Origin of the sequence: Roseateles sp., assembly GCF_047654785.1 — a bacterium.
Lineage (GTDB): Bacteria > Pseudomonadota > Gammaproteobacteria > Burkholderiales > Burkholderiaceae_C > Pelomonas.
On sequence record NZ_JASGKQ010000001.1, the window covers coordinates 110,395 to 165,277 of the forward strand.

General features: G+C 73.1%; 53 protein-coding genes, 1 pseudogene and 1 riboswitch (2 of these 55 running past the window's edge). Of the genes and pseudogenes, 30 read left to right on the plus strand and 24 right to left on the minus strand.

The features are described from left to right. The 4 genes from QM788_RS00545 to QM788_RS00560 all read right to left on the minus strand — a co-directional run. On the minus strand, positions 1-601 hold the start of the coding sequence (locus QM788_RS00545; protein WP_415659536.1) for an efflux transporter outer membrane subunit. 791 nt of this gene lie to the left of the window's left edge; 601 of the gene's 1,392 nt are visible here — the first part of the coding sequence; its start codon is at positions 599-601; its stop codon lies off the left edge, out of view. After that, on the minus strand, positions 598-3,753 hold the full coding sequence (locus QM788_RS00550) for an efflux RND transporter permease subunit (RefSeq protein ID WP_415659537.1): 3,156 nt from the start codon (positions 3,751-3,753) through the stop codon (positions 598-600). Before QM788_RS00550 ends, QM788_RS00545 begins: the two co-directional genes overlap by 4 nt. An 11-nt stretch (positions 3,754-3,764) precedes the next feature. Then, positions 3,765-4,964, minus strand: coding sequence for an efflux RND transporter periplasmic adaptor subunit (locus QM788_RS00555; protein ID WP_415659538.1), 1,200 nt, complete (start codon positions 4,962-4,964; stop codon positions 3,765-3,767). Positions 4,965-5,035: 71 nt separating this feature from the next. Next, the gene (locus QM788_RS00560; RefSeq protein WP_415659539.1) at positions 5,036-6,274 is read right to left on the minus strand and encodes a multifunctional CCA addition/repair protein; all 1,239 of its coding nucleotides are present in this window, start codon (positions 6,272-6,274) and stop codon (positions 5,036-5,038) included. Positions 6,275-6,382: 108 nt separating this feature from the next. On the opposite strand from QM788_RS00560, the gene QM788_RS00565 reads away from it, so the two are divergent. From QM788_RS00565 to QM788_RS00595, 7 genes are all read left to right on the plus strand, one after another. Further along, positions 6,383-6,619, plus strand: a complete 237-nt coding sequence (locus QM788_RS00565) for a hypothetical protein (protein WP_415659540.1) — start codon at positions 6,383-6,385, stop codon at positions 6,617-6,619. 149 nt (positions 6,620-6,768) lie between these two features. After that, entirely contained in the window at positions 6,769-7,497 is a 729-nt protein-coding gene (locus QM788_RS00570; RefSeq protein ID WP_415659541.1) for a PEP-CTERM sorting domain-containing protein, read from the plus strand. 108 nt (positions 7,498-7,605) lie between these two features. After that, on the plus strand, positions 7,606-8,370 hold the full coding sequence (locus QM788_RS00575; protein WP_415659542.1) for a PEP-CTERM sorting domain-containing protein: 765 nt from the start codon (positions 7,606-7,608) through the stop codon (positions 8,368-8,370). Continuing rightward, on the plus strand, positions 8,367-10,655 hold the full coding sequence (locus QM788_RS00580) for a TonB-dependent receptor domain-containing protein (protein ID WP_415659543.1): 2,289 nt from the start codon (positions 8,367-8,369) through the stop codon (positions 10,653-10,655). The genes QM788_RS00575 and QM788_RS00580 overlap by 4 nt, the downstream gene beginning before the upstream one ends. A gap of 11 nt (positions 10,656-10,666) precedes the next feature. After that, the gene (gene xrt, locus QM788_RS00585; RefSeq protein ID WP_415659544.1) at positions 10,667-11,563 is read left to right on the plus strand and encodes an exosortase; all 897 of its coding nucleotides are present in this window, start codon (positions 10,667-10,669) and stop codon (positions 11,561-11,563) included. Further along, positions 11,560-12,246, plus strand: a complete 687-nt coding sequence (locus QM788_RS00590) for an exosortase C-terminal domain/associated protein EpsI (RefSeq protein ID WP_415659545.1) — start codon at positions 11,560-11,562, stop codon at positions 12,244-12,246. The genes xrt and QM788_RS00590 overlap by 4 nt, the downstream gene beginning before the upstream one ends. Positions 12,247-12,253: 7 nt before the next feature. After that, positions 12,254-13,246: a hypothetical protein gene (locus tag QM788_RS00595; protein ID WP_415659546.1), complete on the plus strand. Its 993-nt coding sequence runs from the start codon at positions 12,254-12,256 to the stop codon at positions 13,244-13,246. Here the strand turns inward: QM788_RS00595 and QM788_RS00600 are convergent. From QM788_RS00600 to QM788_RS00610, 3 genes are read right to left on the minus strand one after another with little or no spacing between them, the layout of a single operon-like run. Beyond that, positions 13,228-13,908, minus strand: a complete 681-nt coding sequence (locus QM788_RS00600; protein ID WP_415659547.1) for a glutathione S-transferase — start codon at positions 13,906-13,908, stop codon at positions 13,228-13,230. The two genes, QM788_RS00595 and QM788_RS00600, sit on opposite strands and share 19 nt — an antisense overlap. 46 nt (positions 13,909-13,954) lie before the next feature. After that, positions 13,955-15,988: a transglycosylase SLT domain-containing protein gene (locus QM788_RS00605; RefSeq protein WP_415659548.1), complete on the minus strand. Its 2,034-nt coding sequence runs from the start codon at positions 15,986-15,988 to the stop codon at positions 13,955-13,957. A 40-nt stretch (positions 15,989-16,028) separates the two neighbouring features. After that, on the minus strand, positions 16,029-17,663 hold the full coding sequence (locus QM788_RS00610) for an esterase/lipase family protein (RefSeq protein ID WP_415659549.1): 1,635 nt from the start codon (positions 17,661-17,663) through the stop codon (positions 16,029-16,031). Between the two features lie 126 nt (positions 17,664-17,789). Here QM788_RS00610 and QM788_RS00615 point away from each other — a divergent pair, with 126 nt between their 5' ends. Beyond that, positions 17,790-18,344, plus strand: a complete 555-nt coding sequence (locus QM788_RS00615; protein WP_415659550.1) for a 5-formyltetrahydrofolate cyclo-ligase — start codon at positions 17,790-17,792, stop codon at positions 18,342-18,344. Between the two features lie 16 nt (positions 18,345-18,360). Beyond that, complete coding sequence (locus tag QM788_RS00620) at positions 18,361-20,052, plus strand: cation:proton antiporter (protein WP_415659551.1); 1,692 nt, start codon at positions 18,361-18,363, stop codon at positions 20,050-20,052. 15 nt (positions 20,053-20,067) lie between these two features. Here QM788_RS00620 and QM788_RS00625 read toward each other — a convergent pair whose 3' ends face one another. After that, positions 20,068-20,724 (minus strand): LysR substrate-binding domain-containing protein, encoded by a 657-nt coding sequence (locus QM788_RS00625; protein WP_415659552.1) that lies wholly within the window; start codon positions 20,722-20,724, stop codon positions 20,068-20,070. Positions 20,725-20,878: 154 nt separating this feature from the next. Next, positions 20,879-21,028 (minus strand): annotated as a pseudogene (locus tag QM788_RS00630) (LysR family transcriptional regulator); the annotation flags it as partial. 90 nt (positions 21,029-21,118) lie between these two features. On the opposite strand from QM788_RS00630, the gene QM788_RS00635 reads away from it, so the two are divergent. Next, positions 21,119-21,430: a DUF2917 domain-containing protein gene (locus QM788_RS00635; protein ID WP_415660292.1), complete on the plus strand. Its 312-nt coding sequence runs from the start codon at positions 21,119-21,121 to the stop codon at positions 21,428-21,430. A 230-nt stretch (positions 21,431-21,660) separates the two neighbouring features. Here QM788_RS00635 and QM788_RS00640 read toward each other — a convergent pair whose 3' ends face one another. Beyond that, positions 21,661-22,014: a TfoX/Sxy family protein gene (locus QM788_RS00640; protein WP_415659553.1), complete on the minus strand. Its 354-nt coding sequence runs from the start codon at positions 22,012-22,014 to the stop codon at positions 21,661-21,663. A gap of 25 nt (positions 22,015-22,039) precedes the next feature. On the opposite strand from QM788_RS00640, the gene QM788_RS00645 reads away from it, so the two are divergent. Genes QM788_RS00645 through QM788_RS00675 form a run of 7 tightly spaced genes read left to right on the plus strand, consistent with a single transcriptional unit; the run spans position 22,040 to position 27,018 of the window. Continuing rightward, a complete protein-coding gene (locus tag QM788_RS00645) occupies positions 22,040-22,612 on the plus strand; it encodes a 5-formyltetrahydrofolate cyclo-ligase (protein WP_415659554.1) in 573 nt (190 codons plus the stop codon). Beyond that, positions 22,591-23,103 carry a TlpA family protein disulfide reductase gene (locus QM788_RS00650; protein WP_415659555.1) on the plus strand — a complete coding sequence of 171 codons (513 nt, stop codon included), beginning with the start codon at positions 22,591-22,593 and terminating at the stop codon, positions 23,101-23,103. Before QM788_RS00645 ends, QM788_RS00650 begins: the two co-directional genes overlap by 22 nt. Before the next feature lie 31 nt (positions 23,104-23,134). Then, positions 23,135-24,229 (plus strand): transglutaminase-like domain-containing protein, encoded by a 1,095-nt coding sequence (locus QM788_RS00655; protein ID WP_415659556.1) that lies wholly within the window; start codon positions 23,135-23,137, stop codon positions 24,227-24,229. Further along, positions 24,229-24,588 (plus strand): mercuric transporter MerT family protein, encoded by a 360-nt coding sequence (locus tag QM788_RS00660; protein WP_415659557.1) that lies wholly within the window; start codon positions 24,229-24,231, stop codon positions 24,586-24,588. Before QM788_RS00655 ends, QM788_RS00660 begins: the two co-directional genes overlap by 1 nt. A gap of 10 nt (positions 24,589-24,598) precedes the next feature. After that, complete coding sequence (gene merP, locus QM788_RS00665; RefSeq protein ID WP_415659558.1) at positions 24,599-24,880, plus strand: mercury resistance system periplasmic binding protein MerP; 282 nt, start codon at positions 24,599-24,601, stop codon at positions 24,878-24,880. Further along, complete coding sequence (pepQ, locus tag QM788_RS00670) at positions 24,881-26,200, plus strand: Xaa-Pro dipeptidase (protein WP_415659559.1); 1,320 nt, start codon at positions 24,881-24,883, stop codon at positions 26,198-26,200. Further along, the gene (locus QM788_RS00675) at positions 26,200-27,018 is read left to right on the plus strand and encodes a DUF6624 domain-containing protein (protein WP_415659560.1); all 819 of its coding nucleotides are present in this window, start codon (positions 26,200-26,202) and stop codon (positions 27,016-27,018) included. Before pepQ ends, QM788_RS00675 begins: the two co-directional genes overlap by 1 nt. A gap of 30 nt (positions 27,019-27,048) precedes the next feature. Here QM788_RS00675 and QM788_RS00680 read toward each other — a convergent pair whose 3' ends face one another. The 8 genes from QM788_RS00680 to ahcY form a co-directional block, all read right to left on the minus strand. Next, on the minus strand, positions 27,049-29,382 hold the full coding sequence (locus QM788_RS00680) for a TonB-dependent receptor plug domain-containing protein (RefSeq protein ID WP_415659561.1): 2,334 nt from the start codon (positions 29,380-29,382) through the stop codon (positions 27,049-27,051). Positions 29,383-29,432: 50 nt separating this feature from the next. Continuing rightward, positions 29,433-30,038 (minus strand): OmpW/AlkL family protein, encoded by a 606-nt coding sequence (locus tag QM788_RS00685; RefSeq protein WP_415659562.1) that lies wholly within the window; start codon positions 30,036-30,038, stop codon positions 29,433-29,435. 333 nt (positions 30,039-30,371) lie between these two features. Then, positions 30,372-31,421, minus strand: coding sequence for a choice-of-anchor A family protein (locus QM788_RS00690; RefSeq protein ID WP_415659563.1), 1,050 nt, complete (start codon positions 31,419-31,421; stop codon positions 30,372-30,374). 202 nt (positions 31,422-31,623) lie between these two features. Next, a complete protein-coding gene (gene metF / locus QM788_RS00695; RefSeq protein ID WP_415659564.1) occupies positions 31,624-32,457 on the minus strand; it encodes a methylenetetrahydrofolate reductase [NAD(P)H] in 834 nt (277 codons plus the stop codon). Next, positions 32,454-33,200 (minus strand): TlyA family RNA methyltransferase, encoded by a 747-nt coding sequence (locus tag QM788_RS00700; protein ID WP_415659565.1) that lies wholly within the window; start codon positions 33,198-33,200, stop codon positions 32,454-32,456. The genes metF and QM788_RS00700 overlap by 4 nt, the downstream gene beginning before the upstream one ends. After that, the gene (locus QM788_RS00705; RefSeq protein ID WP_415659566.1) at positions 33,190-33,615 is read right to left on the minus strand and encodes a type II toxin-antitoxin system VapC family toxin; all 426 of its coding nucleotides are present in this window, start codon (positions 33,613-33,615) and stop codon (positions 33,190-33,192) included. Before QM788_RS00705 ends, QM788_RS00700 begins: the two co-directional genes overlap by 11 nt. Further along, on the minus strand, positions 33,612-33,926 hold the full coding sequence (locus QM788_RS00710; RefSeq protein WP_415659567.1) for a FitA-like ribbon-helix-helix domain-containing protein: 315 nt from the start codon (positions 33,924-33,926) through the stop codon (positions 33,612-33,614). The genes QM788_RS00705 and QM788_RS00710 overlap by 4 nt, the downstream gene beginning before the upstream one ends. Positions 33,927-33,979: 53 nt before the next feature. Beyond that, positions 33,980-35,392 (minus strand): adenosylhomocysteinase, encoded by a 1,413-nt coding sequence (gene ahcY / locus QM788_RS00715; protein ID WP_415659568.1) that lies wholly within the window; start codon positions 35,390-35,392, stop codon positions 33,980-33,982. A 75-nt stretch (positions 35,393-35,467) separates the two neighbouring features. Then, positions 35,468-35,546, minus strand: a riboswitch (S-adenosyl-L-homocysteine riboswitch). A gap of 118 nt (positions 35,547-35,664) precedes the next feature. Between ahcY and QM788_RS00720 the strand changes: the two genes are divergently transcribed. Further along, positions 35,665-36,552 carry a hypothetical protein gene (locus QM788_RS00720; RefSeq protein ID WP_415659569.1) on the plus strand — a complete coding sequence of 296 codons (888 nt, stop codon included), beginning with the start codon at positions 35,665-35,667 and terminating at the stop codon, positions 36,550-36,552. Between the two features lie 75 nt (positions 36,553-36,627). On the opposite strand, the gene QM788_RS00725 is transcribed toward QM788_RS00720, so the two are convergent. Next, positions 36,628-37,587: an AraC family transcriptional regulator gene (locus tag QM788_RS00725; protein ID WP_415659570.1), complete on the minus strand. Its 960-nt coding sequence runs from the start codon at positions 37,585-37,587 to the stop codon at positions 36,628-36,630. 158 nt (positions 37,588-37,745) lie between these two features. Between QM788_RS00725 and QM788_RS00730 the strand changes: the two genes are divergently transcribed. Next, the gene (locus QM788_RS00730; protein ID WP_415659571.1) at positions 37,746-38,747 is read left to right on the plus strand and encodes an aldo/keto reductase; all 1,002 of its coding nucleotides are present in this window, start codon (positions 37,746-37,748) and stop codon (positions 38,745-38,747) included. 22 nt (positions 38,748-38,769) lie between these two features. On the opposite strand, the gene ppk2 is transcribed toward QM788_RS00730, so the two are convergent. Continuing rightward, positions 38,770-39,921, minus strand: coding sequence for a polyphosphate kinase 2 (ppk2, locus tag QM788_RS00735; RefSeq protein WP_415659572.1), 1,152 nt, complete (start codon positions 39,919-39,921; stop codon positions 38,770-38,772). Positions 39,922-39,989: 68 nt separating this feature from the next. Continuing rightward, positions 39,990-41,081: a DNA glycosylase AlkZ-like family protein gene (locus QM788_RS00740; RefSeq protein WP_415659573.1), complete on the minus strand. Its 1,092-nt coding sequence runs from the start codon at positions 41,079-41,081 to the stop codon at positions 39,990-39,992. Between the two features lie 141 nt (positions 41,082-41,222). Here QM788_RS00740 and yajC point away from each other — a divergent pair, with 141 nt between their 5' ends. Genes yajC through QM788_RS00760 form a run of 4 tightly spaced genes read left to right on the plus strand, consistent with a single transcriptional unit; the run spans position 41,223 to position 47,072 of the window. After that, positions 41,223-41,546 (plus strand): preprotein translocase subunit YajC, encoded by a 324-nt coding sequence (yajC, locus tag QM788_RS00745; protein ID WP_415659574.1) that lies wholly within the window; start codon positions 41,223-41,225, stop codon positions 41,544-41,546. Between the two features lie 43 nt (positions 41,547-41,589). After that, positions 41,590-43,476, plus strand: coding sequence for a protein translocase subunit SecD (gene secD / locus QM788_RS00750; protein WP_415659575.1), 1,887 nt, complete (start codon positions 41,590-41,592; stop codon positions 43,474-43,476). A 12-nt stretch (positions 43,477-43,488) separates the two neighbouring features. Next, a complete protein-coding gene (gene secF, locus QM788_RS00755; RefSeq protein WP_415659576.1) occupies positions 43,489-44,523 on the plus strand; it encodes a protein translocase subunit SecF in 1,035 nt (344 codons plus the stop codon). Between the two features lie 59 nt (positions 44,524-44,582). Next, on the plus strand, positions 44,583-47,072 hold the full coding sequence (locus QM788_RS00760) for a DUF1631 family protein (protein ID WP_415659577.1): 2,490 nt from the start codon (positions 44,583-44,585) through the stop codon (positions 47,070-47,072). A gap of 24 nt (positions 47,073-47,096) precedes the next feature. Here the strand turns inward: QM788_RS00760 and QM788_RS00765 are convergent, their stop codons facing one another. The 3 genes from QM788_RS00765 to QM788_RS00775 form a co-directional block, all read right to left on the minus strand. Beyond that, positions 47,097-47,549 (minus strand): DUF494 family protein, encoded by a 453-nt coding sequence (locus QM788_RS00765; protein ID WP_415659578.1) that lies wholly within the window; start codon positions 47,547-47,549, stop codon positions 47,097-47,099. Between the two features lie 66 nt (positions 47,550-47,615). Then, entirely contained in the window at positions 47,616-48,713 is a 1,098-nt protein-coding gene (gene dprA / locus QM788_RS00770; RefSeq protein ID WP_415659579.1) for a DNA-processing protein DprA, read from the minus strand. A gap of 66 nt (positions 48,714-48,779) precedes the next feature. Then, the gene (locus QM788_RS00775; protein WP_415659580.1) at positions 48,780-49,934 is read right to left on the minus strand and encodes a LysM peptidoglycan-binding domain-containing protein; all 1,155 of its coding nucleotides are present in this window, start codon (positions 49,932-49,934) and stop codon (positions 48,780-48,782) included. Between the two features lie 123 nt (positions 49,935-50,057). On the opposite strand from QM788_RS00775, the gene def reads away from it, so the two are divergent. From def to QM788_RS00810, 7 genes are all read left to right on the plus strand, one after another. Then, the gene (gene def, locus QM788_RS00780; RefSeq protein WP_415659581.1) at positions 50,058-50,594 is read left to right on the plus strand and encodes a peptide deformylase; all 537 of its coding nucleotides are present in this window, start codon (positions 50,058-50,060) and stop codon (positions 50,592-50,594) included. 11 nt (positions 50,595-50,605) lie between these two features. Beyond that, the gene (gene fmt, locus QM788_RS00785; protein WP_415659582.1) at positions 50,606-51,541 is read left to right on the plus strand and encodes a methionyl-tRNA formyltransferase; all 936 of its coding nucleotides are present in this window, start codon (positions 50,606-50,608) and stop codon (positions 51,539-51,541) included. A gap of 66 nt (positions 51,542-51,607) precedes the next feature. Continuing rightward, the gene (htpX, locus tag QM788_RS00790) at positions 51,608-52,462 is read left to right on the plus strand and encodes a zinc metalloprotease HtpX (protein ID WP_415659583.1); all 855 of its coding nucleotides are present in this window, start codon (positions 51,608-51,610) and stop codon (positions 52,460-52,462) included. Between the two features lie 36 nt (positions 52,463-52,498). Then, on the plus strand, positions 52,499-52,882 hold the full coding sequence (locus QM788_RS00795; protein WP_415659584.1) for a hypothetical protein: 384 nt from the start codon (positions 52,499-52,501) through the stop codon (positions 52,880-52,882). A 139-nt stretch (positions 52,883-53,021) separates the two neighbouring features. Further along, on the plus strand, positions 53,022-53,795 hold the full coding sequence (locus QM788_RS00800; RefSeq protein ID WP_415659585.1) for a head GIN domain-containing protein: 774 nt from the start codon (positions 53,022-53,024) through the stop codon (positions 53,793-53,795). Positions 53,796-53,853: 58 nt separating this feature from the next. Continuing rightward, positions 53,854-54,597, plus strand: a complete 744-nt coding sequence (locus QM788_RS00805; RefSeq protein ID WP_415659586.1) for an AzlC family ABC transporter permease — start codon at positions 53,854-53,856, stop codon at positions 54,595-54,597. A gap of 8 nt (positions 54,598-54,605) precedes the next feature. Further along, positions 54,606-54,883, plus strand: partial view of an AzlD domain-containing protein gene (locus QM788_RS00810; RefSeq protein WP_415659587.1) — the 5' portion only. The gene runs 40 nt beyond the window's last position; only the first 278 of its 318 coding nucleotides appear in the window; it begins with the start codon at positions 54,606-54,608; the stop codon falls past the right edge of the window.

The following is a 54,883-nucleotide window of genomic DNA, read 5'->3' on the forward strand; positions in this document are numbered from 1 at the left end:
GCTCGCGGCTGGCCAGCGTGTCGCGGGTGATGCGCAGCAGCGCCTCGTCGGCCTGCAGCGCGACCTCGGCGGTGGCGACGGCGGCGACCAGCGCGTTGCGCACCGCCTGCCGGTTGGCCTCGGCGGCCAGCAGCTGGGCGGCGGCGGCGCTGCCGAGGTGGCGCAGGCGGCCGAACAGGTCCAGCTCGTAGGCGGTGACCTGCAGGCCGGCCTGGTAGCTGCTGGTGATGCCGCCGCTGGCGTTGGGCATGCGCGAGCCGCTGAGGCCGGCGTTGACGGTGGGCCAGAGGTCGGCGTCGCGCGCGGCGGCGGTGGCGCGGGCGCTCTCGATGTTGGCGGCGGCCACGCGCAGGTCGCGGTTGTTGGCCAGCGCCAGCGGGATCAGCCGCTGCAGCCGCGCGCCCTGGAAGGCCTGCGCCCAGGGCAGGGCGGCGGCCTCGGTGGCGCCGGGGCCGCCGGCGTCGGGGAAGGCGGCGGCCGGCAGCGCGGCCCCGGCGGCCTCGGCGGCGGTGGGGCGGCGGGGCTCGGGGCCGGCGCAGCCGGCGAGGGCCAGTGCGGCGGCCAGCGCGGCCAGCGTGGTGGTGGCGGGGGCGCGGCTCATACCAGGTCCTCCCGCGCTTCCTCGGACTCGTGGGCGTCGCGCCTGCGCTGCCGCTCGCTGCCGGGGAAGAAGCGGCGCACGGTGACGAAGAACACCGGCACGAAGAACACGGAGAACAGGGTCGCGGTGATCATGCCGCTCATGACGCCGGTGCCGATGGCGCGCTGGCTGGCGGAGCCGGCGCCGCTGGCCAGCACCAGCGGCAGCACGCCGAGGATGAAGGCCAGCGAGGTCATGACGATGGGGCGGAAGCGCAGGTGCGCGGCCTCGCGCACCGCGTCGAACACGCTGCGGCCCTGCGCCTGCAGGTCTTTGGCGAACTCGATGATGAGCACGGCGTTCTTGGCCGACAGGCCGATGATGGTGATCATGCCGACCTTGAAGTAGACGTCGTTCTCCAGCCCGCGGAACGTGGCGCCGAGCACCACGCCCAGGATGCCCAGCGGCACCACCAGCAGCACGGCCGCGGGGATGCTCCAGCTCTCGTACAGTGCGGCCAGGCACAGGAACACGGCCAGCAGCGAGAAGCCGAACAGGATGATGGCCGTGGAGCCCGAGAGCTTTTCCTCGCGGGACTGGCCGGTCCATTCGTAGCCGAAGCCCTCCGGCAGCTGCGCGGCGAGCTTCTCCATCTCGGCCATGGCCATGCCGGTGGACACGCCCTTGGCCGGCTCGCCGGCGATGCGCATCGTCGGGTAGCCGTTGTAGCGCACGGTCTGCAGCGGGCCGGTGATCCACCGGCTGCTGGCGAACGACGACAGCGGCACCGGCTGGCCGGCGCCGTTCAGCACGTTGAGCTTGAGCAGGTCCTCGGGCTGCATGCGGGCGGTGGCGTCCGCCTGCACGATGACGCGCTGCATGCGGCCGGCGTTGGGGAAGTCGTTCACGTAGCTGGAGCCCAGCGAGGTGCCGAGCACCGCGTTGACGGCGCTGATGTTGATGCCCAGCGCCAGCGCGCGCTCGCGGTCGAGGCTCAGCTCCAGCTGCGCGGCGTCCTCCAGGCCGTCGGGGCGCACGGCGGTCAGCAGCGGGCTCTTGGCCGCGGCGGCCAGCAACTGGTTGCGCGCGGCCAGCAGCTCGGCGCGCGTGTGGCCGGAGCGGTCCTGCAGCCGGAATGCGAAGCCGTTGGCGCGGCCCAGGTCGCGGATGGGCGGCGGGCTGGTCGGGAAGATGACCGCGTCGCGGATCTGGCCCAGCGCCGCGAAGCTGCGCTGCACCAGGCCCTGCGCCGAGTGCTCGGCGCCGTGGCGCTCGTCCCAGGGCTTGAGCGTGACGAAGGCAAGGCCCGCGTTCTGGCCCGAGCCGGCGAAGCTGAAGCCGACCACCGACACCATGCTCTGCACCTCGGGCTGCTTGAGCATGTAACCCTCGACCTGCTGCATCACGGCCAGCGTGCGCGCCTGCGTGGCGCCCGGCGGCAGCTGCACGTTGACGAGGATGTTGCCCTGGTCCTCGTTGGGCACGAACGAGGTGGGCAGCTTCTGGAACATCAGCGCCGCGACCGCGATGACGGCCGCGTAGACGAAGAACATGCGCGCGCCGCGGTGGATGAGCGTCGCCACCCAGCCCTCGTAGCGCTTGGCGGTGCGCGAGAAGCCGCGGTTGAACGCGCCGAAGAAGCCGCGCTTCTCATGGTGGTGGCCGGCCTCGACCGGCTTGAGCAGCGTGGCGCACAGCGCCGGCGTCAGCGACAGCGCCAGGAAGGCCGAGAACGAGATCGAGCTGACCATCACCGCCGCGAACTGGCGGTAGATGTTGCCGATCGAGCCGGAGAAGAAGGCCAGCGGCGCGAACACCGACAGCAGCACCACCGTCACGCCGACGATGGCCCCGGAGATCTGCCCCATCGCCTTGCGCGTGGCCTTGAGCGGCGACAGCCCCTCCTCGCTCATGATGCGCTCGACGTTCTCGACGACGACGATGGCGTCGTCCACGACGATGCCGATCACCAGCACCATGCCGAACATCGTCAGCACGTTGATCGAGAAGCCCAGCGCGAGCAGCGTGGCGAAGCTGCCCAGCAGCGCGATCGGCACGACCAGCGTCGGGATGATGGTGTAGCGGATGTTCTGCAGGAACAGGAACATCACCAGGAACACCAGCACCACGGCCTCCACCAGCGTCTCGACGACCTGCGAGATCGAGATGTCGATGAACAGCGAGCTGTCGAACGGGATGTCGGCCTGCACGCCCTGCGGGAAGTAGGGCTGCAGCTCCTTCAGGCGCTGCTTGATGAGCTTGGCGGTCTGCAGCGCGTTGGCCGTGGGCGAGAGCTGCACGCCCACGCCCACCGAGGGCCGGCCGTTCAGCCGCGTGGAGCGGCCGGTGTAGCTGTCGGCGCCGAGCTCGATGCGGGCCACGTCCCGGAGCCGCACGGTGGAGCCGTCGGCGTTGGCGCGCAGCACGATGTTGCCGAACTGCTCGACGCTGGTCAGCTGGCCGCGCACCACCACGGTGGCCGCGACCGGCTGGCCGGGCACGTTGGGCAGGTCGCCGATGGAACCGGAGCTGACCTGCGCGTTCTGCGCCTGGATCGCGGCGTTCACGTCGGCCGGCGCGAGCCGGTAGCCGACGAGCTTGGCCGGGTCCAGCCAGATGCGCATCGCGCGCTCGGTGCCGAACAGCAGGCCCTGGCCGACGCCGGGCACGCGCTGGATCTCGGGCAGCACGGTGCGGGCCACGTAGTCGCCCAGCACGGTGGGGTTGAACTCGGGGTTGGTGCTGGACAGGATGATGAACAGCAGGAAGTTCGGGTTGGCCTTGTCCACCCGCACGCCCTGCTGGATGACGGCCGACGGCAGCCGCGGCGTGGCACGGGCCAGGCGGTTCTGCACGTCCACCTGGGCCAGGTCGGCGTTGGTGCCGGGCTCGAAGTTCAGCGTGATCGAGCCGGTGCCGTCGGACTGGCTGGACGCCTCCATGTAGATCAGCCCCGGCGAGCCGTTCATCTCGCGCTCGATGAGGCTGATGACGCTGTCCTCCAGCGTCTGCGCGGAGGCGCCCGGGTAGACCACCGACAGCGAGATGGCCGGCGGCGCCACGGGCGGGTACTGCGAGATCGGCAGCTGCGTCACCGCCGTGGCGCCCAGCACCAGGATGAACAGCGCGATGACCCACGCGAAGATGGGCCGGTTGATGAAGAACTGCGCCATGCGTCAGGCCCTCACTTCGAGGCGGCGGCCGGCGCGCTGCCTGCCCCGGCCGGCGCCCACGGCACCGGGCGGCCCTTGCCGCCGGCCTTGGCCTTCTGCAGGCCGTCGACGACGACCTTCTCGCCGGCCTTCAGGCCGTCCAGCACCAGGGCGCGGCCGCCCTGCGCCGGGCCCAGCTTCACCGGGTGGGCGCTGATGCTGCCGTCGTCGGCGATCACCAGCACCGTGTCGCCGGTCGCGCCGCGCGCCACCGCCTGCTGCGGCAGCCACACGGCGCCGGCCACCTCGGCCTGCGCCAGGCGCACGCGCACGTACAGGCCGGGCAGCAGCAGGCCCTGCGGGTTGGGCAGCTCGGCGCGCAGCGTGATCTGGCCGGTGTTGGCGTCCACGCTGAGGTCGGAGAACAGCAGCCGGCCCGGCAGCGGGTAGGCGCTGCCGTCCTCCATCAGCACCTGTACGCTGGCAGCCTCGCCGCCGCCTGCGCGCTGCAGCCGGCCCTCGGCCAGCGCCTGGCGCAGCCGCATGACCTCGGCGGCGGACTGCGTGAAGTTCACGTACAGCTTGTCGATCTGCTGCACCACGGCCAGCGGCGTGGCCTCGCCCTGGCCGACCAGCGCGCCCTCGGTGACCAGCGCGCGGCCGATGCGGCCGGCGATCGGGGCGGTGACGGTGGCATAGCCCAGGTTGATCTGCGCCGTCTGCACGGCGGCCTTGGCGGCGGCGACGTCGGCGCGCGCCTGCTGGGCGGCGGCTTGCGCGTTCAGCGCCTCCTGCTGGCTGACGGCCTGGCTCTTGGCCAGCGGCGCGTAGCGCTCGGCCAGCGCCTGGGCCTGCAGCAGATTGGCCTCGGCGCGGGCGAGGCTGGCCTGCGCGCTGGCCAGCGTCGCGCGGTAGGGCGCGGCGTCGATCTCGAACAGCGGCTGGCCCGCCTTGACGGCGCTGCCCTCGGTGAACAGGCGCTTGTGCAGGATGCCGGCCGCGCGGGCCCGGACCTGGGCGACGCGGAAGGCCTCCAGCCGGCCCGGCAGCTCGGCGGACAGGTCGGCCCGGCCCGGCGCCACCGTGACGACGCCCACCTCGGGCGGCGGCGGCGCGGCCGTGGCCGTGGCCGGCGCATTGCCGCCGCCCTGGCCGCAGCCCGCCAGCCCCACGCCCATCAGCACCAACGCGCCCGCCGCGCGACGTACCTGCCCGTTTACCGCAACCCTCATGCCCCGGCCCCTTGTGATCCCGCTTGCCGCCGACGGTCCGCCGGCAAAGCCGCAGACTGTAGCGATTTGCGTCAGGCCGTGCCGGTGAAGGAACGCAAAGCCTGCAGCCGGGCCGCGCGCACGGCCCGGCCCACGTCGGGGCCACGGGCGCCGCGGGCCAGCGCGGCGGCGCTGGCGGCGGCCAGGTCCACCTGCCGGGTCGCGGCCAGGTCGGCCAGCAGCCGCGCGCGCTGCGGGTAGGCGCGGTCCTCCAGCCCGAGCCGGCCGCGGGCGTCGCACTCGCAGGCCCAGAGCAGCTCGGCGAAGCGCTGCGGCCGCCGCCAGGCGTCGCAGCGCTCCAGCAGGCGCAGCCGCGCCTCGGGGCCGAACGCGCCGCTCTGGTGCACGTGGGTGTGCTCGCGCGCGACCAGCTCGGCCAGCTCGCGGCAGTCGGTGGGCACCTTCCAGCGCGCGCTCACCTGCCGGGCCAGCCGTTCGCTGCGGCCCTCGTGGCCGATGTGGCGGGGCAGTTCCTCCGGGCGCGTCGTGCCCTTGCCGAGGTCGTGGCACAGGCAGGCGTAGCGCACCGCCAGCGGCGTGGCCTGCGCGGCGCACTGGTCCAGCACCATCAGCAGGTGGACGCCGGTGTCGATCTCGGGGTGGTGCGCCTCGGGCTGCGGCACGCCGAACAGCGCCTCGACCTCGGGCAACAGCCGCTGCAGCGCGCCGGCCTCGCGCAGCACGGCGAGCATGCGCGAGGGGCGGCGCTCCATCAGCCCGCGCGACAGCTCCTGCCAGACGCGCTCGGGCACCAGCGCATCCACCTCGCCGGCCGCCACCATGCCGCGCATCAGCGCCAGGGTTTCCGGCGCGACCGTGAAGTCGGCGAAGCGCGCGGCGAAGCGGGCCAGGCGCAGGATGCGCACCGGGTCCTCGGCGAAGGCGGGCGAGACGTGGCGCAGCACGCGGGCGGCGATGTCGCGCTGGCCGCCGTAGGGGTCGATGAGCCGGCCGGCCGCGTCCTCGGCCATCGCGTTGAGGGTCAGGTCGCGGCGCGCCAGGTCCTGCTCCAGCGTCACGTCCGGCGCCGCGTGGAAGGCGAAGCCGTGGTAGCCCGCCGCCGTCTTGCGCTCGGTGCGGGCCAGCGCGACCTCCTCGTGCGTGCCGGGGTGCAGGAAGACCGGGAAGTCCTTGCCGACGGGCTGGTAGCCGGCGTCCAGCAACTGCTGCGGCGACGCGCCGACGACGACCCAGTCGCGGTCCTGCACCGGCAGGCCCAGCAGGCGGTCGCGCACGGCACCGCCGACGAGGTAGGTCTGGAAGTTCGTCATCGCCTGGATTCTGCGGCCCTGCACCAGGGCAACCCATTCGGGGGGGTTGACGCCTTGTTGATGCGGATAATAATGAGAATTATTTGCATTTGCAGGACTCTTGTTTTCGTGCGCCAGCCCTCACCCCGTGTCATCCAGCAGCATCTCCTGAGCATCTTCGACGAGCTGCTGCAGCACGACGGCTATGGCGAGTTCAAGGTCGAGATGCGCCTGCTCAAGCGGGGCCAGAAGGAGGTTCTGCTGCACTACGGCAAGCAGTACCGCTACGTGGTCGATTTCGAGCCGGCGGACGCCCGCCGGCTGGTGCCGGCCGCGCTGCCCGGGAGCGAGGAGCCCGGGCGCTGAGATTTTTTGCCGGTGGCGCCCCTGGGTGCCGCCGGCGGGCGAAGCGGCAAGGGGCCGCAAGCCTGTGCGTTGCCAAGCCTGTTCCGTCTGGTTGCTTCGTTGGGCGAAGGAGCAGACATCCCTAGCCATCCTCCAGGAGAGATGTTTCCATGATGACCCTGACCTTCCGCCGCGTGGCCGTTGCCGCCGCCCTCACCGCCGCCGCCTTCGGTGCCTCGGCCAACACCACGCATGACGCCTTCGTCGACGTCGCCGGCTCGGCCGCGTTCGACGGCTTCAACGACCTGAGCGCGGGCCGCCTGGGCGGAGCTCCGGCGCTGGTCGCCGGCGTTGGCAGCAACGTCGCCGGTTCGGGCGACGCGGTGCTCAAGCGCCTGAGCGGCGGCTTCTACCCGGCCTCGTTCGGCCTGTATTCCTGGAGCACCGACTCGGCCTTCGGCATCAACGTCGACTCGGCCGTCGCCGACCTGGGCAAGGTCACGCTGCAGACCTTCATCAGCGTGGACACCTCGCAGGGCGTGACGGGCCTGAGCTCGGCCGCCTACCTGCCCACGCTGAGCTTCAACGGCGGCACGCAGAAGCTGGCTGCGGAATACACGCTGACGCCGGTGTCTGGCGGCTACGACATCGACGGCACGCCGCTGACCGCCAACCCCAACAACCCGAACTACGGCGTGTTCACCTGGGACCTGTCCGGCATCACGACGCCGATCACCTCGTTCAGCGTCAACTTCGGCATCACCAAGCACGCCAACGCGCTGGCCTTCCAGCTGGACCAGAACGCCGTCGCCGCCGTGCCGGAACCCGAGACCTATGCGCTGATGCTGGCCGGCATCGGCATGCTGGGCTTCCTGGCCCGCCGCCGCCGCGCGGCCTGACGCGCCCGCTCGCCGCGGGCGCGGCCGCTGCCAGCTCCGGCACGGCCGCGCTCGCGGCGCTCCCTTCCAGCGGCGCCCTGCGGGGCGCTGCTTTTCGCTGAACCGAACATGTCCGCCACCCTCGCCCGCGCCGCCGGCGTGGCCGCCGCGCTGAGCCTCGCGGCCGGCCTGGCCCAGGCCAATGCCACCTATGACGCCTTCGTCGACATCGCCGGTGCCGCCGCGACGGACGGCTTCAACGACCTGACCTCCAGCCGCCTCGGCGCCGGCGCCACCGGCACGAGCAAGCTGGTCGCCGGCATCGCCAGCAACGTCGCCGGCTCGGACGGCGGCGCGGTGCTCAAGCGCCTGAGCGGCACCTACTACCCGGCCTCGTTCGGCCTGTACTCCTACAGCTCGGACTCGGCCTTCGGCATCAACGTCGCGTCGGCCGTCGCGGCGCTGAGCTCGGTCACGCTGCAGAGCTTCGTCAGCGTGGACACCTCGCAGGGCGTGACGGGCCTGAGCTCCGCCGCCTACCTGCCCACGCTGAGCTACAACGGCGGCACGCAGCGCCTGGCCGCGGTCTACACGCTGACGCCGGTGTCCGGCGGCTACGACATCGACGGCACGCCGCTGACCGCGAACCCCAATAACCCGAACTACGGCGTGTTCAGCTGGGATTTGTCCAGCGTCACGACGCCGATCACCTCGTTCAACGTCAACTTCGGCATCACCCAGCACGCCAATGTGCTGGCCTTCCAGCTCGACCAGGTGGCCGCCGTGCCCGAGCCCGGCAGCTATGCCTTCGCCGCGCTCGGCCTGGCGGCCTGCGGCTGGGGTGCCTGGCGCCGCCGGCAGGCCCGGGCGGTCCCGGAAGGCGCCGGGACATGAGCCCCGCCGCCCGTGCCCTGGCCGCCGCAGCGGCCCTGCTGACCATGCTCGCCGCCCGGGCGCAGACCGCCCCGGCCGAGCCCGCCGAGGCCGACCCCGGCGCCGCGCTCCCCGAGGTGCGCGTGAAGGCCAAGCGGCTGGAGGAAGACCTGCCCGCCGACAAGGCCGTCACCGTCATCGACGCGGCGCAGATCACCCGCGTGCAGACCGACAACGTCTTCGACGTGCTCAAGCAGGTGCCCGGCGTCGGCGTGGCCGGCGGACCGCGCGCCAGCGGCATGCGCTTCACGCTGCGTGGCTTCACCGAGAACGAGGACGTGATGTTCAAGATCGACGGTGCGGTCAAGGGCTTCGAGAAATACCGCTTCGGCGGCGGCGTGTTCCTGGAGCCCGAGCTGCTGAAGGCGATCGCCGTGGAGCGAGGCCCGTCCGTGCAGTCCGGCTCCGGCGCGCTGGGCGGCACGATCTCGGCCACCACCAAGTCGGCGATGGACCTGCTGCGCCCGGGCGAGCGCGCCGGCGCGCTGCTCAAGCTCGGCTATGGCGAGAACAACGGCGAGCGGCTGCGCATGGGCGCGGTGTTCGGCCGGCCGACGGAGCGCATCGACCTGCTGGCGGCCGTCGTCAAGCGCGACTCGCACGACATCCGCCTGCCCGACCGCACCCGGCTGCCGCTGTCGGCCACGCATGCGGAAAGCCGGCTGTTCAAGATCGGCGTCATGCCGCTGGACGCGCTGCTCATCGAGCTGGGCCACACCGCCTACACCAGCGGCCCCGAGGCCACGCCCTACGACGCCACCGGCGGCCGGGCCGGCGTGGGCGGCGTGGTGCGCCGCACCATCGACGACCAGACCACCCACCTGCGCTTCAGCTACGAGCCCTCCGGCGACTTCACGCTGCGCGGCATGGCCTCGCGCGAGAAGACCCACCTGCTCGACCACCATGTGCGCGGCGAGTCGCGGATCTGCGTGGGCGGGCCGATCGCCAGCTGCGAGGACTACTGGCAGTACGACATCGCCAACGCCGAGGTGTTCGCCGACCTCAAGGGCCGGCTGGGCCCGGTGGCCGCCGCCGTGACGCTGGGCGCGCAGGCGCTGCGCAACCAGCGCCAGGTGCGCCGCGTCACCAGCCTGCCGCTCATCAACGAGCGCGACTACCCCGACGGCTACAACGGCAACCAGCCGCCGGGCGACAAGCACTCCGAGGCGCTGATCGCCGACGCCCGCTTCACCTGGGGCGACTGGACGCTGGCGCCCGGCGCGCGCTGGGACCACTACACCGTCATCGCCCGCGGCGGCACCCGCACCAACATGCTGCGCGAGGGCCAGGCGCCCGAGATCTCGTTCTCCAAGGCGCAGCCCTCGCTGGGGCTGACCTGGCAGGCGCCGGGCAGCCCGTGGTCCGTCACCGCGCGCTACAACCAGGCCTTCCGCCCGCCGCTGATCGACCAGTACTTCCGCGACGGCAGCGGCAATTCCGCCGGGCAGAGCGGCCTGTGCATGCGCACCGAGTACGACATCCTGACCGGCGGCATCGTCACCGCCAACTCCAGGCAGCCGCTGTACGACCCGGCCGGGCTGGGCAAGCCCTATGACGCCGCGCTGGACCACGCGCCGCTGAACGGCATCTGCGGCGCGCTGTACCGGCCGCAGGAGTCCGTCAACAAGGAGCTGACGCTGGCCTGGGCGCCGCGGCCCGGCCCCGCGGGCCAGTGGTATGCGCGGCTGACAGCCTTCCGCATCCACACCCGCCACCTGCTCACCTCGCTGCAATGGCGGGACGGCCGCGTCGCCCAGCCCGGCGTCGAGAAGCGCCGCGGCGCCGAGCTGGAGCTGCGCTGGGACAACCGCCGCTACTTTGGCGACCTGAACCTGGCCACCGTGCGCCGCAGCGAGCGCGACAGTGACGCGCTGCAGGCCAGCAGCATCGAGTCCTTCTCGATCCCCCCGGACTCGGCCAACGCCACGCTCGGCCTGCGCGCCTTCGCCAACCGGCTGGAGGCCGGCTGGCGCGTGCGCCACCTGACCGACCGCCAGGCCTACGCCGCCGGCGCCGCGCCCGTGTGCCTCGCCGGCACGCCCGACGCGCTCGGCGTCGCCACGCAGAAGGGCGCGACGCTGCACGACCTGTTCGCCAGCTGGAAGTTCAGCGACGCGGCCCAGCTGCGCGCCAGCGTCGACAACCTCGACAACCGCGACTACTGCCTGACCAGCAGCTTCGCCGGCGCCGTGGGCTTCCACGCGCCGGGCCGCGCGGGCAAGGTGGCCGTCACCGTGCAGTTCTGAGGCCTCCCGGCATGCGCGCGCACGCCCGCCCCTGGCCCGGCCCCGGCGCGTCGGACCGACCCGCCGTGCGCCGGCTGCTGCCGGGCATGGCGCTGGCCGCGCTGCTGCTGGCGCTGGGCCTGCTCTACGCGCCGGTGGTGCGGGTGCTGGCGCAGCGCTATTGGCCGGTGCCCAGCCTGTCGCACGGCCCGCTGGTGCTGGCGACGCTGCTGGCGCTGTTCGCCGCCGCCACCTGGCAGCACGCCCGCCAGGCCCACGCCGACCGGCCGCGCCGCGCGGCCGGCGCGCTGCTGCTGGCGCTGGGCCTGCTGATGCTGCTGGCCGGCAGCGGCCTGCAGCTGGCCCAGCTCGCCGTGCTGTCGCTGGCGCCGGTGCTGGCCGGGCTGGGCCTGCTGCTGAGCGGGCCGGCGCTGCTGCGCCGCCAGGGCTTCGGCTTCTTCTTCCTGCTCTTCCTGGTGCCCTGGCCCGAGTGGATGACCGACGTCGTCACCCAGCCGCTGAAGCTGGGCGTCAGCGCCGTGGTTGAGGCCGTGCTGCACCACGCCGGCTACCCGGTGGCGCGCCAGGGCGTGATGCTGGACGTCGGCCCCTACCGCCTGCAGGTGGCCGACGCCTGCGCGGGCATGAACGCGCTGTTCATGCTGGAAGCCTTCGGCCTGCTCTACCTGCACCTGCTGCGCCACACCTCCGCGCTGCGCAACGCCGTGCTGGCGCTGCTGATCGTGCCCGTCTCGTTCACGGCCAACTGCGTGCGCGTGCTCGTGCTCGCGCTGCTGACCTACCACGGCGGCGATGCGCTGGCCCAGGGCTTCATGCACGAGTTCTCCGGCCTCGTGCTGTTCGCCGCGGCGCTGGCGCTGCTGGCGCCGCTGGACGCGCTGCTGCGGCGCGCGGCCCGCCCGTCATGAACCGCGCCGCGCCGGACTGGCGCCTGGCCCTGGCGCTGGCGGCGCTGCTGCTCGCCGCCGCCTGGGGCGTGCGCGCGGTCGGTTGGCCGGTGCGCCCGGCGGCCGCGCCGGCCGCGCCCGGCGTGGCGCTGGCCGACGCCGTGCCGCGCCGCTTCGGCGGCTGGGCCGAGGTGGCCGACGGTGCCGTGCAGGTGGACGCCGCGATGGCGGCCAACGAGAGCGCCTATAGCGAACAGCTGCTGCGCAGCTACCAGGACCGCGACGGCCGCACCGTCATGCTGACGCTGGCCCACATCGCGCAGATGCATCCCTACGCCACGCCGCATGCGCCCGACACCTGCTATGCCGGCGCGGGGTTCGAGATCCAGTCGCTGACCCCGGCGCCGCGGCCGCCGCTGATGGTCCGGCGCATGCTGGCCCAGCGCGGCCTGCGGCGCGAGGCCGTCGTCTTCTGGATGCGGCTCGGCGACGTGTACGACCCGCCCTCGTCCGCCGCCACGCGCTGGCACCTGCTGCGCAACCGGCTGCGCGGCGGGCCGGAGGACGGCATCCTCGTGCGCGCCTCGCAGCTGCTGGACGTGGGCGACGACCCGGCCGCCGCCCACGCGCGGCTGGAGGGCTTCCTCGGCGAGCTGCTCGCGGCCAGCCCCGAGGCGGTGCGCCGCAAGCTGCGCGGGCCGTGAGCCGGTGTTGAGGTTCTGGCTCGGCCTGCTCGGGTGGCCGCTGCTCGCCGCCGCGGCGGCGCTGGCGGTGTGCCTGTGCCTGCCGCTCAGCTACACGGCGGCGGCGATGGTGGCCGTGCTGCCCGCGGGCGGCGCCTGGGACGGCCGCGCCGCCGCGCCGCCGCCGCTGGCGCAGTACGGCGCGCTGCTGCAGAGCCGCCGGGTGGCGGACCGTGTGATCGCCGCCTTCCAGCTGCAGGCCGGCTACGGCGAGGCCACGCTCGACGGCACGCGCGAGCGCCTGGGCCGCGCGATGCAGTTCGGCAGCACGCGCGGCGGCCAGCTCCTCATCCAGGCCAGCGACCCGCTGCCCTGGCGCGCGGCCGACCTCGCCAACCGCCACGCGATCGAGCTGCAGCAGCTGCTGGACGAGCTGCGCGTGGAGGCGGCGCAGGCCCGTGCCGGCCGGCTCCGCGCCGAAGTGGCGCGTCTCGTGCAGCGCCTGGCCCGGGCGGACACGGCGTTGCAGGCCGCGCGGCTGGACGCCGGGCAGCTGCGGCTGGAGCCGCGCCTGGTGGGCGGCAGCCACTACGGGCTGCAGCAGGCCCTGCGCGCGGCGGAGCTGCGGCTCGCGGCGCTGCGCACCCGGCTGCAGGACGGCAGCGCCGAGCTGATGCGCGAGCAGGCGCTGGCCGATGCGCTGCGCGCGCAACTGCGCCGGCTGGAGGCGGGCGGCGCGGCCGGCAGCGGGGCGCCCGGCGCCGGCCCGTCCTACGCCGAGGCCGCGCGCGAGGTGCGGCTGCTGGCGCCCTGGCTGCAGCAGCTGCGCATGCAGGCGGCCCAGGCCGAGGCGGACGCCGGCGTGCGCAGCGAGCTGCTGGTCGGCATCGACCCGGCCACCGTCCCGCAGCGGCCCAGCGGGCCGTTCGTGCTGGGCTACATGGCCGCGGCCTGGCTGGCGACGCTGCTCGGGCTGCTGTACCGCGCCTGGCGGCGCCGGCGTCAGCGCTGCGTGCGGTAGGGTTCGTCCTCGGGCACGAAGTCCTGCTCGCGCAGCGCGTCGGCGATCCAGGCCTGCACGGCCGGGTGGGCCAGCAGCGCGTCGCGGTAGGCGGCCGCCGCGCCGGACAGCGGCAGGCCGAAGCGGCTCAGCCGCACCGCCACCGGCGCGAAATAGGCGTCCACCGCGCCGAACGCGCCGAACAGGAAGGGGCCGCCGCGGGCCGCCAGCGCCTCGCGCCAGGCTGCGTCCAGCCGCGCCACGTCGGCGCGCAACGCGGCGTCCTCGGCCCAGAGCCGCGCGCCCACATCGGGGAAAAAGGCCTCGATGTTCATCGGGCAGCGGCTGCGCAGCGCCATGAAGCCGGCGTGCATCTCGGCGCACAGGCTGCGCGCCCGCGCGCGGTCCCGCGCGTCGCGCGGCCAGACGGGCAGCGCCGGGTGCCGCTCGGCCAGGTATTCGGTGATGGCCAGCGTGTCCCACACCGCGAAGCCGTCGTCCTCCACCAGCACCGGCACGCGCTTGGTCGGCGTGACGCCGGCGATCACGTCGTGCCAGGCCGAGCCGGGGCTGAAGTCCAGCCGCAGCCGCCGCTCCTCGAACGGGATGCCGAAGGCGGCCAGCAGCACGCCGCTGCGCATGGACCAGGACGAGTAGTTCTTGTTGCCGATGTAGAGCTTCATGGCCGAGAGCGTAGCGGCGCGGCGGCCGCCGCGCGATGAGCAATCGTCACGGGATTGATGCGGCCGGCGGCGCGTCGCCGGCATCGCCAGCGCCCGCCGGGCCGACGCTGGCGCCCAGGCGCCCGCGCAGCGTGGTGCCGGGCAGGCCCAGCACCTGCGCGTAGACGGCGCTGCCCAGCAGCACCTTGCGCACGTAGTCGCGCGTCTCGTGGAACGGGATGTTCTCGGCCCAGACGGCGGCGTCCAGCACCGGGCCGTCGCGCCAGCGCGCGGGGCGGCCGGGGCCGGCGTTGTAGGCCGCGGCGGCCAGCGCCTGCGCGCCGCCGAAACGGTCCAGCACGATCTTCAGGTAGTGGGCGCCGATGCGCAGGTTGAAGTCGCGGTCGTGCATCAGGTCGGGGCTGTAGGCCAGGCCCACCTTCCTGGCCGTCCACTTGGCGGTGGCGGGCATGACCTGCATCAGCCCGGCCGCGCCGACGTGCGAGCGCGCGTCCAGCACGAAGCGCGACTCCTGCCGGATCAGGCCGTACACATAGGCCGGGTCCAGCCGCGCGGCGCCGGCCTCGCGCAGCAGCTCGGCGCGGTGCGGCGTGGGGTAGCGCTGGGCGATGTCGATCTCGGCCCGGGTGCGCTCGCTGGTGTTGATGCAGCGGTCCCAGACCTCGCGGTCGCAGGCCTCCTGCGCGGCGGCCAGCAGCGCGCGGTCGCCGCGCGGGGCGATGTCGCGCAGCGAGAAGTTCCATTCGCGCACGCCCTCGCCGCGCAGGCCCAGTGCGATCAGGCCGAGCGCGCGCGCGAGGCCGGGGTGCTCGCGCGCGGCGCGGCGCTCGTCGGCCGTCAGCGGCGCGGGTGCGGGCGGCAGCGGCGTGGGCTGGTCCAGGTCTTCGGCGGCCAGGCGGCCGAAGTAGCCCAGCGGCTGGGCGGCCAGCGCGGCGAGCTGCGTGCGGGCCGCGGCCTCGTCGCCCGGCTGGCCGCGCAGCCGGGTGGCGCGGGCGCGCCAGTAGGCCCAGGCCGGGTCGCGCCGCTCGGCGTCGCTCATGCGCTCGATGGCGCGCAGCGCGACGGCCGGCGCATTGGCGCGCAGCGCGGCGCGCGCCTGCGCGGCGAGCGCGTCGTCGCTCCAGGGCAGCTCGGGCGCGAGCCGGGCGGCGCGGTCGAAGGCGGCGAGCGCGTCGTCCTGCAGCCGCAGCGCGGCCTGCCGGCCGGCCTGCACCCACACCCAGGCCTTCAGGTCGGCGGGCAGCCGGCCCCATGTCTCGTCGAGCAGGTCGCCGGCCTGTGCGGGGTCGGCGGCGGCCACGCGGGCCAGCGCCAGCGCGGTGAGTTCGGCGTCGGCGCGCGGGGTGGCGCGGGCCTGGCGGGTGAGGTAGCGGCCGGCGTTGTCCTGCAGCGCGGCGAGCTTGCGGCCCAGCGCCGGGCTGCCCAGCAGCGCCACGGCCTGGCGCACGGCGCGCGGGCGGCCCTGCTCGGCGGCCTGGCGGGCCTTGGCCCAGACCAGCCCGGGCTTGAAGAGGCCGGCGTCCAGCAGCGCGGCGGCCAGTTCGCGGCAGCCGTCGTCGGCGTCCTTCTGGGCCAGCCAGGCCGCGCGCGCGGCGGCCACGTCGACCCTGGCGCCGCCGGCGTGCTCGGCGCGCAGCGCGTAGCAGGCGACCTCGCGGTCGTCGCGCATCACGTAGGCGGCGTGGTCGCGGCGGAAGTTGGCCCAGTCGCGGCGGCGGCCCAGCTCCAGCAGCCAGTCGTTGCGCAGGCGGTCTTCCACGTAGCTGCCGGGGTAGCGGGCGTAGAAGGCGTCCATCTCGGGCTGGCGCAGGTCGCCCAGGCGGGCGTTCAGGTCGAAGTACTCGACCCAGCCGGCCAGCGGGTGGGCCTGCGCGCGGGCGGCGTCCACCAGCGCGGCCAGGCGCTTGCGGTCGCGCTGGGTCCAGGCCTCGCGGGCCTGGACGGCGAGGTCGGGGGCCGGGGTGGGCGCCGGGGGCTGGGCCGACGCGCTCGTCAGGGTCGCGGCCAGCAGCAGCGCGCCGGCCGCGCGGCCCCGCAGCTGCCTGCGGGCGTGATGGATGCGTGCTGCCAGGGCCTTCATGCGCGGCATTCTTACCCAGCCGCCGCCGGCGGGGCGGCGTTCAGTCCAGGTTCCAGCCCTCGATGACGAAGCGCAGCCGGCCGCGGATGCCGGGGTGGGTGGGCCGGAGCTTGCCGTTGGCGCCGAGGGTGCCGCTGTCGAAGGGCACGCTGACCTCGATGCGGCCGGCCTGCAGCTGCGTGGGCGTGATCTCGGTGTCGGCCATGGCGACGCCCGCGTCCTGCCAGGCGTACTTGACCTTCCAGGCGTCGCTGCCGCTGCCGTCGGCGGGCGGCACCATTTCCAGGATCAGCGCGTTGCGGAACAGGTAGCCGCCCTCGAAGTGCTCGTTGAGCCACAGGCGGCGCTCGATCTCGTAGTCCGGCGCGCGCACGCCCACCGTCATGCCGTAGGCGAGCGAGCGGCGGCGCTTGTTGACGCGGCCCCAGTTGGCCAGGAACACGGTGCTGAGGTATTGGCTGCGGTCGTTCTGCCAGTCGGCGTGGGCGACGCAGGCGACGGAGTCTTCCTCCGCGGTGCGCCGCGTCAGGCTCCAGAGCTTGCCGCGCGGCGAGGCCAGCAGCTCGATCTGGTACAGCGCGTTGACGGCGCGGCCGGCGTCGGCGGCCTTCTGCACCGCGTCGGGCAGGCGGATGTCGTCGATCTCCAGCCACAGGTCCACGCGCACGTCGCCGAACAGGAAGCGCGTCAGGTTCTGGAAGCCTTCCTCGCTGTTGACGATGCCGAAGTGGCCCGAGTGCGCGCGGTAGACGAAGGCCTTGGCGCAGGGCTCGGTGATGTTGTTGGCGGCGTCCAGCCCGTGCAGCGTGGCGTTGGCGATCTTGACCAGGCCGTCGCTGCCGTGGCCGACGAAGGTGCGCGCCGCGCCGGCTGCGGCTTCGTAGTCCAGCCGGTTGGTGCCCACCAGCGTGAACACGCGCCGCGCCGGGAAGCGCGCCTCGGGGATCAGATCCACCCGGTGGTGGCGCTGCGCGGCGGCGGCCAGGTCCAGGTAGGCCGGCATGCGCCGGTCGCGGTCGAAGTTGTCGATGTCGTTCAGGCTCAGCCACGACGGGATGTTGTGCCCCAGCACGTCGATGCCGTTGTGCGGCGTGGCGTAGGTGAAGAACTTGTCGACGTGCCGGGCCGTGCCCTCCGTGTCCAGCGCGGCGTTCTGCAGGAAGGCGCGGCAGACCAGCCCGCCCATCGAGTGGGCGACGAGGTAGCAGCGGAAGTCGGCCGGCGCGATGCCGTTGGCCGGGTTGGCGCACACCAGGTCGCGCACGCGGGCCACCAGCCGCGACAGGCCGCGGGCGAAGTCCTCGATGGACGGCGTCCTGCCGCTGCCGAGCGTGGAGGACGCGGCGTCGTAGTAGCGGTAGATGACGATGCTGCGGCTGCCCAGCCGGTTGCCGGTGGGCTTGCCCAGCGCGTCGGCCTCCCACTCGGGGTCGACGATGTCGTGGCCGTCCTCGTAGACGTCCTGGTAGCCGTACTCCGACACCAGCCGCACCACCGGCGACTCGAACACGTGCTTGCGCGGGCGCTCCTGCTTGTCGGGCACGGCGCGGTACATCGTCGAGCCGAGGTTGAAGCCGCAGAAGGGGTCGGCCGTGGTGTCGTCGATCTCGCCGCGCGTCATCGCGTAGCCGCGCACGTAGATGATGGGCTGGAAGGGGGCGTCGGGCGTGGGCATGGCGGGGGCTCGCAGGGACGGGTGGCGCCACCATAGTCCGCGGGCGGTGCGCCGGCCAGTGCCGGGGCCGCGGGGCGTCATCAATCCGCCGGAGCGCCGGGTGCGGTGGGTTCCAATAGCGCTCCGATGCGCACCGACATGAGCCCCGACCCGAGCGACCGTCCCGCCCTGCGCCGCGACCTGCTGGCCGCGCGCCGCGCGTTCGCGGCCACGCCCGCCTTCCTCTCCGCCCAGGCCGCGCTGGCGGCGCCGCTGGCCGCGCTGCTGGCCCGGCTGGAGCCCGGGCTGCTGGGCGTGTACTGGCCGCTGGCCGGCGAGTTCGACCCCGGCGCGCTGCGCTGGCCGCGCGCGCTGCCGTTCGCGCGGCGCGAGCCCGCCGGCATGGCCTACCGCCGCTGGGACGGCGGCGCCCCCGCCGCGCGGGACGAGTGCGGCATCGCCACCGCCGGCGGCGCCGTGGCCGTGCCCGACGTGGTGCTGGTGCCCTGCGTGGGCTTCACGCGCGCGGGCTTCCGGCTGGGCTACGGCGGCGGCTATTTCGACCGCTGGCTCGCCGCCCACCCGGGGGTGACCGCCATCGGTGTGGCATGGTCGGGGGGCGAGGTGGACTTCGCCGTCGAGGCCCACGACCGTGCCCTGACGCTCATCCTCACCGAGCGCGAACTCATCGCCCCCGACTGAATGGAGCCCCGCCAAGATGCACGACGGCATGACGCTGATCTCGACGCTGGCCGCCGCCTTCGGCCTGGCGCTGGTGCTGGGCCTGCTCGCGCAGTGGGCGCGGCTGCCGGCGCTGGTGGGCTATCTGCTGGCCGGCGTGCTGATCGGGCCGCACACGCCGGGCTACGTGGGCGACGTGCACCTGGCGCAGCAGCTCTCCGAGGTGGGCGTGATGCTGCTGATGTTCGGCGTCGGCCTGCACTTCTCGGTCGGCGACCTGATGTCGGTCAAGGGCATCGCGCTGCCCGGCGCGCTGGTGCAGATCGCGACGGCCACCGTCATGGGGGCCGGGCTGGCGCGCTGGTGGTGGGGCTGGGACTTGGCGGCCGCGCTGGTGTTCGGCCTGGCGCTGTCCACCGCGAGCACGGTGGTGCTGCTGCGGGCGCTGGAGTCGCGCGAGCTGCTGAACACCGGCAATGGCCGCATCGCGGTGGGCTGGCTGGTCGTCGAGGACCTGGCGATGGTGGTGGCGCTGGTGCTGATGCCGGTGCTGGGTGGCGCCCCGGGCGCGGCGCCGGCCGGCGCGGACCTGGCCGTCACCATCGTCATGACGTTGCTGGCCGTCAGCGCCTTCGTCGCGGTGATGCTGGTGGCCGGCCGGCGCCTGCTGCCCTGGCTGCTGTGGCAGGTCAGCCGCACCGGCTCGCGCGAGCTGTTCACGCTGGCCACCGTGGCGGCGGCCGTCGGCCTGGCGGTGGGGGCGGCGGCGCTGTTCGGCGTCAGCGTCGCGCTGGGCGCCTTCTTCGCCGGCCTGGTGCTGCGCGAATCGGCCTTCAGCGAGCGTGCGGCGCGCGAGAGCCTGCCGCTGCGCGACGCTTTCGCGGTGCTGTTCTTCGTGTCGGTGGGCATGCTGTTCGACCCGCGCGTGCTCATCGAGCAGCCGCTGGCCGTGCTGGCGACGCTGGCCGTCATCCTGATCGGCAAGACGCTGGCCGCCGGTGCGCTGGTGCTGCTGCTGCGCTACCCGCTGTCCACCGCGCTGACGGTGGCGGTGAGCCTGGCGCAGATCGGCGAGTTCAGCTTCATCCTGCTGGGGCTGGGGCAGAGCCTGAACCTGGTGCCGCCCGAGGCCGCCAGCCTGGTGGTGGCGGGCGCCATCGTCTCCATCGCGCTGAACCCGCTGCTGTTCTCGGGCGTGGAGCCGCTGCGCCGCTGGGTGCTGGCGCGCTCCGGCTGGGCGCGCCGGCTGGAGGCCCGCGACGACCCGCTGGCCGAGCTGCCGGCCGACACGCCGCACACCGCGCTGGCCGGCCAGATCGTGCTGGTGGGCCACGGCATCCTGGGCGCGGCGCTGCGGGAGCAGCTGGGCGCGCGGCCGCTGGTCATCATCGACCGCGACCGCGACGTCGTCGAGAAGCTGCGCGCCAGCGGCCAGGCCGCCGTGCTGGGCGAGGCGGCGGAAGCGATGACGCTGGTGCAGGCCCACATCGCGCAGGCCGCGTGGCTGATCGTCGCGGTGTCCGACGTGCGCGGCGTGCCGGCCATGCTGGACCTGGCGCGCCAGCTCAACCCCGCGCTGCGCTGCGCGGTGGTGACCGATTCCGACGAGGAGGCCAAGTGGCTGAAGGAGGCCGGCGCCACCCACGTGCTGCGCGCGCAGCAGGCGCTGGCGCGGGCGCTGGCGCAGGTGGTCAGCGAGGCGTCGGCGGAGGCCGCGCCCGCGCACTGAGCCGCGCACCGGCGCTCAGACGCTGGCCAGCTGCGTCCGCGTGACGGCGGCCTGCGCGCGCACCCAGTCGGCGAACTGCTGCACCTCCGGCCGGCGCGCGGCGCCGGGGCCGACGGCCAGCCAGTAGCTGTAGGGGCTGCCCAGCCGCCCCGCCTTGCCGAAGGGCTCGACCAGTTCGCCGCGCTGCAGGTGCTCGTGCACCATCGGCAGCCGCGCCAGCGCGACGCCCTGGCCGGCCAGCGCGGCCTGGACCTGCTGGTAGGTGAAGTTGAAATACATCCAGCGCAGCGGCTGCAGGTCGGGCTCGCGCTGGCGGGTCAGCCAGTGCCGCCAGGACAGGAACTGGGCGCTGGGCCGCGGGTCGTCCTCCTCGGTCAGCGCGTGGGCGGCCAGGTCGGCCGGGCGGCGCAGCACCGGCAGCCGGCCATTGCGCGTGCTCTCGGCATACCAGGGGCTGACGGCGGGCGACACGGTCTCCTCGAACATCAGCTCGGCCGGCGCCGTCAGGCTGGCCTCGGCGACGTAGCGCAGCGCCAGGTCGTGCTCGCCGTCCTCCAGCTCGGTGATGCCGTCCTGCGCCGAGACGCGGATGTCGATGTCCGGGTGGTGCTTCTGGAACTCGCACAGCCGCGGGATCAGCCACAGCGACGCGAAGGAGGCGAAGGTCGTCACGTTGACGACGCGCCGGCCGCGCGCGCGGCGGATTCTGGCGCACCGCCAGGTCCAGCCGCGACAGCACGGCCACGGCGGTCGGCAGCAGCTGCGCGCCGTCGCCCGACAGCTCGACCTTGCGCGTGCCGCGCAGGAACAGCGTGCAGCCGATCTCCTCCTCCAGCGCCTGGATCTGGCGGCTGACGGCGGACTGCGTCAGGCTCAGCTCCTCGGCCGCCGCGCGGAAGGACAGCAGCCGGGCCACGGCCTCGAAGGCGCGCAGCGGGCCGATCGACAAGGGGCGCTGGCGCATCGGCTGATTCATGCGCGGATGGTATCAATCGGCGCGGCGCATTCATTGGACCGCCAGGAGGGCGCTCAGCAGAATTCCGGCCATGTTTCCGGGAGTGCCTTCATGAGTGATGCGCAATCGACATGGCATCTGGCCGGCGGCCGGGCGCTGACGCTGGCCGGCGGCGCCGAGGCGCGCTGCCTCGCGGTGGCCCGCGGCCGGGTGTGGCTGACGCTGTCCGGCACGGCCGAGGCGCCGGCCGAGGACACCTGGCTGGAGGCCGGTGAGGCCGTGGCGCTGGCGCCGGGCCAGGTGGCGGTGCTCGAGGGCTGGCCGGCGGCGGACTTCGAGCTGCGGGTGCCGCCCGGTTCAGCGCCCGCGCGCCGGGGGTTTCTGGGCGGCCGGCTTTTTGGCGGCGGGCTTCTGGGCCGCTGAGCCTAAATCCGGCAGTTGGGCATGCCCGAGGGGCTGGCGAGGCGGGTTGCTGGCAAGGCGCGACGACGCTGCGGGCTCATGCCCGCGAGGAGGAGCAACGCCGCCAGCGGCCCGCCGCGCCAGACCAGCGGGCATGCAGCGCTGCCCACCGACGTGGTGATTTCCGCATGGGCGACAAGGTGTTGAAACACCCGTGCTTTCGATGAATGGCAAGCGGTCAACTGCCGGATTTAGGCTGAGGGGGCCGGCCGCTTCGCGTTCGCCGCCCGCAGGGCCGCCTCGAAGGCCAGCCGCGCCCAGGGCCGCATCAGCGGCGGCGACTCCAGCGCCTCCTCGGGCGGGCGGTAATAGCCCGTCGCGGTGTGCCGGCCGTCCCGGGTGGGGTAGCTGAAGGGCACGCCGCCGGCCGCGACGAAGCGCTCGCGGGTCGCGTCGTCCACCTTCAGGAAGAGCTGGCCGCCGTCGATGAGGGCCATGAAGAGGCCGTCCACGTAGACGCCCCGGCCGCCGAACATCGCGCGGGTGCGCACCGGGCCCAGCGGCGACAGCAGCTCGATGCAGAGGTCGGTGAAGGCGTCGCCCATGCCTCGGGAATGTAAGCTCGCCCGCATGGATGCGAACGACCGCGCCGTGATCCGGCACAAGCTGATCGAACAACGCCTCGCGCTGCCCGACCGCCTGGCGCGCGCGGCCGAGTTGCAGGAGGTGCTGCGCGTCTGGCTGCTGCGGCGGCGCGAGACGACCATCGGCGCCTACTGGCCCATCAAGGGCGAGTTCGACCCGCTGCCCGCGCTGTACCGCTGGGGCGAGGACCACCCGGAGCGCCGCATCGGCCTGCCGGTCGTGGACAAGACCCACGGCACGCTGCGCTTCCACGTCTGGTATCCCGGCTGCCCGATGGAGGAGGACGCCTTCCGCATCCCTAAGCCCAAGGGGACGGAGGCCTTCGAGCCGCAGCTGATGCTGGTGCCCTGCCTGGGCTTCGGCCCCTGCGGGCTGCGGCTGGGCTATGGCGGCGGCTTCATGGACAAGACGCTGGCCGGGCTGAGCCCGCGCCCGGCCGCCGTGGGCATCGGCTATGCGCACGGCTTCCTGCCGCTGCTCAAGCCCAGCGCGCTGGACGTGGCGCTGGACGCGATGCTGACGGAGGAGGGCGTCGTATGGGACGCGCAAGGCGGCTAGCGCTGCTGCAGCTGCTGGCCGCCGCGGCGCTGCCCGGCTGGGCGGCCGAGGCGCCGCCGCTGCGCCGGCCCTGGCCGCGCCGCCGGCCGCTGCCCGCCGTCGCGCTGCCGGGCCTGGACGGCCCCGGCTGGCGCAGCGCCGAGGCCCGGGGCGTGGCCACGCTGCTGAACTTCTGGGCCAGCTGGTGCGAACCCTGCCGCGCCGAGATGCCGTCGCTGCAGCGGCTGGCGGCCGCGCATGCGGGGCGGCTGGCGGTGGTCGCCGTCAACTTCCGCGAGACCGAGGCGGCGCTGCGGCGCTACCTCGCCGCGTCGCCGCTGGCGCTGCCGGTCGTGCGCGACGTGGACGGCGCCGCGGCCCGGGCCTTCGGCGTCGGCATCTTCCCCGGCACGGTGGCCATCGGCCGCGACGGGCGCGTGGCCTTCACGCTGGCCGGCGCGGCCGACTGGCAGGCCGCCCCGGTGCGGGACTGGATTGCGGGGCTGCTTTGAGACAATCCCGCCCTCTCGAAAGGACCTGCCCATGACCCCGATGAAACGCCGCCGCCTCCTGCAAGCCAGCCTGCTCGCGGGCCTGCCCGCCTTCGCCGCCGCGCAGGAGCGCCGCTTCGAGCCGCGCCCGCAGGGCTGGCGCACCTTCGACGTGACGACCACGGTGCAGCTGAAGGACGCCGCCGCCGCGTCCACCGTCTGGCTGCCGCTCGCGTCGCTGGACACGCCCTGGCAGCGCACGCTGGACACGCAGTGGACGAGCAACGGCGGCGAGCTGCGGCTGGCCGCCGACGGCGACACCGGCGCGCGCGTGCTGGTGGCGCAGTTCGGCGCCGACCGCGCCACGCCCACGCTGACGCTGACCCAGCGCATCCAGACCCAGAACCGCGCGGTGGACTGGCAGGCCCGCAGCGCCGACGCGACCTCGGCCGAGGAACTGCGCCGCTGGGTTGCGCCCAGCAGCCTGATCGCGACGGACGGCATCGTCCGCAAGGTCGCGCAGCAGATCACGGCCGGCGCGCGCAGCGACCGCGAGAAGGCGCAGCGCATCTACGACTGGGTGGTCGTCTCCACCTACCGCGACCCCAAGGTGCGCGGCTGCGGCGTCGGCGACATCAAGACCATGCTGGAGACCAACAACCTCAGCGGCAAATGCGCCGACCTGAACGCGCTCTTCGTCGGCCTGTGCCGCGCGGCCGGCCTGCCGGCGCGCGACATCTACGGCGTGCGCCTGGTGCCCAGCGCCTTCGGCTACCGCGAGCTGGGCGCCAACCCGGCCAGCCTGAAGGGCGCGCAGCACTGCCGCGCCGAGGTCTGGCTGAAGGGCCACGGCTGGGTCGCGATGGACCCGGCCGACGTGGCCAAGGTGATGCGCCAGGAAACGCCCGAGTGGATCAAGGACGCCGGCCACCCCCTCGTCACGCCGGTGCGCAAGGCGCTGTTCGGCAGCTGGGAGGGCAACTGGATGGGCTACAACAGCGCCAGCGACGTGGCGTTGCCGGGCGCCAGGCAGCCCAGGCTGGGCTTCCTGATGTACCCGCAGGCCGAGGTCGGCGGCGTCGCGCGCGACCCCTACGCGCCGGATGACTTCAGCTACCAGATCACGGCGAAAGAAATCGCCGGCTGATGATGGGCGCCGCGTCCACGCCCGCCCGCACGGCCTCGGGCTCGCTCGCGCTGGCGGGCCTGACGGCGCTGCTGGCGTCCAGCTGCTGCGTGCTGCCGCTGGCGCTCGCGCTGCTGGGCGTGTCGGGCGCGTGGATGAGCCGGCTGCGCGTGCTGGAGCCGTATTCGGCGGCGCTGATCGCGCTGTCCTTCGCCGCGCTGGCGCTGGCCGCGTGGCGGCTGTTCCGCCCGGCCGCGGCCTGCGCGCCGGACGGCGCCTGCCGCGCCGCGCAGCCCGCCGCGCGGCGCTGGTTCTGGCTCGTCGCGCTGCTGGCGCTGCTGCCGCTGGCCGTGCCGCTGCTGGCGCCCTTTTTCTACTGACGGGACTGCCATGACCCTCCGCCCCCCCCTGATCGCGCTGGCCCTGCTGTGCAGCGCCAGCGGCGCGTTCGCCGCGCTCCGCCAGGTGAAGCTCACCGTGCCGACGATGGACTGCGCGACCTGCCCGGTGACCATCCGCGTCGCGCTGCTGAAGGTGCCGGGCGTCACCCGGGCCGTGGTCAGCTACGAGCGCCGCGAAGCCCGCGTGACCTATGACGACAGCAAGACCGACGTCGCCGCGCTGACCCGCGCGACCGACGGCGTTGGCTACCCCTCCTTCCAGGCGGACTGAATGAGCCTCTACCTCGACCACCTCGCCACGCTGCAGGCCCAGGCGGATAGCGCGCTGGCGCGCACCGGCTTCGATGCGCTGCTGATCGCCTCGGGCATCGAGAAGTTCGCCTTCCTCGACGACCGGCCCTACCTCTTCCAGCCCAACCCGCACTTCAAGCACTGGCTGCCGCTGACGAACCACCCGCACTCGTGGCTCGCGGTGCGGCCGGGCCGGCGGCCGCGGGTCGTCTACTACCAGCCCGACGACTACTGGCATGTGCCGCCCAGCGCGCCCGGCGGCGAGTGGGTGGACGCGGTGGAGCTCGTCGTCATCCGCGAGCCCGAGGCGGCGGCGAAGGCGCTGGCCGACTGCGTGACGCCGCGCACCGCCATCCTCGGCGAGGCCGACGCGGCGCTGCCCGGCCTGGTGCCGAACAACCCCGAGCCGCTGCTGAACCTGCTGCACTGGGCGCGCGGCGTGAAGAGCCCGTATGAGCTGGCGCAGATGCGCGCCGCGCAACGCCGCGCGGTGCCGGGCCACCTCGCGGCGCGCGACGCCTTCCTGGCCGGCGCGAGCGAGGCCGAGATCCACCGCGCCTACCTGGCCGCCACCGGCCACACCGACCGCGACCTGCCCTACGGCAACATCATCGGCCTCAACGAGCATGCGGCCGTGCTGCACTACCAGTACCAGGACGAGGCCCGCCCGGCCGAGCCGCGCAGCTTCCTGATCGACGCCGGCGCGCAGGTGAACGGCTATGCGAGCGACATCACGCGCACCTGGGTCGCCCCGGGCCACGAGGAATTCGCCGCGCTGGTCGCCGCGCTGGAGCGCGAGCAGCTCGGCCTGGTGGACGAGGTGCGCGAGGGCGTGGACTACCGCGACATCCACCTGAGCACGCACCGCCGCATCGCCCGCGTGCTGCGCGAGGCCGGCGTCGTCGACATGGGCGACGAGGCGATGGTGGCCGAGGGTGTCACCCGGCCCTTCTTCCCGCACGGCATTGGCCATCTGCTCGGCCTGCAGGTGCACGACGTGGGCGGCTTCATGGCCAGCGAGCAGGGCGGCGTGGCGGACAAGCCCGCGGGCCACCGCTACCTGCGCCTGACGCGGCCGCTGCAGGCCGGCATGGTGGTCACCATCGAGCCGGGGCTGTACTTCATCCCGATGCTGCTGCGCGAGCTGCGCGCGTCGCCGCAGGCGGGCCGCGTGGACTGGGCGGCCGTGGACCGGCTGTCGCGCTACGGCGGCATCCGCATCGAGGACGACGTGGCCTGCCGCGCGGGCGGCGCGGTGGCGGAGAACCTCACGCGCGACGCGTTCGCGGCGGGCGCGTGATGAAAGCGGCGGCCCTCGCGCTGGGGCTGGCCTGCGCGGCGGCCCTGCCTGCGGCCGCCGTGGAGCTGGTGCTGCCCTGCGTGGACGCCGCCGGCCGGCCCGTGGCCGGCACGGTGGTGAAAGCCATCCGTGACGATTTCAGCGGCGAGCCCGTCAGTGCCCTGGCGCACGAGGGCGCATGCCGCATCGAGCTGCCTGCGCAAGCCTGGTTCGTGAAGGCCGAGGCGCCCGGCCTGCGCGCCACCGTCGTCCGTGTGGTGGCGGGCGCGGCGCCGGGGCGCGTGCTGCGGCTGCTGCCGCTGTCCGGCCAGGATGCCGGGTGGCAGCGGCAACTGCGGCAGATGGCCGAGCGCGACCAGGTGGTGCGCCACGCACTGGGCGAGGCGCAGCAGCAGGGCGACGCGGCCCGCATCGCCCAGGCGGAGCGGGACATGGCCGCGGCGGACGACGCCCATCGCGCGCAACTCGCGCGGTGGCTGCAGGCGCGGGGCTTTCCCCGCGTCGCCGATGTCGGCATGGACGGCGTGGGCGACGCCTGGCTGCTGCTGCAGCACGAACCCGGGCTGATGGCGCCCTACCTGGACGACCTGCGCGCCGCCGTGGCGGCGGGCGAGCTGGCACGCGCCAACCTCGCGCTCAGCGAGGACCGCATCGCCCTGGTGCAGGGCCGGCCGCAGCGCTATGGCAGCCAGTTGAGCAGGGGAGCGGGCGGCCGGCTGGCGCTGCATCCGCTGGTGGACGCGGAGCAGGTGGACACCTGGCGCGCGGAGATGGACCTGGAGCCGCTGGCGGCCTACCTGGCCCGGTTCCCCCGCTGACCCGGCGCGCCGGCGCCGGCCGTCGGCAGCTCAGAAGCGCATGTCCGCTCGCAGCGAGATGACGCGGAAGGTCTTGTTGCGCGACCAGCTTTCGGTCAGGTATTCGTGCTGGGTGACGCTGTGGGTGCTGAGGCCTTCGGAGCGTGACTCGGCGTCGCGCGGGGTCAGGTTGGCCATGGACAGCCGCCAGTTGACGCCGTCGCGCACCGCGCCGCTGCTCCAGGACAGGTAGGCGTCGAACTGGCGGCGGGCGGTCTCGTCGCGGCGCAGCGTCTCGGTCACCTGCTCGCGGGTGGCCGGCACGTAGTTGGCGTTGAAGCCGCTGCCGAAGTTCAGGCCCCAGGCCTTCCAGCGGTGGTCGATGCCGAAGTTCAGGCTGCCCTTGGGCTGCTGGTCCAGCCGGTTGTTGCTGCCCGGGAGGCCCCGCACGGTGTTCTTGAACAGCGCGAAGTTGAAGCGCAGCAGCATCATCTGCAGTTCGGCCGGCGCATCTTCCCAGAGTTCGTCCATGCGGGCCTTGAACTCGAACTCCAGCCCCATGCGGCGCGCGCTGCCCATGTTGCGCGGGCGGCTGACCCAGCGCTGGGCGGTGTCCCAGCTGACGGTCTCCAGCAGCACCTGGCTGCGGATCAGGTTCTTGACGTCGCGCACGAAGGCGCTGGCGGACACGATGCCGCCGGTCGGCAGCCAGTGCTCCAGGCTCAGGTCCACGCCGGTGGCCAGCTCGGGCTTGAGGTCGGGGTTGCCGGCACGGTCGGCGTGGGTCTGGTAGTTGGGGCCGTCGGGGTAGGTGGTGTTGATGCTGGGGCGGGCGGCCAGGTCGTTGAGGCTGGGCGCGCGGTAGCTGCGCGTGAGCGCCAGGCGCACCTGGTCTTTGGGGAAGGCCTCGGGCTTCCACAGGATGTGGAACAGCGGCGAGGTGACCTGCGAGACGTTGCGCGTCTCGGGCAGGCTGCCGGCGGCGGCCACGGTGGTTTCGATGCGCTCGTAGCGCAGGCCGGCGTAGAAGGCCCATTGCCGGCTCGGGCTCCACTCGTCCTGCGTGAAGGTGGCGAAGCGCTGGTTGCGCGTGCCCAGCGTGTTGCCGAAGCGCACCAGACCCGGCAGCACGGCGCCGTTGACCAGGGTGTCGACCACCTGGGTGCGCTGGCTGCGCTCGGCTTCGGCGCCGGTGACCCATTGGTGCTCCTGCGCGGTCTTCAAGCTCCAGCGGCCGTTGAGGCTGGTCTGGTTTTCCTGGGCCGAGTTGCGGTCCTGCTGCACGCGCTCGGTGGTGACGCCGTCGAGGGTCAGCGTGTCGCGGCGGTCGCTGTTGCGGGTGTTCTTGGAGGTGCCCGTGCCCAGGCGCAGGCTGAAGCTCTCGCCTGGCCGGGGCCGGTAGTCGGCCGACAGGTTGAGGCGCAGGTTGTGGTTGCGGGCGTCGTTTTCGCCGTGGACGTCGCGCAGGCGCGTGCCTACGGCGTCGTATTGGCTGCTGCCTTCGTTCTGCGACAGGAAGAACGACGGCGAGAGGTTGAAGTTCAGCGTGTCGCTGTACCGCCAGCGCAGCCGGGCATTGCCGTTGAGGCTGGTGTTCTGGCTCTCGCTGGTGCCGAGCTGCGTGGTGGCTTCGATGACCTGGCCGGTCTCGGTGTCGGTGATGCGGTTGCCCGAGTCGACGTTGTTGAAGAAGCGGCGGACGGCGCCGTTGGTGGAGACGGCGCCGACGAACTCGTCGCCGTTGGGGCCGCCCCATTTCAGGTTGCGCGTCCAGCTGGCATCGACCTGGGGCTCGTTGCGGTCCCAGCCGACGCCCAGGCGCACTTCGTGGTTGGACTTCTGCAGCGGCTCGCGCAGCACGATGTTGATGGTGCCGGCAATCGCCCGCGTGCCGGTGGCGGCGGTGGGCGCGCGGTAGATCTCGATGCGCTCGATCTGGTCGGGCGGCAGCTCTTCCACCGCGAAGCCGGGCGGCGGGCGTTCCTCGTCGATGAGGATCTGCGTGGCGCCGCCGCCCATGCCGCGCATGCGGATGTCGCCGCCGCGGCCCGGGCGGCCGCCGCCCAGCGTGACGCCGGGCAGGCGGCGCAGCACGTCGCCGAGCACGACGTCGCCGTATCTCTCCAGGTCCTCGCGCTCGATGACGATCTTGCTGGCCGTGCTGTTGCGGCGCCGGCTGTTCGCGGTGGGGCCGCTGCTGACCTCCACGCGCTCCAGCCTGTTGCCGGCCGCTCCGGCGCTGCCGTCTGCCGTGGCCGGCGTGCCCGCAGGGGCGGTGGCAGGGGCGGCCGCAGGGGAGGTGGGGGCGGCAGGCGGGGGCGGCGTCTGGGCCGCGCTGCCCGCCCAGGCGCACAGCGCGGCCGGCGCAAGAAGGAGGCGGCTCATGGCCGCGCATTCTTGCGGGTCATGCCCACGTAAAGCAGGCATTTACATGATCAGAAGCGCCAGCCGAGGCCCACGCTGGCCAGCGTCGGGTTGACCTTGAACTTGCCGGCTGCGGCGCCCTTGGCATAGACGGTGGTGCCGAGCTGGACCTTCTTCACGTCGAAGTTCAGGTACAGGCCCTGGCCGATCGCCACGTCCACGCCGGCCTGCACCGCGCCGCCCCAGCTGCTGTGCTTGATGCTGGGCTCCAGCGCCGCCTGCACGGCGGGCGCGAAGCGCACGGACGAGAAGTTCGTGTAGTTCACGCCCGCGCCCACGTAGGGCCGCACGCTGCCGGCGGGGTTGAAGTGGTACTGCAGCGTCAGCGTGGGCGGCAGGTGCTTGAGCGAGCCGATCTCGGTGCTGCCCGAATAGAGCTTGTGCTTCTGCGGGTAGGTCAGGATCAGCTCGGCCGCGAGGTTGGGCGCGAAGAAGTAGCTGATGTCGACCTCGGGGATGGTCTTGTCGTTGATCGACAGGCCCAGGCCGGTGCTGTCCTTGTTGGCGGAATCCAGGTTCACGGCGCGCACGCGCACGAGCAGCGGGCCTTCGTCGGCGAGGGCGGGTTGCAGGGCGGCTGCGGCGGCCAGCAGGACGGCGGCTTGGATGGATTTCATGCAATGGGCTCCAGGGAAATGGGACGGGGTCCCGATGGAGGCATTGCACGCCGCCGGGCGCGCGGCGGGTTTGACGCGGCACAAGGGCGCGCCGTGCGGTGCGGCGGCCGATGCGCCGGCTTGCGCTGCATCAAGGCCGGCGCGTGGAGAGTGCGGCGTTTGCGCAACGTTGGCTGCTTCTCCAGGGGGGCGGGTTGGGCGCCGGGACACGGAGCATCAGGGCCACCCGCCCTCCTGCGCCCCGCCCAACGCCACGAACGCGCAATGCGCGAAGGGCCAAAAAGAAAGGGGCGCTGACGCGCCCCTTGGTGAAGTGCCCGGTCAGGGCGCCGTTCAGGCCGCCTTGCGCTGGCGAAGACGGCGGTGGCCGCCGACGGCCAGCAGGCCTGCGGCCAGCATCAGCCAGCTTTCGGGTTCCGGCACGGCCGGGATGGCCGGCACGCCGCCCACGTAGCCGTTCTGGTGGATTTCGCTGAGCTGCGTCAGGCTCTTGACGAACACGCCGCCTTCCAGGTTGGAGGCGCCGCCCGGGTTGCTGATGGCCGCGTCGGGCGCCAGGATGGAGCCGCCGAACTGCGCGTTGAAGGTGATCTGGCTCGCGTCGTAGAAGTTCCAGAGCAGCTTGCTGCCCAGGTTGACGGCGCTGCCGCCCAGGAAGTTGGCGCCCAGCGAGCCGGTGGTCAGGTCGCTGTTCAGCACCACGGAGTTCACGCCGGCGCCGAGGACGAAGTCGAACTCGGTGGCCGAGGTCAGCGCGGCCGACAGGCCGGCCAGGTCGAACACCGCGACGCCGTCGTTGCCGGCGACGGCCGTGAAGGTCAGCTTGCCGAAGCCGTTGTTGGTCACCGTGCTGCCCGTGGCGCCCAGTGCCTTGTAGGCGTCGGACGCGCCATGCAGCACGGCGCTGAAGTCGGTGGCCTGGGCCGTGCTGGCCGCTTGCTGGCCGACGGCGCTGCTCAGGCCGTGGGCGACGCCGCCACCGTTGACGTTCACGTTGGTGAAGGTGCCGGCGACGGCGGTGCCGCCCTGGACTTCGGAATTGCTGAAGTTGCCGAGCACGGTGGCGCCGCCCTTGACGCGCACCTTGCTGGCGTCGCCCAGCACGGTCAGGCCGGCGAAACCGGCGTAGCCGGCGGCGTTGTGCTGGTTGGGCTCGCCGTATTCCCACTGGCCGGCCGGGCCGGTCAGGTTGCCGCCGACGAAGGTCAGGCCTTCGACGTGGTCGGGGCCGCCGGCCATGACGAAGTCGCCCAGCGTGACGACGTTGAAGTTCTGGATGATCTGCGTGGCGGTGAGCGACTGCGCTTGGGCGCCGAGGCCGGCGAGCGAGAGCAGGGCGGTGGCCAGCAGGCGGGCGACGGGAGTGCGGCGAACAGGGTGCATGGAGGTCCTTTTTTCTTGGCTGACTGGGGATGGAGCGGGACTCTACTGGGCCGCAAGCCACCCCTGGCTGGGGGGCGCCCCGCAGTCGCGGGGGAGGCGGTGGGCACTTTGCAACACCTGCCGCCGGGTCGCCTCCAAGTGGGTCGGAAACTCCCCGCCGCGGTGCGCGTGCGCCCCCGGATGGCGCCTTGCGCGCTGTGCTTCAGCGGCCCAGCCCGAGCCGCCGGCACAGCTCCAGCGCCAGCCCGGACTGGTTGAGCGTGTAGAAGTGGATGGCCGGCGCGCCGCCGGCGATCAGCCGCTCGCAGAGCTTCGTGACGACGTCCAGGCCGAAGGCGCGGATGGCGGCGCTGTCGTCCATGAAGCCTTCCATCTTCATCTGCACCCAGCGCGGGATCTCGATGCCGTCGCGCTGCGCGAACTGGGCGATGCGGCCATAGTTGTGGAAGGGCATGATGCCCGGCACGATGGGCTGGGTGACGCCGAGCCGGCGCGCCTCGTCGACGAAATGGAAATAGGCGTCGGCGTTGAAGAAGAACTGCGTGATCGCGCCGTCGGCGCCGGCGCGCATCTTGTCGGCGAAGTGCTGCAGGTCGCGCGCCGCATAGCGCTGCTGCGGGTGGACCTCGGGGTAGGCGGCGACCTCGATGCGCCAGTCCGGCCCTTGCGTCTCCCGGACGAAGCCGACCAGCTCGGACGCATAGCGGAACTCGCCGGCCGTCGCGGTGCCGCTGGGCAGGTCGCCGCGCAGCGCGACGACGCGGCGGATGCCGCGCTCGCGGTAGGTGGCCAGGATCTCGGCGATGTTCTCGCGCGTGGAGCCGACGCAGGACAGGTGCGGCGCGGCCTCGAAGCCGGCGCCGGCGATGTCCATCACGGCGGCCAGCGTCTTGTCGCGCGTGGAGCCGCCCGCGCCGTAGGTGACGCTGAAGTACTGCGGCCGCAGCGTGCCCAGCTCCTGCACGACGGCCTTGAGCTTGTCGACGCCGACCGGCGTGTTGGGGGGGAAGAATTCAAACGAGACGGGAGTGCTCATCGGGACGCATGTAGAAAGAATTCGCGGTTGCCATCACCGCCGGTGATGGGGCTGTCGAAGTAGTCCAGCACCTTGAGCCCGAGGGCCGTGCAGGCCAGGCGCACGCGGGCTTCCAGCGCGGGAAAGCCGGCCTCGTCCTTGACCAGCCCGCCCTTGCCCAGCGCGTGCGGCCCCAGTTCGAACTGCGGCTTGACGAGCACGAGCAGGTGGCCGTGGACTTCGAGCCAGGGCAGCAGTTGCGGCAGGCTGCCGACCATGGAGATGAAGCTGAGGTCGCCGACGATGAGCGTGAAGCCGCCGGTCGGCGCGTGCGGGCGCAGCGCGCCCAGTTCGCGCACGTGCAGGCCTTCCAGCGCGGTCACGCGCGCGTCGGCGCGCAGCTTCGGGTGCAGCTGCGCGTGGCCCACGTCCACGCCGACGACGCGGCGCGCGCCGTGCGCCAGCAGGCAGTCCGTGAAGCCGCCGGTGCTCTGGCCCACGTCCAGCGCGGTGTGGCCGGCCACGTCCAGGCCGGTACGCCTGAGCGCGCCTTCGAGCTTGAGTCCGCCGCGCGACACGTAGCGCAGCTCGGCGTCGTCGGTGATGCGCAGCTGCGCCGTCTCGGGCAGGTCCTCGCCGGCCTTCTTCAGCGCGGCCCAGCCGCCGGGCGCGGCCCATTCGGCGGCGCCGTTCTGGATGAGCCGCTGCGCGGCCGAGCGCGTCGGCGCCAGGCCCTGGGCGACGAGGAGCTGGTCAGCGCGCATCGTCGAAATGGGCCTGCGCGGCGTCGCCGAGCTTGCGGTCGAAGGTGGCCAGCGGCGCGCGCAGCTGGATGGCGAGCCACAGGTAGGCGGCGTCGTAGGCCGACAGGCCGTAGCGCTGGCCCAGCTCGAACTGCCCGACCGCGTCGGTGTCGTGGTGCGCGATGGCCTGCATCTGGTAGTCGCGTAGCCCCTCCAGCGCGGCGACGGCGGGTTCGCCGCGCCGCACCTTGGTCAGCGCCACCTGGGCGAGCTCGTGGCGCAGCAGCGTCGGCGCGTGCAGCGCGTGGCCGGCCATGCGCTGCTCGGCCTGGGCCCGCTCGGGCTCGTCGAACAGCACGGCCGCCAGCAGGCTGCAGTCCACCACCAGCGGCGGCCGGACCCGGTACAGGGGTGAGGGCTCGGCGACGTAGATCATCGGCCGTGGCGGCTGTCGCGCATCTGCCGCACGATGTCGGCGCCGCTCGGGATGTCGGCAGGCCGGGCGGGCAGCGCCGCATAGCGCGCGCTGACGCGGCGGCTGATGTCCTCGATGCCGAGGCCGCCCTGTGCCGCGGCGGCTGCGGCCTCGGCGCGGGCCGGCGGCGCCTCGTGCCCCGCTTCAAGCACCGCCCGCTCCACCAGCGCCATCAGCTCGCCCTGCAGCGAGCGGTGGTTGCGCTCGGCGCGCAGGCGCAGGCGCTCCGCCCACTCGTCGGGCACGGATTTGATGGACAGGTTCACGCTCATGGAGGCTCCTTGGCAATCGATCGGCTCCATTTTGGAGTCGATCTGGCGCCATCTCAATAGCGATAGCTGTCCGGCTTGTACGGGCCGGCCTTGGGCACGCCGATATAGGCGGCCTGCTCGTCGGTCAGCTCGGTGAGCTGGGCGTTCAGCGTCGTCAGCTGCAGCCGGGCGACCTTCTCGTCCAGGTGCTTGGGCAGCACGTAGACCTTGCCGATGTCGTAGGCGTCCCGGTGCGCGAACAGCTCGATCTGCGCGATGGTCTGGTTGGCGAAGCTGCTGCTCATCACGTAGCTCGGGTGGCCGGTGCCGCAGCCCAGGTTCACGAGGCGGCCCTTGGCGAGCAGGATGATGCGCTTGCCGTCCGGGAAGATCACGTGGTCCACCTGCGGCTTGATCTCCTCCCAGCGATAGCCCTCCAGCGAGGCGACGTCGATCTCGTTGTCGAAGTGGCCGATGTTGCAGACGATGGCGTTGTTCTTCATCGCCGCCATGTGCTCGTGGCGGATGACGCTCTTGTTGCCGGTGGTCGTCACGAAGATGTCGGCCTTGTCGGCGGCGTATTCCATCGTCACGACGCGGTAGCCCTCCATCGCCGCCTGCAGCGCGCAGATGGGGTCGATCTCGGTCACCCAGACCTGGGCCGACAGCGCGCGCAGCGCCTGGGCCGAGCCCTTGCCCACGTCGCCGTAGCCGGCCACGACGGCGATCTTGCCGGCCACCATCACGTCGGTGGCGCGCTTGATGCCGTCCACCAGGCTCTCGCGGCAGCCGTAGAGGTTGTCGAACTTGCTCTTGGTGACGGAATCGTTGACGTTGATCGCGCGGAACAGCAGCGTGCCCTTGGCGGACATTTCCTTCAGCCGGTGCACGCCCGTGGTGGTTTCCTCGGTCACGCCGATGATCTCGGCGCTCTTGCGCGTGTACCAGCCGGCGTCCTCGGCGAGCTTCTTGCGGATGGCCGCGAACAGCACGCGCTCCTCCTCGCTGCCCGGGTGGTCGAGCACCGACGCGTCCTTCTCGGCCTTCTGGCCCAGGTGCATCAGCAGCGTCGCGTCGCCGCCGTCGTCCAGGATCATGTTGGGGCCTTCGCCCGCTTGGCCCTTGCCGGCGAATTCGAAGATGCGGTGCGTGTAGTCCCAGTAGTCCTCCAGCGTCTCGCCCTTGTAGGCGAACACCGGCGTGCCGACGGCGGCCAGCGCGGCGGCGGCGTGGTCCTGGGTCGAGAAGATGTTGCACGAGGCCCAGCGCACCTGCGCGCCGAGCGCCTGCAGCGTCTCGACCAGCACGGCCGTCTGGATCGTCATGTGCAGCGAGCCGGCCACGCGCGCGCCCTTCAGCGGCTGGCTGGCGGCGTATTCCTTGCGGATGGCCATCAGCGCCGGCATCTCGTGCTCGGCGATGGCGATTTCCTTGCGGCCCCAGTCGGCCAGCGACAGGTCCTTGACGATGTGGGCGGGTGCGGTCATGCGGGCTCCTTCAGGCGAACGGGGCCGCTGGGCATGGCACGGGCGGGATGAGTCCTCACCCAGGCACGGTCGGCCAGCGGGTGAGCGCGGTTGCGGGGGGATGGGTTCCGAGCCTGGCCTCAAGGGTGCTGAGGTCGCAACGCTCCTCGGAAGCCCCGCATTCTAGGCGGGGCGCTGCCGCGGCCCGAGCCGGGCCTTCAGGTTCGGGGGTGGTTGAGGCGCGGTGTGCGTGACATCATGCCGCGCAGTTCAACGCCCCGAAGGAGAAATCCATGAACGCAAAGATGGCCGTGCTGGCGCTCGTGTTTGGTGGGGCGGTGACGCCATCGGCGCAGGCGGCGCAATTCCAGGCCAACAGCAACGCGGGGGTGGAGTTGAGCATCCTCAATCAGCGGCTGGGCGATCCGCGCGCCGACAGCGGCGCCAGCCCGGTCGCGACGGACTCGCGGGCCACGCTCGCCGCCTACGGGCAGAGCGGTTCGACCCATGCCGCCGCGTCGGCCGAAGCCGGCGCCCTGCACGCCTTTGCGACCGGGCGGGCGGTGAACCCGGAAAACTACAGCGGCGGCGTCAACACGGGCAGCTCCGCCAGCGCCGCGTTCGGGGACAGCTTCATCCTGCAGGCGGCGGGCTACGGCGCCGGCACCGTGGCCTGGGTGACGGCGACGGTGCGGATCGACGGCGCCGTCATGCAGCACGAGGGGGAGGGCGAGTACCGCTATGCCCAGCGCTGGTGGGCGGACCTGACGGTGGGCAGCAGCCTCAGCGGCTATGCCTGGTCGGGCTTCGAGTCGAACTACGTCAGCTGCGACGCCTGCTCCAACCACAGCAGCTTGGGCGAGAAGTCCGTGGGCTTCTACGCCGTCATCGGCGCGGCCAACGGCATCTCGATGAACCTGGGCGTCGAGAACAACATCTTCATGAACTTCGGCCCGGGCGGCTTCTCGTCCGGCACCATGGACCTGGGCGACACCTTCGCCTGGGGCGGCATCACCAGCGTCACGGTGGGCGGTGCCCCGGTCACCGAGTTCTCGGCGCTCAGCCCCGACACCGGCTTCGACTTCGCGGCCGGCTACCAGGCAGCCCCCGTGCCGGAGCCCGGTTCGGCCGCGCTGCTGGCCGCTGGGCTGCTGGTCCTGCCCTGGCTGCGCCGCAGGTGACTCAGCCGTTGCTGGACGCCAGCAAATCGTCGCCCGCGACGGACACGAGCGCCGGCCGTCCGACGATCAGCGGGTTCACCGAGCCGATGTGCTCCGGCCGGCGTTCCGGGTCGGGCTGCGCGCTCTAGACGGGCCCCACGGGGGGGCGGCACGCAGCAGCGCGATGTCCTGTTGCGGTGGCGTGCCAAAAAGTCGGCGGTATTCGCGGCTGAACTGCGACGGGCTTTCGTAGCCCACGCGATGCGCGGCACTTGCCGCGTCCAGCCCGTCGCCCAGCATCAGCTTGCGGGCCTGCTGCAGCCGCAGGTTCTTCTGGAACTGCAGCGGCGACAGTGCGGTCAACTGCTTGAAGCGCAGGTGCAGCGTTGACGGGCTCATGTGCGCCAGGCCGGCCAGTTCGTCGATGGACAGCGGCTCGGCGAAGCGGCACGTCAGCTGCTCGATGACCCGGTTCAACCGGCGCACCACGCCGTCGCCCCGCGCCAGCGCACGCAGCTGCGAGCACAGCGGGCCGGCCATGACGCGGTACAGGATCTCGCGCTGCACCAGCGGCGCCAGCGCCTTCAGATCCTGCGGATGGTCCAGCAGTTGCAGGAGGCGCAGCGCGGCGTCCAGCAGCGGGGCGGTGACCGGGGCGACGTGCAGGCCGGCATCGGCGCCTTCGGCCGGGCCGTCGCCGTCCAGCAGCAGTTCGGTCAGCGCCAGCGGCTCGCAGCTCAGGCGCAGGCACAGGTAGGGCTTGTCGGGGCGAGCCTCCAGCACCTGGCCGCGCGGCAGCATGGTCATGGGCACGAGCAGGCATTGCATCGCGTCGTACTGCAGCATGCGGTCGCCCAACTGCGCCCGCTTGCGGCCCTGCAGCACCAGCACCAGGCCGGGCTCGTAGACGGTGGGTACGGGCAGGGCCGGAGCGCTGGCGCGGATCAGCCGCAGCCAGGGGAGGGGGGTGGCGTGCACGCCGTCGCCGGGGGCATGGGCCAGGGCCAGCGCGACGGTGCGTTCGCGCAGCGCCGTCAGGTCGTCGTCGAAAGGCATGCGGGCGATTGTGCAAACACCCGGCTCAACCGTGCGGGCTCGGGCGGCATGCCTCGGAGGATTGGGCAAGCATGCGCCAGCTTTGTGCTGGGCAGGGCGGGGAGGCGGTTCCTAAGCTGCGGACCTTCCGTTGACGATCCCTTTCAAGGAGCTCCCTGATGACGCCCGCCCCACTTCCCCGCCGCCGCCTCGGCGCCCAAGGCCCCACCGTGTCCGCCCTCGGGCTGGGTTGCATGGGCATGTCCGAGTTCTACGGCCCGGCCGACGACGCGCGGTCGCTCGCCGTGCTGAACCATGCGCTGGACATCGGAATCAACTTCCTTGACACCGCCGACATGTACGGCGCTGGTGCCAACGAGCGCCTGCTGGCGCCGCTGCTGGCCGGGCGCCGTGAAGAGGTCGTGCTGGCGACCAAGTTCGGGCATGTGCGTGCGCCGGACGGCACGGTGCTCCGCATCGACGGCAGCCCGGCCCATGTGCGCGCGGCCTGCGACGCGAGCCTGCAGCGCCTGGGCGTGGACCACATCGACCTGTACTACCAGCATCGCGTCGACCCGGACACGCCCATCGAGGACACCGTGGGCGCGATGGCCGAGCTGGTGAAGGCCGGCAAAGTCGGGCACCTGGGCCTGTCCGAAGCCTCGGCCGCCACCCTCCGCCGCGCGCACGCGGTGCATCCCATCGCTGCGGTGCAGACCGAGTACTCGCTGTGGAGCCGCGACGTCGAAGCCGAGGTGCTGCCGACCTGCCGCGAGTTGGGCATCGCGTTGGTGCCGTACAGCCCGCTGGGCCGTGGCTTCCTGACCGGCGCGATCCGCTCGGTCGAGCAACTGGCCGCCGATGACCGCCGTCGCATCCATCCGCGCTTCCAGGGCGAGAACATGGCCCGCAACTTGGCGCTGGCCGATGCGCTGTCCATGCTGGCCCGTGACTGGGGCCACACGCCGGCGCAGCTGGCACTGGCCTGGCTGCTGGCGCAAGGTGACGACATCGTGCCCATTCCCGGCACGCGCAGTGCCGCGCGGATCGATGAGAACGCAGCCGCCGCGCACATCACGCTGGCGGCGGCGCAGCAGGACGGCATCGCCGCGCTGCTCGGCCGGCACGCCGTGGCAGGCACACGCTACCCGGCGGCGCAGATGACTGCGGTGAACGCCTGACCCCTCGGGCGTGCGCGGGGCGTCAGCCCGCGCCGCTGGACGCCAGCAAGTCGTCGCCCGCTACGGACACCAGCGCCGGCCGCCCGACGATCAGCGGGTCCACCGAGCCGATGTGCTCCGGCCGGCGCTCCGGGTAGGGTAGCCGGTTCAGCACGAAGCGCATCGCGTTCAGGCGCGCGCGCTTCTTGCAGTCGCTCTTGATGACGGTCCAGGGCGCGTCCGAGGTGTCGCAGTGCAGGAACATGGCTTCCTTGGCCCGCGTGTAGTCGTCCCACTTGTCGAGCGAGGCCAGGTCGATGGGGCTGAGCTTCCACTGCTTGAGCGGGTGCAGCTTGCGTTCCTTGAAGCGGCGGCGCTGCTCGTCGCGGCTGACCGAGAACCAGAACTTGAACAGATGGATGCCCGAGCGCACCAGCTGGCGCTCGAACTCCGGCGTCTGGCGCAGGAACTCCTGGTACTCGGCCTCGCTGCAGAAGCCCATCACCCGCTCGACGCCGGCGCGGTTGTACCAGCTGCGGTCGAACAGCACGATCTCGCCGCGCGTCGGCAGGTGGTTCACGTAGCGCTGGAAATACCACTGGCCGCGCTCGACCTCGCTGGGCTTCTCCAGCGCGACGACGCGTGCGCCGCGCGGGTTGAGGTGCTCCATGAAGCGCTTGATCGCGCCGCCCTTGCCGGCCGCGTCCCGCCCCTCGAACAGGATGACGACGCGCGCGCCGGTCTCCTTGACCCAGGCCTGCAGCTTCAGCAGCTCCACCTGCAGCCGGTACTTCTGGCGCTCGTAGGACCGGCGCGAGAGCAGGTTGCGGTAGGGGTAGCCGCCCTGGCGCCAGTGGGGGCTGAGCTCGCCGTCGGCGTCCACCGTGTCGGGCGGCGCGACGGCCTCCTCGTGCTGGCGCAGCGCGCGCCGCAGGTGGCGCCGCTCGTCGGGCGAGCTGCCGTCCAGCAGCGTCGCCAGCTCGCCGGCCAGCACCTCGGGATGGCTTTCCTGCTGGTGGTGGCGGCGCAGCAGCTCGGCCAGGGTCTCGCTGCCCACCACCTGCTGGCGCGTCGTCGCGCGGCCGACGCGGTGCCGCTCCAGGCTGGCGGCGTCCAGCCGGGGCGGCGTGTCGCCGGCGGCGGTGCGCCGGGCGGGCGGGCGGCGGGTGTCGGGCTTGGGCGGCGGCTTGGGCATGGGGGCTGCGTCGTGGATGCGGAGCCCGCCATGCTGCGCGCCGGCCCGCGGATGCGGTTTGATCCGCGTCAAGCCGTGGCGCCCAGGAAGGCCGCCAGGCGGGCAATCTCCTCGTCCAGCGCCATCTTGAAGGCCGCCTCGCGCGGCGCGCTGCCGGCCACGTAGCCGCAGTCCACCTGCAGCCGGCCGGCCTTGACGCCGGCATTGGCCCAGCCGATGACCCGGTCGCGCCACAGCAGCGGCAGCGCATAGTGGCCGCGCACGCGCTGGGCCGCGGGCGTGTAGGCCTCGAAGCGGTAGGCCCAGCCCCACAGCAGCTCGAAGCGGCGGCGGTCCCACACCACCGGGTCGAAGGGCGCCAGCAGCCGCACCTGGCCGGGGACGCGCCAGCCGCGCGCCGGGTCCTCGCCGGCCGGCCAGTACCAGTCCGTGCCGTCCACGTGGGCGTGGGCCAGGCGCGCCTTGGCGCGCGCCAGCGTGGCGCGGCGCAGCTCGCGCCACTGCGCCGCGCCGCCGGCCAGCATGCCGACCAGCTGGGCCAGGCTGCCGGCCGGCAGCGGCGCGTACTTCTGCACCAGCGCGTCGGCCAGCGCGTCCATGGCGGCCTGCGGGTCGGGGTGGGCCTGCCAGTGCGGCGCCAGCCGGTAGACGCGGGTGCCGCTGTCGCGCCGCACCACGTCCAGCCGGCCGCGGAAGTGCAGGCCGTCCAGCAGCTCGGTGGACAGCCGGCTGTTGCCGCCGAACCAGTTCTTCACCGCCCCTTGGCCGAGCGCGGCATCCACGTCCGCCGGGTGGGCCTCGCCCAGCCGGGCCACCTCGGCCAGCACCGCGTCGGCCAGCCGCTGGCGCGGCGCGTCCCAGGCGTGGCGCGCCGTGCGCGGGTGCATCAGCGCGCGCAGCGCGGGCGTGACGAAGCCGTAGTTGATGAAGAAGTCCTCCTGCAGCGGCAGGCGCGGGTAGCGGCGCTCCAGGTCGCCGGCCCGGTAGCCCTTGACGCGGTGGCGCAGCGTCAGGTCCTGCGCGCGGGCCGGGGCGCGCAGCGGGTCGGCCTGCACGAAGCCGCCGAGCCGCTCGACGGCCTGCATGAGCGTGGTCGGGGCGAACAGGCTGCGCGCCACGGCGTGGCGGCGCAGGGATTCCAGGGCGATGCGTGGGGGCATGGGCGGGTTCCGGGCAGGGCCGGCGCAGGGTAGCAGCCCGGCCGGGGCGGGGCATGGGCGCGGCACTAGAATTGCCGGTTGCTTTGCGAGCCGCCGCCACGCGCCGTGGCGGCGGCCGCGTTTTCACCCTAGGAAATCAACGTGTTCATCTCCAACGCCTACGCCCAGGCCGCCCCGGCCGCCGCCAGTCCCGAGTCCGGCCTCCTCGGCATGCTGCCGCTGGTGCTGATGTTCGTGGTGCTCTATTTCGTGATGATCCGGCCGCAGATGAAGCGCCAGAAGGAGCACAAGGCCATGCTGGAGGCGCTCGCCAAGGGCGACGAGGTCGTCACCGCCGGCGGCGTGGTCGGCAAGGTCAGCAAGCTGGGCGACAGCTTCGTCCACGTCGAGGTGGCCACGGGCGTCGAGCTGCAGCTGCAGCGCAGCGCCATCACCCAGGTTCTCCCCAAGGGCAGCTTGAAGTAATCCGAGACAGCCGCCGGCCCGGCGCCGGCAAGGAAGTTTGCCCATGAACCGCTATCCGCTCTGGAAGTACGCGATCCTGCTCGTCGGGCTGCTGATCGGCACGCTCTACACCCTGCCCAACTTCTTCGGCGAGGCGCCGGCGGTGCAGGTGTCCAGCGCCAAGGTCACCGTCAAGGCCGACGCGGCGCTGCAGGGCCGCGTCGAGGCGGCGCTGCGGGAGGCCGGCGTCCAGGCGGACTACGTGCAGTTCGACGGCGCGTCCGTCAAGGCCCGCTTCGCCGACACCGACACCCAGCTCAAGGCCAAGGACGTCATCAGCAAGGCGCTGAACGCCGACCCGGCCGACCCGACCTACATCGTCGCGTTGAACCTGCTGTCGCGTTCGCCGCAGTGGCTGACCGCGCTGCACGCCAACCCGATGTACCTGGGCCTGGACCTGCGCGGCGGCGTGCACTTCCTGATGCAGGTCGACATGAAGGCCGCGCTGACCAAGAAGGCCGAGGCGCTGACGGGCGACGTGCGCTCCATGCTGCGTGAGAAGAACATCCGCCACGCCGGCATCAGCCGCGACGGCAACTCGGTGCTGGTGGCCTTCCGCGACGCCGAGCAGCGCAGCGCCGCGCTGGCGCTGCTGAGGGCGCAGATGCCCGAGATCGTCTGGACGCCGCGCGGCGACGGCGGCGAGCTGCAGCTCGCCGGCAGCCTGTCGCCGCAGGCGCAGGTCGCCACGCAGGAGGCGGCGCTCAAGCAGAACATCACGACGCTGCACAACCGCGTCAACGAGCTGGGCGTGTCCGAGCCGGTCATCCAGCAGCAGGGGCTGGACCGCGTCGTCGTGCAGCTGCCCGGCGTGCAGGACACCGCCAAGGCCAAGGACATCATCGGCCGCACTGCGACGCTGGAGCTGCGCATGGTGGACGACAGCACCGAGGCGCAGGCCGCGCTGAGCGGCAGCGGCCCCGTGCCCTTCGGCACCGAGCGCTTCATCGACCGCGGCTTCGGCCCCATCATCGTCAAGCGCCAGGTCATCCTGACCGGCGACAGCCTGAACGACGCCCAGTCCGCCTTCGACGAGAACCACAACCCCGCCGTCGCGCTGACCGTGGACGCCAAGGGCGCCCGGATCATGAAGGAGATCTCGCGCGAGAACATCGGCAAGCGCATGGCGATCCTGATCTTCGAGAAGGGCAAGGGCGAGGTCGTCACGGCGCCGCGCATCAACAGCGAGCTGGGCAACCGCTTCCAGATCACCGGTGCCATGAGCACGCAGGAAGCCGCCGACACCGCGCTGCTGCTGCGCGCCGGCTCGCTGGCCGCGCCGATGGAGATCATCGAGGAGCGCACCATCGGCCCGAGCCTGGGCAAGGAGAACATCGAGAAGGGCATCGCCAGCGTCACCTGGGGCTTCGTCGCCGTGGCCGTGTTCATGTGCGCGTACTACATGCTGTTCGGCCTGTTCTCGTCGCTGGCGCTGGGCTTCAACCTGCTGCTGCTGATGGCGGTGCTGTCCATGATGCAGGCCACGCTGAGCCTGCCCGGCATCGCCGCCATGGCGCTGGCGCTGGGCATGGCCATCGACGCCAACGTGCTGATCAACGAGCGCATCCGCGAGGAACTGCGCGGCGGCGCCTCGCCGCAGGCGGCCATCCACGCCGGCTACGAGCGCGCGTTCGCCACCATCCTGGACTCCAACGTGACGACGCTGATCGCGGGCCTGGCGCTGCTGGTGTTCGGCTCCGGCCCGATCAAGGGCTTCGCCGTCGTCCACTGCCTGGGCATCCTGACCTCCATGTTCTCGTCCGTCGTGTTCTCGCGCGGCCTCGTGAACCTCTGGTACGGCCGCCGCAAGAAGCTCAAGTCCCTGTCCATCGGCCAGGTGTGGAAGCCCGCGCCGGACGCCCCCGGCTCGCCCGACACGCCCGCGGCCTAAGGAACATCCGCCATGGAACTCTTCCGCATCAAACGGGACATCCCGTTCATGAAGCACGCGTTGGTCTTCAACGCGATCTCCTTCCTCACCTTCGCGGTGGCCGTGTTCTTCCTGGTCACGCGCGGACTGCACTTCTCCATCGAGTTCACCGGCGGCACCGTCGTCGAGGTGGCCTACCCGCAGGCGGCCGACGTCGCCAAGACCCGCCACACCGTCGAGCAGATGGGCTACGGCGAGATCCAGGTGCAGAACTTCGGCTCCTCGCGCGACGTGATGATCCGCCTGCCGGTGCGCCCGGGCGAGAAGCAGACCGAGGTCGTCGACGGCGTGTTCGCCGCGCTGTGCAAGGCCGAGGCCGGCACGGTCAGCCACCACCAGCAGGTCACGCCCCAGGGCGAGCAGGTGGACAAGCAGGTCTGCGCCAAGGCCGACGGCAGCGAGCCGATCAAGCTGTCGCGCTCCGAGGTCGTCGGCCCGGCGGTCGGCGAAGAACTGGCCGCGGACGCCGCCAAGGCGCTGCTGTTCACCGTGGTCGGCATCGTCATCTACCTGGCGATCCGCTTCGAGTGGAAGTTCGGCGTGGCCGGCATCATCGCCAACCTGCACGACGTGGTCATCATCCTGGGCTTCTTCGCCTTCTTCCAGTGGGAGTTCTCGCTGGCGGTGCTGGCGGCCATCCTGGCGGTGCTGGGCTACTCGGTGAACGAGTCCGTCGTCATCTTCGACCGGGTGCGCGAGGCCTTCCGCAAATACCGCAAGCTCAACACCCGCGAGGTCATCGACCACGCGATCACCTCGACGATGAGCCGCACCATCATCACCCACGGCTCCACGCAGCTGGTGGTGCTGTCGATGCTGCTGTTCGGCGGCCCGACGCTGCACTACTTCGCCGTCGCGCTGACCATCGGCATCCTGTTCGGCATCTACTCCTCGGTGTTCGTGGCCGCGGCCCTGGCCATGTGGCTGGGCGTCAAGCGTGAAGACTTGGTGAAAGCGCCCGTGAACCGCGACGACCCGAACGACCCGAACGCCGGGGCCGTCGTGTAGAGTGACTTCGGCCTCCCGCCCCGGACGCGCAGTCCCCTCCACGCCGCCATGACGCCCGCATGACCGCCGCCCGCAACCCGGCCCTGGCCGCCCAGGCGCGGCGCGTCTACCTGGAGGCCCTGGTCCGCGGCCTGGCGCCGCTGGGCGCCGCCGTCGGCCAGGGCGCGGCGCAGCTGCTCTCGCTGGCCGCGCCGAGCACCGTGATGCTGGCGCGGCGCGACGCGGTGCAGGCCTGGCAGAAGCTCGGCCCCGACTGGCAGCAGGCCGTGGCCGGCGCGCTGCGCCACGCGGCGGTCCACGGTGTCGCCGACCACTCCCGCGAGCAGGACGCCGCCGGGGCGCCGCCGGCCCGCAAGATGAGCCTGGTGGACGACTCCACCATCGAGCGCGAGATCACCAGCTCGCGGCTGGCGCTGGTCATGATGGACCGCGCCACCTGGGAGTTCACCGACCTGCGCACCCGCATGCAGGCGCTGGAGGCCCAGGACGACCTGGCGCCGCTGGACCTGCTGCGCGCCCACGTCGTCGCCCGCATCGCGCTGGACGCCTGGCACCGCGTGGGCCTGGACGCCGAAGTCTGGCAGCTGCTGCACCACGAGCTGCACGAGGAATTCGCGCAGCTGCTCAGCGAGGCCTACCACGAGGCCAACCGCTGGCTGATCGACCAGAAGGTGCTGCCCGAGGTCGACCTGCGCCCCTTCATCCGCCGCACCGCGCAGGCCGCAGCGGCGGCGACGGCCGCCGCCGTCGGCGCGGCCGCGCCGGTCCCGCCGCCGCCTTCTCCCGCCCCGCCGCCCGCCGTATCGGGCCTGGCGCCGCTGACCGCCGTCCCGGCCGGCGGCGGCGCGCTGCCGCCCGGCCCGCGCAGCAAGGCGAGTTCGCAGGCCGACGAGGTCATGGCGCAGCTGCAGCGCGTGCTGGCCCGCCATGTGCCGGGCTTCCCGGTCGCCCGCGGCCCGGCCCGGCCCGGCCCGGGTGACGGCGGCGTTGGCGGTGACGGCGGCGGCCCCGCGGCCGGCGGCGGTGTGGACGGTGGTGGCATGGGCGGCGGCGGCGCCCCGGGGAGCGGCGCCGGCAAGCCCTCGCTGGCCGCCGCGCCGCCGGCCGGCGGCGCCGTGGTCTCGCCCCGGCTGATGGGCGCGATCCGGCATGCGCAGGAATCGCTGCAGCGCCGGCCGCCGGCCCCAGCGCGCGGCGATGCAGCCGCCGACCCCAGCGCGCCGCGCCAGCTCGAGGAGATCGGCGCGCGCAGCCAGGCCTTCAAGCAGGTGCTCAAGCAGGCCGCCAGCACGCCGGCCGAGCGCGCCACCATCGAGATCGTGGCGATGATGTTCCAGAGCATCCTGACCGAGGAGCGCATCCCGGCCACGGTGCGCGTCTGGTTCGCGCGGCTGCAGATGCCGGTGCTGCGCGTGGCCGTCAGCGAGCCCGACTTCTTCGCCGCCGCCGACCACCCGGCGCGCCGCCTCATCGACCGCATGGGCGCCTGCGTGATGGGCTTCAACGCCGCCCAGCCCAGCGGCCCCGGCGCCGAGCGCGCCAGCGGCGACGCGCTGGAGCGCGAGATCAAGCGCGTCGTCCAGGTCGTCGAGGCCTACCCCGACACCGGCCGGCGCGTGTTCGCCACCGTGCTGGCCGAGTTCGAGAAGTTCCTCGACAACTATTTCCAGAACGAGAACCAGGCCTCCAAGCGCGGCGTGTCGCTGGCCCAGCAGGTCGAGCAGCGCGAGACGCTGGCCATCCAGTACACCATCGAGCTGCGCAAGATGCTGTCCGAGGTGCCGGTGCAGGACGGCGTGCGCGCCTTCCTGTTCCAGGTCTGGGCCGACGTGCTGGCCGTCACCGCCGTGCGCTCGGGCGCGCAGTCCGACATCACCAAGGCCATGAAGCGCGCCGCGGCCGACCTGATCTGGAGCGCCAGCGCCAAGGCCTCGCGCGAGGAGCGCGCCGAGGTCATCCGCCGCCTGCCGCCGCTGCTGAAGACGCTGCGCGACGGCATGAGCCACGCCGGCCTGGGCTTGGAGAAACAGGACGAGCATGTGCGCCAGCTCAACAACGCGCTGGCGGCGGCCTTCACGGCCAAGACGGCCGCCATCCCGCGCGAGCGCCTGGACGCGCTGATGGACCAGCTGGAAACGCTGGAGGCCCTGCTGCCCGACGCCGCCGACGGCGACAGCCATGTCGACGAGATGCTGGTGCGCGACCTGTCCGGCCACGAGTCCGAGGGCATGGAAGTCGTCGCCGAAGGCGGCTCCGCGCCGACGCCGGCCATGGTCGCCTGGGCGCGCGAGCTGCAGGTGGGCGGCTGGTTCATGCTGGACTACCGCGGCCGCAACGAGCAGGCGCAGCTCGCCTGGCGCGGCCTGCGCAAGCAGCTGGCGCTGTTCGTCACGCCGCAGGGCCGCGGCGTGCTGTTCTCGCTGAACCGCATGGCCGCCTTCCTGCAGGCCGGCCTGCTGCTGCCGGCGCAGGACGAATCGCTGACCGTGCAGGCCACGCGCCAGGCGCTGGCCAAGCTGGACGCCGATCCGCAGCAACTGCTGAATTGACAAGGGCGCCAGCGGCGCCCTCGTTCAGTGGATCAGCCGGTCTTCCGGCGCGACGAAGAGTTCGTCGAGGATCAGCGCGTCGGGCTCCTCGCCCAGGCTCCAGAACACCATCAGCACGATGATCTTCAGGTCTTCCAGGTCCATCGGGTTGCCGCCGATGGCCATGGCGCGGTCGATGACCATCTCGCGCATCGGCCCGGGCAGCACGCCGGCCGATTCCAGGAAGCTGATGAAGCCGATCGACGCCTCGCCCAGGTGCTCCACCTCGGCGGCGGCGTAGACGCGCATCGCGTGGGCGCTCTGCTCGGCCTGGCAGGCGGCGCCGGCCGCGGCCAGCCCGTCCAGCCAGGACAGCGCTTCCTGGATCTCGTCGTTCTCGAAGCCCACCGCCGTCAGCTTGCGCGCGAGCTGCGCATGGTCGGGGCAGGCGTCCGGGCGCCAGTAGGTCTCGTAGAGATAAACCAGGACATCGAACATCGTGCGGGGGATGATAGCCCAGCGCCCGCGCCGCCCCGGCCGCGAATAACCCCGGGGATCGGCCCTTCAACCCCGCTTGCGGCGCTGGAACAGCTGGCCGGCCAGGCGGGCCACCTCGCCGTCCAGCTCCAGCGCCAGCAGCGCTGCGCTCAGCTCGGCGGCCGGCCAGCCGCAGCGGGCCATCAGCGCGTCCAGGCTGACCGGGTCGTGGCCCATCGCGTCCAGCAGCGCCTGCTGCTCGTGCGGCGTTTCTTCGGGGGCGGTCAGCGCGGCCGCCGGGGTGGCGCCGGGCGGCGGCAGTTCCTCCAGCACGTCCTCGGCCGATTCGACCAGCTTGGCGCCCTGGCGGATCAGCGCATGGCAGCCGCGCGCCTGCGGCGAGTGGATGGAGCCCGGGATGGCGAACACCTCGCGCCCGGCCTCGGCCGCCAGCCGGGCCGTGATCAGCGAGCCCGACTGGACGGCGGCCTCCACGACCAGGCAGCCCTGGGCCAGCCCGGCGATGATGCGGTTGCGCCTGGGGAAGTTGGCAGGCAGCACCGGCATGCCCAGCGCGTAGTCGCTGACGATCAGGCCGCCGGCCGCCAGCAGGCGGGCCGCGAGCGCTTCGTTGCGGCGCGGGTAGACCTGGTCCAGCCCGGTGCCGACGACGGCGATGGTGGCGCCGGTGGCGTCCAGCGCGCCCTCGTGGGCGGCCGCATCCACGCCCAGCGCCAGGCCGGAGACGATGGTGTAGCCGGCCCGGGCCAGCGCGCGGGCGAAGGCGCGGGCGTTGTCGGCGCCCTGTGCGGTCGGGTTGCGGCTGCCGACGATGGCCAGCGACGGCGACGCCAGCAGCTCGCGGCGGCCCTGCAGCCACAGCAGCAGCGGCGGGTCGGCGGTGGCGAGCAGGCGGGGTGGGTAGTCGGGGTCGCCCAGCGCCAGCAGGGCGTGGCCCGGCTCGGCCAGCCAGGCCTCGGCGTGGGCGGTCAGCGTGGCGAGATGGTCCGGCGGCGTGGCGAAGGCCTCGCGCTGCCGGGGCGGCAGCGCCTGCTCCAGCGCGGCGGCGGGCAGCTGGAACACCGCCTCCGGGCTGCCCGCCATCGCCAGCAGCCGCCGAGCGGCGCCGGGGCCGACGCTTTCGGTCAGCCGCAGCCAGGCGGCCAGCTCGGACGCGGCGAGCATGTCAGCCGCCACCGGGCCGGGTGCGCGCGCGTTCAGCGCCGCGCGGCTGGACGGGGGGCTGCATCTTCAGGGCTGGGTGAACCGGTCGCCCGCCTTGACGGGCTCCTTCACCGAGATGATCAGCGCATAGGACACGCGCTCGTAGACCTCGAAGACGAACAGCACGCCGTGGCGCTCGTCGGGCAGCTTGATGGCCTCGGGCCGGTCGCCGGTGCGGTCGACGGCGGCCTCGCCGTGGCGCCACAGCGCGAACACGTGGCCGCGCTCCACGCCGTCGCGCCGGCCGCGGTTCAGCGCCACGATCTGGTTCTGCCCCGCGTTCAGCGCCTCGCCGTAGACGGCCGCGATCTGACCCGCCAGCGGCTGCTCGGGCGCGTGCGGCACATAGCGTTCGAGGTTGCGCTGCGGCGCCGGGGCCAGGCGGTCGCCGATGCCGACTTCCTGCCGGGCCTGCTTGATCGTCAGCGTGGCCGGCACGGCCTCGGCCTTGCCGTCGGCACGCGGGCGGCTCTCGGCGGGGCGCAGCAGGTCGGCCGTGCCGACATAGGGCGCCTCGTAGCCCAGGATTTCCTGGGTGGCCGGGTCGCGCAGCGGCCGCGCGGTGCGGAAGATGCGGAAGTCCGTCGCGCCGCCGAAGTCGCCGCGCGCATAGGCCAGGTCGCCCCGGCCCAGGATGACGTGGCCCTCCTGCGCGGCGACGATGCGCGGCGCGTGGGCCAGCACGTCGGTGTCGAAGACGACCGCGTCGGTCAGGAAGGGCTGGATCAGGTGCAGCGGGATGGTCGGGATGGGGTTGCCGTCCAGCGGCGACACGCGCATCTGCGGGCTCAGCCTGACGGTGCCGTCCGCGCCGACGCGCTGGCCCAGCTGCAGCCGCGCGCGGCCGTCGCCCTTGACCAGCACCAGCACCTGGCCGGGGTAGATCAGGTGCGGGTTGCGGACCTGATCGCGGTTCATGCCCCACAGCTCGGGCCAGCGCCACGGGCTCTTCAGGAACAGCCGCGAGATGTCCCACAGCGTGTCGCCGGGCACGACGACGTGCTGGTCCGGCGCGTCGGGCGCCAGCTCGGACAGCGGCACGCCGGCGCTGGCGACCTGCTCGGCCACGTGGCGCTGCTGCGGCGTGACGGGCAGGGTGCCGGCCTGCGCCCAGGCCGTGCCCGTGGCCAGGGCGAGGCAGGCCGCGAGGAGCGGGAAGTGGGCGGGGCGGGCAGCGGGCATCGGGCGCGGTCTCCGAGGGGATTGCCGGATCGGCGAAAATCCGGGCCATTCTGCCCGCATTCAATCCGGCCGGCTGTGCACCAGTGCGCGCGAACCGCGCCCCGCAGCCGCCGGCCCCATCCCATGGCCCGACTCCCCATCCTCCGCTTTCCCGACCCGCGCCTGCACACGGTCGCCCAGCCCGTGGCGGCCGTGGACGCGCGCATCCGCCAGCTCGTCGACGACATGCTCGACACCATGTACGCCGCCGACGGCGTGGGCCTGGCCGCCACGCAGGTGGACGTGCACGAGCGCGTCATCGTCATCGACACCTCGCAGGAGCGCGACACGCCGCGTGTGCTGATCAACCCCGAGCTGGTGCGCACGAGCGAGCGCATGGTCGAGGGCGAGGAGGGCTGCCTGTCCGTTCCGCAGATCTACGACAAGGTGCCGCGCCATGCCGAGGTGACCGTGCGCGCCACCAACCGCGACGGCGAGGTCTACGAGTTCGACGCCGACGGCCTGCTGGCCGTGTGCGTGCAGCACGAGATGGACCACCTGATGGGCAAGGTGTTCGTCGAATACCTCAGCCCGCTCAAGCGCGACCGCATCAAGACCAAGATGATCAAGAAGACGCGCGAGGAGGAGGCCGAGGCCAAGAAGCGCAGCCAGCGGCTGTGACGGCCCGCGCGATGAGAGTCGTCTTCGCCGGAACGCCCGAGTTCGCCGCCGTCGCGCTGGACGCGCTGCTGGCCGCCGGCTTCACCGTACCGCTGGTGCTGACCCAGCCCGACCGCCCGGCCGGGCGCGGCTTGAAGCTGCAAGCCTCGGCCGTCAAGCAGCGCGCCGCCGCGGCGGGCCTGGCCGTCGCGCAGCCGCAGGGGCTGAAGCTCGACGGCAGGTACGCCGCCGACGCGGCCGCCGCGCGCGCGGCGCTGCAGGCGGCCGACGCCGACGTGATGGTCGTGGCCGCCTACGGCCTGATCCTGCCGCAGTGGGTGCTGGACCTGCCCCGGCGCGGCTGCCTCAACATCCACGCCTCGCTGCTGCCGCGCTGGCGCGGCGCCGCGCCCATCCACCGCGCCATCGAGGCCGGCGACGCCGAGACCGGCATCACCATCATGCAGATGGACGCCGGGCTGGACACCGGCGACATGCTGCTCACCGGCCGCGAGCCCATCGGTGCCGGCGACACGACGGCCACGCTGCACGACCGGCTGGCCGCGCTGGGCGGGCGGCTGATCGTCCAGGCGCTGCGGGCGCCGGCGCTGGCGCGCACGCCGCAGCCGGCCGAGGGCGTCAGCTACGCCCACAAGATCGACAAGGCCGAGAGCGCCATCGACTGGACGCGGCCGGCCGCCGAGATCGAGCGCCGCCTGCGCGCGTTCGATCCCTTCCCGGGCGGCGTGGCGACGCTGGCGGGCGAGGCCGTGAAGGTCTGGCGCGCCGAGATCGCCGACGGCCGCGGCGCGCCGGGCGAGGTCATCGCGCCGGGGCCGGTCGTCGCCTGCGGCGAGGGCGCGCTGAGGCTCACCGAGCTGCAGCGCGCGGGCGGCAAGCGCGGCCCCGCGGCGGCCTTCCTGCAGGCGCGGCCTGTGGCGGTGGGCGAGCGCTTCGACCCGACTTGAAATCCGGCGGACGTGGCACCATCTGCCCGTCGTCGCCCATCCCAGCCCCTACCGGAGACCGCTGCCATGTTCAACCTCGTGAAGACCGCCATCCTGATGGCCGCCATCACGGCGCTGTTCATGGCCGTCGGCGGCATGATCGGCGGCCGCAGCGGCATGATGGTGGCGCTGCTGGTGGCCGTCGGCATGAACTTCTACAGCTACTGGTTCTCCGACAAGCTGGTGCTGAAGATGTACAACGCCCGCGAGGTGGACGCCTCGTCCGCGCCGCAGTTCTACGGCATGGTGCGGGAGCTCAGCGCACGCGCCAAGCTGCCGATGCCGCGCGTCTACCTGATCGACGAGGCCGCGCCCAACGCCTTCGCCACCGGCCGCAACCCCGAGCACGCGGCCGTGGCCGCCACCACCGGCATCCTGCGCGTGCTGTCCGAGCGCGAGCTGCGCGGCGTCATGGCCCATGAGCTGGCCCACGTGGCGCACCGCGACATCCTGATCAGCACCATCAGCGCGACCATGGCCGGCGCGATCTCCATGCTGGCCAACTTCGCCGCGTTCTTCGGCGGGCGCGACGAGCACGGCCGGCCCGCGAACCCGATCGCCGGCATCGCCGTGGCCATGCTGGCCCCGCTGGCGGCCGGGTTGATCCAGATGGCCATCAGCCGCGCGCGCGAATTCGAGGCCGACCGCGGCGGCGCCGAGATCTCCGGCGACCCGGCCGCGCTCGCGTCGGCGCTGGACAAGATCCACCGCTACGCGCAGGGCATCCCGATGGCGCCGGCCGAGGCCCACCCCGAGACGGCGCAGATGATGATCATGAACCCGCTGTCCGGCGGCGGGCTGCGCGGGCTGTTCTCCACCCATCCGTCCACGGAAGAGCGGGTCGCCCGCCTGATGGCGATGGCCCGCGGCGCCCAAGGCTGATTCAAGTTCGCGCCGCGGCGGCCGATACCTGAGCCCATGAAGCGTCTCGTCCTCCTCACGCTGCCGGTGCTGGCCGCCCTGTCCGGCTGCGAGCGGCTGGGCATCGACGACCCCGTCAAGGTGGCCGCCGCCAAGGAGGCCGAGGCCAAGGCCATCGGCAGCGCCTGCCGGCACGCGGTGCGCGCCATCGAGGACTGCTACGTGCTGAACCCCAAGGCGCAGAAGGCCGCCATCTACGCCGGCTGGCGCGAGATGGACGAGTACATGCGCGAGAACAAGCTCGAAGGCGTGGCCCCCGTGGTGCCGCGCCCCAGCACCGCCAAGCCGCCGCCGCCCGCCGCCGACGCCGACGCCGACGCCCAGGCGGACGCGCAGCCGGAAGCCCAGGCCGACGCGCCGGCCGACAAGGCGCGGCACTGAGCGACTCGCCTGGGCGGCGCGGGGCCGTCGCGCCCAGCCGCATCTCGGGCCGCGGTTTCCGCGCACCGTCGCGCCGCGCTCGGCGGCCGGTGCCGCGGCCGGCAGCATGAGGGCCATCAACCTTTCGATGGAGCCCGCCATGCACACCGCCTCGTCCCGCCGCCTGTTTTCCGCCGCCGCCCTCGCGGGCCTGGCCGGCGCCGTCCTCGTCGTCTGCGGCCCGGCCCAGGCCTGGGGCTGGAGGTCCGGCGAGCGCGTGTCCGGCAACGGCGACCTCGCCACCGAGGCCCGCGACACCGGCGCGTTCGACGCCGTGACGCTGAGCGGCGGCTTCAACGTCGTCATCCGCCAGGGGGCGTCGCACAAGGTGGAGGTCCGCGCCGACCGCAACCTGCTGCCCTACCTGGAGACCCGCGTGGTCGAGGGCGGCAAGGGCCGCACGCTGGAGATCGCGCCCCGGCGCGGCGTGAGCCTCTCGCCGTCCAGCCATCCCAGCTTCACGCTGGAGATGCCGGCGCTGCGCGCGGTGGCCGTGGCCGGCTCGGGCACGGTCAAGGTCGAGGCGATGAAGGTGGCAGGCGTGGATGCGGCCATCGCCGGCTCCGGCGACATCCGCTTCGCCAACCTGGACGCCGAGCGCCTGGGCATGAAGGTCGCCGGCAGCGGCGACATCGTCGCGGCCGGCCGCTGCGGCGCCACCACCGTGTCCATCTCCGGCAGCGGCGACGTGAAGGCCGCCGACCTGGCCGCGGCGGACGTCAAGGTCAGCATCGCCGGCAGCGGCGGCGCGCAGGTGCAGGCCAGCCGCACGCTGAAGGTGTCCATCGCCGGCAGCGGCGACGTGCGCTACGCCGGCTCGCCCGAGGTCTCCAGCTCGGTGGCCGGCAGCGGCACGGTCCGCCGCATCAACTGACCCGCCGCCGTCGCTGGCGGGACGGCGGCGGGCCGCGGCCTGCGCCGAGAATGGCGGCATGAGTCTTCCCGCCAGGCTGCGCGCGCTCGCGGTCGACCCCGATTTCCGAGCCGGCGCGCGCGACATGGCCTCCCCCTCGCTGGGGCTGGCCGCCTGGGGCCTGGTGACCGGCGTGGCCATGGTCAAGAGCGGCCTGGGCCTGCCGCTGGCCTTCGGCATGTCGCTGCTGGTGTTCGCCGGCAGCGCGCAGCTGACCGCGCTGCCGCTGATCGCCGCCGGCGCGCCGCTGTGGGTGCTGCTGGCCACGGCGTTCTGCGTGAACCTGCGCTTCGTCATCTTCAGCGCGCAGTGGCGCCACTACTGGGGCCACCTGCCGCTGTGGCAGCGGCTGCGCAATGCCTATTTCGCGGCCGACCTGAACTTCGTCTACTTCGTCCGGCGCTGGCCCGACCCCGTGCCGGCGCCGGGCCAGCAGCGCTATTTCTGGGGCGGCGTGGCGGTGAACTGGCCGGCCTGGCAGCTCACCTCCTTCACCGGCATCCTGCTGGCCGACCGCATCCCCACGCACTGGGGCCTCGGCTTCGCGGGCGTGCTGGCGCTGCTGGGGCTGGCGTACTCGCTGCTGGCCGAGAAGATGCTGTGGTGGGTGGCGCTCACGGCGGCCGCCGTGTCCATCGCCACCTACGCGCTGCCGCTCAAGCTCAACATCCTGTGCGCCATCGTCGCGGCGGGCGCGGTGGGGTGGTGGCTGGAGGCCCGCCAGGCGAGCAATGCGCAAAAGGCGCGGGAGGCGCGGCGATGAGCGAGGCCATGACCTGGACCGCGCTCGTGGGCCTGGCCGGCGTCACGGTGCTGACGCGCGGTTTCTTCCTGCTCGGCGAGCGGCCGCTGCCCCTGCCGGGCTGGCTGCGCGAGCTGCTGAAGATGGCGCCGCTGGCGGCGCTGGTCGCCGTGGTGGCGCCGGAGGTGTTCATGACGCAGGGCCAGCTCATCACCACCTGGCAGGACCCGCGCTGGCCCGCCGCGCTGGCGGCCACGGCCTACTACTTCCGGCGCCAGGGCATCCTCGGCACCATCGTCGTCGGCAT

Coding starts and splice junctions, on each gene's coding strand:
- QM788_RS00550 (WP_415659537.1), bottom strand. CDS start 3,753: ATGGCGCAGTTCTTCATCAACCGGCCCATCTTCGCGTGGGTCATCGCG.
- QM788_RS00555 (WP_415659538.1), bottom strand. CDS start 4,964: ATGAGGGTTGCGGTAAACGGGCAGGTACGTCGCGCGGCGGGCGCGTTG.
- QM788_RS00560 (WP_415659539.1), bottom strand. CDS start 6,274: ATGACGAACTTCCAGACCTACCTCGTCGGCGGTGCCGTGCGCGACCGC.
- QM788_RS00570 (WP_415659541.1), top strand. CDS start 6,769: ATGATGACCCTGACCTTCCGCCGCGTGGCCGTTGCCGCCGCCCTCACC.
- QM788_RS00575 (WP_415659542.1), top strand. CDS start 7,606: ATGTCCGCCACCCTCGCCCGCGCCGCCGGCGTGGCCGCCGCGCTGAGC.
- QM788_RS00580 (WP_415659543.1), top strand. CDS start 8,367: ATGAGCCCCGCCGCCCGTGCCCTGGCCGCCGCAGCGGCCCTGCTGACC.
- xrt (WP_415659544.1), top strand. CDS start 10,667: ATGCGCGCGCACGCCCGCCCCTGGCCCGGCCCCGGCGCGTCGGACCGA.
- QM788_RS00590 (WP_415659545.1), top strand. CDS start 11,560: ATGAACCGCGCCGCGCCGGACTGGCGCCTGGCCCTGGCGCTGGCGGCG.
- QM788_RS00600 (WP_415659547.1), bottom strand. CDS start 13,908: ATGAAGCTCTACATCGGCAACAAGAACTACTCGTCCTGGTCCATGCGC.
- QM788_RS00605 (WP_415659548.1), bottom strand. CDS start 15,988: ATGAAGGCCCTGGCAGCACGCATCCATCACGCCCGCAGGCAGCTGCGG.
- QM788_RS00610 (WP_415659549.1), bottom strand. CDS start 17,663: ATGCCCACGCCCGACGCCCCCTTCCAGCCCATCATCTACGTGCGCGGC.
- QM788_RS00615 (WP_415659550.1), top strand. CDS start 17,790: ATGCGCACCGACATGAGCCCCGACCCGAGCGACCGTCCCGCCCTGCGC.
- QM788_RS00620 (WP_415659551.1), top strand. CDS start 18,361: ATGCACGACGGCATGACGCTGATCTCGACGCTGGCCGCCGCCTTCGGC.
- QM788_RS00635 (WP_415660292.1), top strand. CDS start 21,119: ATGAGTGATGCGCAATCGACATGGCATCTGGCCGGCGGCCGGGCGCTG.
- QM788_RS00640 (WP_415659553.1), bottom strand. CDS start 22,014: ATGGGCGACGCCTTCACCGACCTCTGCATCGAGCTGCTGTCGCCGCTG.
- QM788_RS00645 (WP_415659554.1), top strand. CDS start 22,040: ATGGATGCGAACGACCGCGCCGTGATCCGGCACAAGCTGATCGAACAA.
- QM788_RS00650 (WP_415659555.1), top strand. CDS start 22,591: ATGGGACGCGCAAGGCGGCTAGCGCTGCTGCAGCTGCTGGCCGCCGCG.
- QM788_RS00655 (WP_415659556.1), top strand. CDS start 23,135: ATGACCCCGATGAAACGCCGCCGCCTCCTGCAAGCCAGCCTGCTCGCG.
- QM788_RS00660 (WP_415659557.1), top strand. CDS start 24,229: ATGATGGGCGCCGCGTCCACGCCCGCCCGCACGGCCTCGGGCTCGCTC.
- merP (WP_415659558.1), top strand. CDS start 24,599: ATGACCCTCCGCCCCCCCCTGATCGCGCTGGCCCTGCTGTGCAGCGCC.
- pepQ (WP_415659559.1), top strand. CDS start 24,881: ATGAGCCTCTACCTCGACCACCTCGCCACGCTGCAGGCCCAGGCGGAT.
- QM788_RS00675 (WP_415659560.1), top strand. CDS start 26,200: ATGAAAGCGGCGGCCCTCGCGCTGGGGCTGGCCTGCGCGGCGGCCCTG.
- QM788_RS00680 (WP_415659561.1), bottom strand. CDS start 29,382: ATGAGCCGCCTCCTTCTTGCGCCGGCCGCGCTGTGCGCCTGGGCGGGC.
- QM788_RS00685 (WP_415659562.1), bottom strand. CDS start 30,038: ATGAAATCCATCCAAGCCGCCGTCCTGCTGGCCGCCGCAGCCGCCCTG.
- QM788_RS00690 (WP_415659563.1), bottom strand. CDS start 31,421: ATGCACCCTGTTCGCCGCACTCCCGTCGCCCGCCTGCTGGCCACCGCC.
- metF (WP_415659564.1), bottom strand. CDS start 32,457: ATGAGCACTCCCGTCTCGTTTGAATTCTTCCCCCCCAACACGCCGGTC.
- QM788_RS00700 (WP_415659565.1), bottom strand. CDS start 33,200: ATGCGCGCTGACCAGCTCCTCGTCGCCCAGGGCCTGGCGCCGACGCGC.
- QM788_RS00705 (WP_415659566.1), bottom strand. CDS start 33,615: ATGATCTACGTCGCCGAGCCCTCACCCCTGTACCGGGTCCGGCCGCCG.
- QM788_RS00710 (WP_415659567.1), bottom strand. CDS start 33,926: ATGAGCGTGAACCTGTCCATCAAATCCGTGCCCGACGAGTGGGCGGAG.
- ahcY (WP_415659568.1), bottom strand. CDS start 35,392: ATGACCGCACCCGCCCACATCGTCAAGGACCTGTCGCTGGCCGACTGG.
- QM788_RS00720 (WP_415659569.1), top strand. CDS start 35,665: ATGAACGCAAAGATGGCCGTGCTGGCGCTCGTGTTTGGTGGGGCGGTG.
- QM788_RS00725 (WP_415659570.1), bottom strand. CDS start 37,587: ATGCCTTTCGACGACGACCTGACGGCGCTGCGCGAACGCACCGTCGCG.
- QM788_RS00730 (WP_415659571.1), top strand. CDS start 37,746: ATGACGCCCGCCCCACTTCCCCGCCGCCGCCTCGGCGCCCAAGGCCCC.
- ppk2 (WP_415659572.1), bottom strand. CDS start 39,921: ATGCCCAAGCCGCCGCCCAAGCCCGACACCCGCCGCCCGCCCGCCCGG.
- QM788_RS00740 (WP_415659573.1), bottom strand. CDS start 41,081: ATGCCCCCACGCATCGCCCTGGAATCCCTGCGCCGCCACGCCGTGGCG.
- secD (WP_415659575.1), top strand. CDS start 41,590: ATGAACCGCTATCCGCTCTGGAAGTACGCGATCCTGCTCGTCGGGCTG.
- secF (WP_415659576.1), top strand. CDS start 43,489: ATGGAACTCTTCCGCATCAAACGGGACATCCCGTTCATGAAGCACGCG.
- QM788_RS00760 (WP_415659577.1), top strand. CDS start 44,583: ATGACCGCCGCCCGCAACCCGGCCCTGGCCGCCCAGGCGCGGCGCGTC.
- QM788_RS00765 (WP_415659578.1), bottom strand. CDS start 47,549: ATGTTCGATGTCCTGGTTTATCTCTACGAGACCTACTGGCGCCCGGAC.
- dprA (WP_415659579.1), bottom strand. CDS start 48,713: ATGCTCGCCGCGTCCGAGCTGGCCGCCTGGCTGCGGCTGACCGAAAGC.
- QM788_RS00775 (WP_415659580.1), bottom strand. CDS start 49,934: ATGCCCGCTGCCCGCCCCGCCCACTTCCCGCTCCTCGCGGCCTGCCTC.
- def (WP_415659581.1), top strand. CDS start 50,058: ATGGCCCGACTCCCCATCCTCCGCTTTCCCGACCCGCGCCTGCACACG.
- fmt (WP_415659582.1), top strand. CDS start 50,606: ATGAGAGTCGTCTTCGCCGGAACGCCCGAGTTCGCCGCCGTCGCGCTG.
- htpX (WP_415659583.1), top strand. CDS start 51,608: ATGTTCAACCTCGTGAAGACCGCCATCCTGATGGCCGCCATCACGGCG.
- QM788_RS00795 (WP_415659584.1), top strand. CDS start 52,499: ATGAAGCGTCTCGTCCTCCTCACGCTGCCGGTGCTGGCCGCCCTGTCC.
- QM788_RS00800 (WP_415659585.1), top strand. CDS start 53,022: ATGCACACCGCCTCGTCCCGCCGCCTGTTTTCCGCCGCCGCCCTCGCG.
- QM788_RS00805 (WP_415659586.1), top strand. CDS start 53,854: ATGAGTCTTCCCGCCAGGCTGCGCGCGCTCGCGGTCGACCCCGATTTC.